Source organism: Rhizobium sp. AC27/96 (genome assembly GCF_001692325.1).
Classification (GTDB): Bacteria; Pseudomonadota; Alphaproteobacteria; order Rhizobiales; family Rhizobiaceae; genus Rhizobium.
The window spans coordinates 55,465-113,135 of the sequence record NZ_LXKN01000010.1 but is presented as its reverse complement, the minus strand read 5'-3'; the positions used below and the strand labels follow the sequence as shown (position 1 = coordinate 113,135).

The window sequence follows — 57,671 nt, the reverse complement described above, 5'->3', positions numbered from 1 at the left end:
CCCGAAAATGCCAAGGGACTGAGTGCCGTCGACGAGCCGGTGGTGCACCGTTCCAGCCGCATCGGTCATCCCGGCGCCGTCGATCTCTGGGAGATGATCGCGCCGGAACCGGCCGCCAAGGAAGAGGACTGGACGGCGCCTTTCGATTTGACACCGGAAAGCGCGCCGCCCGCTATCCTGGCCCGGCGGATGGCGCAGACGATCGGCAATCTTGTCGGGCGGGAAACGATCATCGAGAAGGGCAAGACCCGCTTCATCGAGGCCGGCGACATTCTCGTGCTGGTGCGCAAGCGCGACAGTTTCGTCAATGCGCTGACCCGCGCGCTGAAGCGGCGCGGCAATATCCCCGTTGCCGGCGCCGACCGGCTGGTCCTGACGAGCCACATCGCCATTCAAGACCTTCTGGCACTCGGCCGCTTCCTGCTGTTGCCGAAAGACGATCTTTCGCTGTGCGCCCTGCTGAAAAGCCCGTTGTTCGACCTCACCGAGGAAGATGTCTTCGCGGTCGCGGCCTATCGCGATGACGGCCAGAGCGTTTGGAGCCATCTGCTGAGATTCGCCGAGGATGGCCATGGTCGCTTCCAGTTCGCGGCCGATCGGCTGAAGACCTTTCTTGCCCTGTCGAAAAGCCTGGCCGTGCATGATTTCTATGCCCGCGTGCTCGGCAGTTTCGGCGGCCGGCGGCAGTTTCTGGCGCGGCTCGGCACCGAGGTCAGCGATATCCTCGACGAGTTCCTGACCTTCGCGCTCGATCATGAGACCAGCGGCCTGCCCGGCCTGCAATCCTTCATCTCGACGCTCGAACTCGAAGCGCCGACGGTCAAGCGCGAGCAGGACAAGGGCCGCAACGAAGTGCGGATCATGACCGTACATGCCTCGAAGGGGCTGGAGGCACCGATCGTCTTCCTCGTCGATGGCGGCGGCAAGGCCTTTACCCACACGCATCTGCCGAAGATGCGGCTGATCGAGACTGGCAAAGAGCAGATCCCGCTGCCGGTCTGGGTGCCAGTCTCGGCACTCGCCAATTCGCTGACGCAGGCCGATACGGCGCGCCTCCAGTCGCTGGCGGAGGAAGAATATCGCCGCCTGCTCTATGTCGGCATGACGCGTGCTGCCGACCGGCTGATCATCTGCGGCTATCGCGGCATCCGTGAAAATAGCGACACCTGGCATGCGATGATCTCTGCGGCATTGCGCGGAGATGAGCAGCATTGCACGCTGAAGACCTTCTCCGGTCCGGATGGTGACTGGCAGGGGCTGAGCTGGCGGGTCGCGCAAGTGAAGCTCGATTTCGAAACCATGCCGGAGCCGGAAAAACTGACAAAGCGAGTGAGCTTGCCAGCCGGGCTCAGCCAGCCACTGCCGCCGCAGAGAAACCTTCCCCGGCCGCTCAGCCCTTCCGGCGTCGGCACCGTCATTGACGACGAAGCCGACAATCTGCTCGTCACGTCTGCGCTTTTCGGCGAGAAAGCGAAATCGGACCGTGCCCTGCAGAAGGGCCGCTTCATCCACCGCATGCTGCAAACATTGCCCGATATCGCGCCGGAAGAGCGGGCGGATGCGGCGCGGCGCTATGCCGAACGGGCCGCGCGTTTCTGGCCACAGGCCGAGCGGGAGGCGCTGGTAGGCTCCGTCATGGCGCTGCTCTCGCATCCCGACCTGCAGGGAACATTCAGCGCGCATGCGCAGGCGGAGGTCTCGATCATGGGGACGCTAAAACTCGGTGGTCAGTCCTACGCCGTCTCCGGCCGCATCGACCGGCTGGCGGTGCTCGAGGACCGCGTCGTCATCCTGGACTACAAGACGAACCGCGTGCCGCCCGGCAGCGAAAACGCCATCCCTTTCGCACACCGGGCACAGCTTGCCATCTACCGCTCCATCCTTTCGCCGCTCTATCCGGGAAAGCGCATCGATTGCCTGCTGGTCTATACCGAAGGCGCCTCGATTTATACGCTGTCTGACGATACGCTTGCGTCGGCGCTTGTGGAGCTCCAGACAAAGTGAAATATCGGACATTGAAATTCAGGCGCCGAGGCCTCACATAGATAACAACCCGCAAATCCTGATAAAGGAGTAGTCTATGGCTACCGTTAAAGTCGATACTTCCAACTTCGCTGCCGAAGTCCTTCAGTCCGCAGAGCCTGTCGTCGTTGATTTCTGGGCCGAATGGTGCGGTCCGTGCAAGATGATCGCTCCGGCCCTTGAAGAACTCGCCGTTCAGTTCGAAGGCAAGGTCAAGGTCGCCAAGCTCAACATCGATGAGAACCCGGAACTGGCCGCCCAGTTCGGTGTTCGCTCGATTCCGACGCTTGCCATGTTCAAGGGCGGCGAAGTTGCCGACATCAAGGTCGGCGCTGCTCCGAAGACTGCCCTGCAGAACTGGATCTCCAGCGCATCCTGATCAGTATCGACTGAATGAACTAAAAAAGCCCGGCTCGACCGGGCTTTTTTATTTTGGTCGTAAAGCACGGGCCATCCTCGCCCTTCGAGGCTTCGCTCCTCAGGGTGAGGTGGAGCGCGCACCTTCACCCAAATAGATTACTGTCTCCTGGGATTAATCCACTCTGCCATCTTGCGCGGGAGGCTAGTCCTCATGGTGAGGTGCGTAGGCTCCTGAGCTCGTCGAAGGTGCCGGAGCCTCGAACCACGAGGGCGGATGGCGAATGACGGGCGCGCCGGAATTATCGAGGCGGCGTGCCGTTGTCGGCAAGGACATCGCCGACAAGATAAAGAGAGCCGCCGATCAGGATGCGCGGGGCGGCCGAGCCCGGCACTGCGAAGGCCTTGATTGCCTCCAGCGCCTCGCTGACATTCGACATCGGCTCGGCGACAAGACCGGCATCATAGGCAGCATTCGCCAGAATGACCGGATCAATCATCGCATCGCTGGCGCGGATCGGCACGCAATAGACCTTTTCCGCAAGACCGGCGAAGGCCTTGAAATAACCAATGGGATCCTTGGTGTTGATCATGCCGATGATCAGGAAGAGCGGCCGCGGCTGGCGCTCCTCGAAATTGGCCATGGCTTCGGCAATCACCTCACCGGCGCCGGGATTGTGGCCGCCATCGACCCAGATTTCCGCACCTTCAGGCGCATGCGCGATGAGATTGCCTTCCGTCAGCCGCTGCAGGCGCCCCGGCCATTCGACCGATGTCATCGCCTTTTCCATCATCGCTTCCGTGACGACGAAACCGGCGGCCTTCACCGCGCGGATGGCGGCGGCGGCATTGCCATATTGGTGACGGCCCGGCAGGCGCGGCAGCGGCAGATCGCCGAGGCCGAACTCGTCCTGATAGACCAGCTTGCCATATTCCTCATGGGCCGAAAAATCCTGTCCGAAAACGGCGGTTGGGCAGCGCAGCCGTTCGGCGGTCGAGATCAGCACGTCGAGCGCGGCATCATATTCCTGATGGCCGATGACCACAGGATGGCCTGATTTCATGATGCCGGCCTTCTCGGCCGCGATCAGCTCGACCCGATCGCCGAGATAAGGCTGATGATCGAGCGAAATCGGCATGATGACCGAGACGGCCGGATCGGAAATAACGTTGGTGGCATCGAAGCGACCGCCGAGGCCGACCTCGATGACGGCGGCATCGGCCGGATGCTCGGCAAAGAGCAGGAAGGTCGCGGCCGTCAGGATTTCAAAAACGGTGATCTTCTGGCCGTCATTGGCCTCGGCAATGCGCCTGAGCGCATCGGCAAAAACGGCATCGTCGACAAGCGCGCCGCGTCCGCCCTTGACGCCGATACGGTAACGCTCGTGCCAATTGACGAGATGCGGCGAGGTATGGACGTGGACGCTATAGCCGCCGGCTTCGAGCAGGGCGCGACAGAAGGCCGTCACCGAACCCTTGCCGTTGGTGCCGGCGACATGTATCACCGGCGGCAATTTCCTGTGAGGATTGCCGAGAACATCGAGCAGCCGGGTTATCCGCTCCAGGGAGAGGTCGAAGCCCTTGGGGTGCAGCCCCATCAGCTTTTCGATTTCCCGGGCTGCCTCGCTCGTTGCGGATTGATCCATAGCCGTCATCCCGCACCTCCGCCTTTCGGCCTTCGATGATATCAGGCGCTTGCGGCTACCGCCAGCGCAGCGCCATTCTTGCTCTTGGCGTCCACATCATTTGCCGGCGCCTTGGTCAGGATCTTCAGGAGGGTCGCCAGCGTATCCGGAATATCGTGGCGCTTGATGACCATATCGACCATGCCATGCTCCTGCAGGTATTCCGAGGTCTGGAACCCTTCCGGCAGCTTCTCGCGGATCGTCTGTTCGATGACGCGCTTGCCGGCAAAGCAGATTTCCGCACCCGGCTCAGCCAGGTGAATGTCACCAAGCATGGCGTAGGAAGCGGTGACGCCACCGGTCGTCGGATTGGTGAGAACGACGATATAGGGCTGGCCTGCTTCCTTCAGCATGTCGACGGCAACCGTGGTGCGCGGCAGCTGCATCAGCGAGAGGATGCCTTCCTGCATGCGCGCGCCGCCAGAAGCCGGGAACATGACCAGCGGGCATTTCTCGGAAATCGCACGCTCGAACGCCTTGACGATGGCCTCGCCGGCGGCAATGCCGAGCGAACCGCCCATGAAATTGAATTCGTGCACGACGGCAACGAGCTTGACGCCGCGAACCTTGCCGACGCCGGAAAGGATCGTGTCTTCCTGCTCGGTCTTGACGCGGCTGTCCTTCAGACGGTCGGTATATTTCTTCGAGTCGCGGAACTTCAGCGGGTCCTGCGCGACCTTGGGCTGCGGCAGGGCTTCATAGTCGCCATTGTCGAAGAGATCGGCAAGGCGGGCCTTGGCCGGCATCTTCATGTGGAAACCGGAGGCGGGGATGACCCACTTATTGTCTTCCAGATCCTTGTGGAAGACCATCTCGCCGGTCTCCGGGCACTTGATCCAGAGATTCTCGGGAACCTCGCGACGGCCCAGCATGGAGTTGATCCGCGGGCGAACGTAATTCGTGATCCAGTTCAATTCGAAACTCCTAATCGACCATATCAATCGATATCGTAGTCACCACCTAATTCCCATAGGCCTTTTCTTCAATCCGCAACGATTGAAGAGAGGCTATATGGGGACATTATTCGGCAGCAACAAGGCGCGCGGAACGCGTTCCAGTTGACAGGCCGCGGACGAGCGTGGCGACGGCCTGGATGGTGTCGGCGCTCGCCTTGCCATCCTTGGTGAGGCTGGTGGCGATCTGGTTGACGATGGCGGTGCCGACGACGACGCCGTCCGCAGAGCCGCCGATGACCTTGGCATGTTCGGCCGTCTTGACGCCGAAGCCGACGCAGATCGGCAGATCCGTGTGCTGCTTGATGCGCTCTACGGCGCCGGACACCAGCGACGGGTCCGGCAGGGCCGAACCGGTGATGCCGTTCATCGAGACATAATAGACGAAACCGGACGTGTTCTTCAGAACCGCCGGCAGGCGCTTCTCATCCGTGGTCGGCGTCGCCAGGCGGATGAAGTTGATGCCCTTGTTGATGGCGGGAATGCAGAGCTCGTCATCCATTTCCGGCGGCAGGTCGACGACGATCAGGCCGTCGATTCCAGCGGCAAGCGCGTCATCGAGGAACGTCTCGACGCCATAAATATAGATCGGATTGTAATAGCCCATCAGAACGATCGGCGTATCGGCGTCCACCTTGCGGAAATCGGTGGCGAGCTGCAGCGTCTTTTTCAGCGTCTGGCCGGCCTTCAGCGCACGCTGGCCAGCAAGCTGGATCGCCGGGCCGTCGGCCATGGGATCGGAAAAGGGCATGCCGAGCTCGATCACGTCGGCGCCGGCTTCCGGCAGCGCCTTCATGATGCCGAGCGAAGTGTCGTAGTCGGGATCGCCACCCATGAAATAGGTGACGAGTGCCGGGCGGCCTTCAGCCTTCAGAGCGGCGAAGCGTTTGTCCATACGTGCGGTCATGGCGTCTAACTCACATTCCCAGAATCTTGCCGACGGTGAAGATATCCTTGTCACCACGGCCGGAGAGGTTCATCAGGATGATCTCGTCCTTGCCCATTTTCGGGGCGCGCTTGATCACTTCGGCGAGCGCATGGCTCGGCTCGAGCGCCGGAATGATGCCTTCGAGGCGCGTCAGCGTCTGGAAGGCTTCCAGCGCCTCATGGTCCATGATCGGCACATATTCGGCGCGGCCGATATCGTTCAGCCAGGAATGCTCGGGGCCGATGCCGGGATAATCGAGGCCAGCCGAAATCGAATGTCCTTCCTTGATCTGGCCGTCGCCATCCTGCAGCAGATAGGTGCGGTTGCCGTGCAGCACGCCGGGCGAACCGGCAGTGATGGAGGCACAGTGCTCGTCGCCCTCAAGGCCCTTGCCACCGGCTTCGACGCCGACGATCTTGACGCTTTCGTCATCGAGGAACGGATGGAAGATGCCGATCGCATTCGAACCGCCGCCGACAGCCGCGATGACGAGATCCGGCAGGCGCCCTTCGGCTTCCAGCATCTGCGCGCGGGCTTCCGTGCCGATGACGGCCTGGAAATCGCGAACCATTTCCGGATAGGGATGCGGGCCGGCAGCCGTGCCGATCAGATAATAGGTATCGTCGACATTGGTAACCCAGTCACGAAGAGCCTCATTCATGGCGTCCTTCAGCGTGCCGCTGCCGGCCGTTACCGGAATGACTTCGGCGCCTAGCAGCTTCATGCGGAAGACGTTCGGCGCCTGACGCTCGACATCGGTCGCGCCCATGTAGACGACGCAGGGCAGGCCGAAGCGGGCGGCAACCGTTGCTGAAGCAACGCCATGCTGGCCGGCGCCGGTTTCGGCGATGATGCGGGTCTTGCCCATGCGCTTGGCAAGCAGGATCTGGCCGATGCAATTGTTTATCTTGTGCGAACCGGTGTGGTTCAGCTCTTCGCGCTTGAAATAGATCTTGGCGCCGCCAAGCTCTGCCGTCAGGCGCTCGGCGAAATAAAGCGGGCTCGGGCGGCCGATATAATGCGTGCCGAGCGACTTCAATTCCGCCTGGAAGGCCGGATCGTCCTTCGCCTTTGCCCATTCCTCCTGCAGATCCAGGATCAGCGGCATCAACGTTTCGGCAACGAAACGACCGCCGTAAATGCCGAAACGACCGTCCTGATCGGGGCCGGAGCGGAAGGAATTGGGTTTTGGCGTCTGGTTCACTCTCTAACTCCCTGCTGCCGGTTCCGGCAGGCATGCTTCTGCAAAAGCGTCGAAAAACTGGTCGATCTTGCCCAGATCCTTTACACCCGGCGCGCTTTCGACGGCCGAGGAAAGATCGATGCCCGTGGCCTTGGTGGATGCGAGCGCCAGGGCGACATTGTCCTTGTTGACGCCGCCGGACAGCATGTAGTCAACCCGATCGTCGAGCCAGCTCATCAAGCTCCAATCGAAGGACACACCGTTTCCACCCGGCAACTCCGAGCCGACGGGCGGCTTGGCGTCGAACAGAAAGCGGTCGGCAATGCCGATATAGGATTCCACCCGCTTCAGATCATCCGCGTCGCGCACCGACATGGCCTTCATGACGGGGACATTATGCACCGCCTTGATGGTCAGCACACGCTCCGGGCTTTCATTGCCATGGAGCTGCAATAGATCCGGCCGCACCAGCGCCATGATCTCATCGAGATCGTCATTGGTGGGATTGACCGTGACGGCCACAACCTTTGCCTTGCCGCGCGCGCGCTCGGCCAGCTGGCCGGCCAGATCGGGCTCAATATAGCGCGGGCTCTTCTCGAAGAAGATGAAGCCGATATGGGTAGCACCGCGCTCAAGCGCACGATCCACCGCTTCCGGCGTCTTCAGGCCACAAATTTTGACATCGGGGTTCATGGCAGCGGAGTGACATGAAATTTCAAAAGAGTCGAGCCTAAAGGCGACGTTGGCGGGATTTTTGCGCGGCTCCAAGGCCATTGCATATAAAATGGAAAGTGCCCCTAGCCCCAGCCCTCTCCCCGTTTTGACGGGGAGAGGGGGCCGTCACGACAAACCCCTTCGCCCCGCGTGCGGGGAGAAGGTGGACTCGAACAATTGAGCGAAGCGAAACTGTGAGAGGACGGATGAGGGGCCAATCCGTCGATATGCTACTGGTTTGCGCGCGCCTACATGCACTCAATCAAAATCGATCGCATGCAGCTGGCTGCCGTGGCGCTTCAGCCAGGCCTTGGCTTCGTCCATGTCCGGGCAGAGCTTGCGGCAGAGCGCCCAGAAGCGCGGGCCGTGGTTCATTTCGCGCAAATGCGCGACCTCATGGGCGGCGAGATAGTCGATCACCAGTGGCGGCGCCATGACGATGCGCCAGGAGAAACTGAGGTTTCCCTGCGACGAGCAGGAGCCCCAGCGGCTGCGGGTATCCTTCATGGTGATGGAAGAGACCGTGGCGCGGATTGCTCCGGCGTGCACCGCCACGAGCTTTTCCAGATCGGCGCGCGCTTCCTTCTTCAGGAACGTCGCGATGCGGCGGCCGGCATGTTCGGGCAGGCCGCTGACGCGCAACACCGGCAGGCCATCCACGGTCACCACTTCGGTCAGGCCGCGCACGGTGCCGGTATGCTCGATCCGGTGGCGCACGCCGCGCAGAAGGATTTCGCTGCCGCTGCGCAGGCCGCTATCCGTGGTGAATTTGGCCAGCTTGGTCAGAAGCCAGCCCTGATGCCGGTCGAGAAAGGCATTGACCTCACGGGCGGCAAGACCGCGCGGAATGGTCATCTTCAGCGCCCGGCCGCCGGGCTCGATCCTGAGCGTGATCCGCGTCGCCTGCTCATGCTGGCGAATGGTCAAGGGCATCAGACGGCCAGCAATGTCCAAGGTGCGCGTTTCCGGCGCGGGCGGCTTGGCTGGAGATCTTCGTGATCGGGATAGAAGCGGAAACATGGAAGCAGTTTTATACGATTCGGGATGATATCGGGCAAAGAAAAACCGGCACCTGATGATGCCGGTTTCGATTAATTATATTGAAGGCCTAGAGGTCACGGCGTCTGGAATTCCGTTGCCGGGCCGCCATTGTTGTCGTTGCGCTTGACGCTGTTGCGCTCACGCATGAAGCGGTCGAACTCATCCTGGTCCTTGGCGCGGCGCAGCTCGCGGACATAGCCGTCGAAGTCGGCGCGCATCTCGTCGAGCTTGCGGCGTTCCTCCTCAAGGCGTTCAAGTTCGGCCTTGCGCCAGTCGTCGAAGGCGACGTTGCCGGTGGAGAAAGAGTGACGGTTGCGGCCGCGACGACGGCCACAGCCGGCAAACACGCCGTCGGCCCTTTCATTCACATCCCGTTTGAAATCCCGCAGACGTTCCCCGAAGAGAATATACGCGAGCATGGCAAAGCCGAGGGGCCAAAAGACCACGAAGCCAAGGACCATGAGGGCAATGGTAGCCGGAGTCCAATCCGGGCGAAGCAATGCAGATTGGTTCATCGTAAGGTGTCCTCGCACGGCGCATCGCCCCCTCGACCGACACCGATCGATGGTAAGGGTTCTGCGCGGTTTTTAAATCTCTACAGCATCTCAGCGCGTTCAAAGGACGCGCGGCGCGGTAAACGGCCCGATCATCTGCGGTACCGCTGGAATCGAGATGGTAACCTCTTCGTGAGCCTTCAATGGCATCTTCAGGCGAAATCCGACAAGTGCTTGAATCCGCGCGGATAATTCAACAAAAGCTAATAGTTTGCGCTGCTGGAGCGGCTCGATGCGTTGTCGAGCCGCCAAGTCGCTGTATCTATTAGATTTTCCGTGACCTCAGGCGGATTTACCGCCCTTGATCACCCGTTTGACGACCGGACGGCCGGTGCGGGCATGCTCGCGGGCGAAGGCGAGGATGCGCGGCGCGATCTCGCGGCGGAAACGCGAGCCGTTGAAGACGCCGTAGTGGCCGACATCGGGCTGCAGATAGTGCATGCGCATATGATCGGGGATATTGGTGCAGATGGTCTGCGCCGCCTGCGTCTGGCCGACGCCGGAAATATCGTCGTTCTCGCCTTCGACGGTCAGCAGCGCGACGTTACGGATGGCGGAGGGATCAACGAGCTGGCCGCGATGCATGAGCTCGCCCTTGGGCAGCGCGTGCTTGATGAATACCTGATCAACCGTCTGCAGATAGAATTCCGCCGTCAGATCCATGACAGCCAGATATTCGTCATAGAAATCGCGGTGCTTCTCGGCCGGCTCGCCGTCATTCTTGACGAGATGCACGAAGAAATCCTTCTGCGCGATCATATGCCGGTCAAGGTTCATCGACATGAAGCCGGAAAGCTGCAGGAAGCCGGGATAGACCGGACGCAGGAAGCCCGGCTGCGGCCAGGGCACGTTCATGACGACGTTATCGGCAAACCATTCCAGCGGCTTGTCCTTGGCGAGCTGGTTGACCGCCGTCGGATTGATGCGCGTGTCGATCGGACCGCCCATCAGCGTCATCGATGCGGGCGACAGCGGATCGCCGGCTGCTTCCATCACGGCGGCAGCGGCCAAAACCGGCACCGACGGCTGGCAGACGGCAACGACATGCGTGTCCGGACCGAGATGGTGCAGCATCTCGATGACGTAATCGATATAGTCTTCCAGATCGAAGGTGCCCTCGGTCATCGGCACCATGCGAGCATCGATCCAGTCGGTGATGTAGACATCGGCGCCCGGCAGAAGGGCTTCCACGGTGCCGCGCAGCAGCGTTGCATAGTGGCCGGACATCGGCGCAACGATCAGGATGCGGGGATCGGCTGTATGACCGGCAGGCAGGCTGCGCTCGAAACGGATGAGATTGCAGAACGGCTTCTTCCAGACGATCTTCTCGTGCACCGAGACCGGCTTGCCCTCGATCTGCGTCTCGTGAAGGCCGAATTCCGGCTTGCCGTAGCGCCTGGTGGTGCGCTCGAACACTTCGAGGCTTGCCGTCAGCGTGCGCCCGAGCATGGTGTGCGACAGCGGATTAAGCGGGTTGGCATAGGCCAGGCGCATCATGTCGGCCGCAGCGCGAAAAGGTGCGAGAGCGGCATGATTGAGTTCGTAAAACTGATAAAACATGGGGGCGTTACCTTTCGAAATGCGGGCACGCGTACTCGCAAATCACATGATTTTCAAAACCTACGCGCCTCGCGTATCGCTGCCTTCATTGCAACGCTCCTCCAGTTGCGCTGCGCAGCGGAATGATCACGGCTCCTCGGCGCGATAGTCATTCTTTAAGCTCTTACTATCCAGCCTAGCAGTTTTTGCTGCAGAGCAACATAAATACTGATGGCTCTACCTATAAAAAACGCCGGAGAATCGCTTCTCCGGCATCAAGAATGATCTCAAAAGGTTAAAGTTCCTGAGCCCGAGGCCTCAGGCATCGGCCTGGAAAGTCTGGCGCTGGGAGCCGAGGCCTTCCATGCCAAGCTCGACGACATCGCCCGGCTTCAGATATTGCGGCGGCTTCATGCCCATGCCGACGCCCGGAGGCGTGCCGGTGGAGATGACGTCGCCCGGATGCAGCGACATGAACTGGCTGAGGTAGGAGACGAGGAAGGCGACGCCATAGACCATAGTCTTGGTGGAACCGTTCTGCATCGTCTTGCCGTTGACCTTCAGCCACATGCCGAGGTTCTGCGGATCGGCAACCTCGTCCTTGGTGACGAGCCAGGGGCCGATCGGGCCGAAAGTGTCGCAGGACTTGCCCTTGGTCCACTGGCCCGAACGCTCGGTCTGGAAGGCGCGCTCGGACACGTCGTGGGAGACGCAGTAACCGGCGACATAATCGAGAGCGTCGGCTTCGCTGACGTATTTCGCCGTCTTGCCGATGACAACGCCGAGCTCGACTTCCCAATCGGTCTTTTCAGAACCGCGCGGGATCAACACATTGTCGTTCGGGCCGACGATGGCCGAGGTCGCCTTCATGAAGATGATCGGCTCCGGCGGCACGGTGGCGCCGGTTTCGGCGGCGTGGTCGGAGAAGTTCAGGCCGATGCAGATGAATTTGCCGGTGTCGGCAACGCAGGCGCCGAGGCGGCCTTCCGCCAATTCCGGCAGGCTCTTCGGATCGAGCGCTGCGATCTTCGCAAGGCCTGCGGGCGAAATCGCCTCGCCACCGATGTCGGCGACATGGGCCGAGAGATCGCGGATCTTGCCATCACTATCCAGAAGCGCCGGCTTTTCCTTGCCGACTTCGCCAACACGCAACAATTTCATGGATTTTCCTTCCCTGCATTTCCAAAGATGAGATTGTTTCCACCATATATGAACGAATTATTCACCAGTGTCACCAATCGATTTCGAAGAGCATAGCATGCCTTGGCTTGCGGCACCGGAACAACAGTGTTTCTAGGATTGATGTAATGACCTGGCGATTTCGACGATAACCTCAAACGCCGTGTCGATATCCGCGGCCGTTGCCTCGAACTGTCCGGCCTGAAAGCGAATGACCAGACGACCGGCAACGCGGGTCTGCGTCAGATAGATGCGGCCATCATTGTTGATCGCGGCGATGACGCGCTGGGTGTGGCTTTCCTGATCGATGCCGGCGGGTGCCTTGTGATCGAACGAAAACAGCGACAGGAAAGGCTCGGTGACGATCTCGAAATCGGGTTCGGCCGCCAGGCGCTTAGCCAGATTCTGGGACCAGGTAACATGGTTGCGGATCATCGCCCGCAGTCCTTCCAGCCCGTGATAACGCAGCAGGAACCAGAGCTTCAGCGCCCGGAAGCGGCGGCCGAGCGGCACGGACCATTCGGAATAGTTGATGATGCCGTCATGACCGTGCGTACGCAGATATTCGGGCTGGATGGCCAGCGTGCGCACCAGCGTTTCCGGCTCGCGCACGAACTGGACGGAGCAATCGAACTGCGCGCCGAGCCATTTATGCGGGTTGAAGACAACGGAATCGGCGCGTTCCACACCCTGCCAAAGTTCGCGGAATTCCGGGCAGATCATCGCCGAACCCGCCCAGGCGGCATCGACATGCACGTAGAGCCCGTTTGCGTGGGCGACATCGACGACGGCGGCAATGTCGTCACAGGCACCGACGCTGGTGCCGCCGACGCAGGCGACGACGCCGGCCGGCAGCAGTCCAGCAGCGCGATCACGCTCTATGGCGGCGGCAAGTGCCTGTGGATCCATGGCCTTGTTGGGACCGCCGGAGGGGATGCGCACCAGGTTCTCCGCGCCGACGCCGGAGATCCAGATGGCGCGGTCGATCGAGGTGTGGACCTGATCGGTGGAGTAGATGCGCACTGCCTTGTTGACCGCGAGACCGCGGCTGTTGCCCTGCCAGTCCAGCGCCCTCTCGCGCATAACCAGAACAGCGGCAAGGGTTGCGGTCGAGGCGGAATCCTGGATGACGCCGGTGAAGCTCTCGGGAAGGCCGAGGGCCTGGCGCAGCCAATCGACAACCTTCGTCTCCAGCTCGGTGGCGGAGGGCGAGGTCTGCCAGAGCATGCATTGGGCGGCGATGGCGCTGACCAGATATTCGGCGACGACGGAAACCGGGGCGGCATTGGCAGGAAAATAGGCGAAGAAACGCGGATGCTGCCAATGCGTCATGCCGGGCACGAGGATATCCTCAAAATCCTTGAAGATATCCTCCATGGCTTCGCCCGATTCCGGTGGGGAATCCGCGATGTGCGCCGCTATTTCGCCAGGGGCCGTCCTTGGTCGCACCGGCCTGTCGCGAAGCGAGGCGCGATAGTCCGCACCCCAATTTGCCGCCTTCTCCGACCACTGCCGGAACTCCTCCCAATTCATGACGGTCCTCCCTCTTCCATCAAAGCGAGGTGGACCTTAGACGGGTTTTGGAAGGTGGTCGAGTATCAGAACACCTCGTCCAGCGCCGGCCCGAGCGGCACGATGCCAGTGGGGTTGAGCGTTGATATGGAGTAGTAGCCGCGCTTGATATGGTCGAAATTCACAGTCTCGGCAATGCCCGGCCAATCGAGCATGCGCCGGCAGAAAGACTGAAGATTGGCGTAGTCCGACAGACGCCGGAGATTGCATTTGAAAAGGCCGTGATAGGCCAGATCGAAGCGGACGAGCGTGACGAACAGCCTGATATCACTTTCGGTGGGATTGGTGGCGAAGAGAAAGTCCTTGCCTTCCAACTGAGCTTCCACCCAATCGAGGCAGTCGAACACCTCGCGAAACGCTTCCTCATAGGCAATCTGTGTCGTCGCGAAACCGGTGCGATAGACGCCATTGTTGAGGGCTGGGTATATCCGCGCATTGAAGCTGTCGATATCCCCGCGCTTTTCAGCCGGGTAGAGATCGATGTTGTTGCGGGCGAGATCGCCGAAACCATCATTCAGCATGCGCAGAATGTCCGATGACTCATTGTTGACGATCGTGCCGGCCTGCTTATCCCACAGGACCGGCACCGTCGCCCGGCCGGTGAAAAGCGGATCGGCCTTCGTGTAAATCTCGTGCATGTAGGTGGCGCCGTTGATCGGGTCATCCGTCGCGCCGGGATAGTCGCCGAAGCGCCAACCCTGCTTGGATAGCGCCGGCTCGACGATGTAAACGGAGATCACCTCTTCCAGACCCTTCAGCTTGCGGCCGATCAGCGTGCGCGACGCCCAGGGGCAGATCAGCGCGACATAGAGATGATACCGGCCAGCCTCTGCCTTGAAGCCAGTCTCGCCTGTCGGGCCCGGTCGGCCATCGGGCGTCACCCAATTGCGAAAACTGGATGTCTGGCGAACGAAGCCGCCCTTTTCATCCTTGGCCTGGACCGGCTGCCAGTCTTCTGTCCATTTTCCGTTTACCAGCAAGGTTCCATCTCCGAACGCGCGCGTTTCTTCATGGCGACAGCATAGCGGAATAGAATTCTGCCGGAATAACGTAAACTTGAAACAGACTGTCTACCTGGCGCGTGAAGATGCCTCTATGTATGAAAACCTGCGTTTCATGATCAAGTTCCCCGGAGCATCCCATGGCAAAATCCGTTTCCACCGTCAGAACCGATCACGCCAGTCGCTACCTGCAGCAGCTCTGCAAGCACTGGAGCCATCGATTTGAGGTGGAATTCAACGAAGCCGCGGGCAAGGTGCCTTTCAGCCCGGAGTCATCTCTGGGATTGGCAGCAAACGCCACCAGCCTGATCATGACGTTGACCGTCGAGAAACCCGAAGATCTCGAACGCATGCAGGCTGTCGTCGCCGACCATCTCAAGCGCTTTGCCTTCCGAGAAGAGCTCGACATCGCCTGGACCGCCGATGCGGCCAACCCATAGGTTCCTCATCTCCATATTTATCGCCAGCCCGCCTTCCGTTTCCCGGCAATCTACAGCTGGCTCCCTCCGAAGGAAAGAAGCCCCATGACCTCAAGCAATAACCGCGAATCGCAATATCCGATCGACAAGCTCTTTCTCGATCGCTGGTCGCCCCGCGCCTTTACCGACGAGGCGATCCCGGAAGCGGATCTTCTGACCATTCTGGAAGCAGCCCACTGGGCGCCGTCGGCCTCGAACCTGCAGCCCTGGCGTTTTCTCTACGCGCTGCGCGGCTCGGAGCATTGGGAGAAGTTCCTCAGCGTGCTGGTCGAGTTCAACCAAGGCTGGGTGAAATCCGCATCCGCGCTGCTTTTCGTCATCTCCCGCACCCATAATGGCGAGCTTGGCTCCGCGGAGCAGAAGCCCAGCTACAGCCATTCGTTCGATGCCGGAAGCGCCTGGGGCTTCCTGGCAATCCAGGCACATCTAGCCGGCTACGAAGCACACGGCATGACTGGTTTCCATGTCGAGAAGTCCTATGAGGTTCTCGGTATCCCGGATGGTTTCCGCGTCGAAGCCGCTGTCGCAATCGGTAAGGTCGGCGACAAGAACCTGCTTCCGGAAAAGCTGCGCGAGCGTGAAGTACCGAGCCAGCGCAAGCCGCTTTCGGAACTCGCCTTCAACGGCACGTTCATCGCCAAGTGATTGATAGAAAAGCAAAAGGCCCGCCGAAAGTTTCGGCGGGCCTTTTTCATGTCGAAGAAAATAATCAGATGTCGAGATTGGCGACGTTCAGGGCATTGTCCTGAATGAACTCGCGCCGGGGCTCGACTTCATCGCCCATGAGCCGGGCAAACAAGCCGTCGGCATCGGTCGCATCCGGAACCTTGACCTGCAGCAGCGAGCGTACGTTCGGATCAAGCGTCGTTTCCCAGAGCTGTTCGGCATTCATCTCGCCAAGGCCCTTGTAGCGCTGCATGGTAAGACCCTTGCGGCCGACGGCGAAAATCGTTTCCAGCAGCTTGCGCGGTCCGGAAATCTCGGTCTGTCCATCGCGGCGCATGAGCTTCGGCGGCAGATCATAGGTTTCCTTTAGCCGGGCGCCGAGCTGGTCGATGAGGCGCGCATCCTGCGAGCCAATCAGCGCCATGTCGAGGGAAACGACTTCCTTGACGCCGCGCACCACGCGCTCGAAGCGCAAACCGCCCTCGCCGGTCACGGCACCGCTCCAGCCGCGTTCGGTTTCCTCGGCGATGATATCGAGCCGCTTGGCGACGTCATCAACGAGAACCGCGGCCCTGTTCGGGTCGCTGACCACCTCGGCATTGAGCGCACCGGCGATTGCCGCCTGCTCCACGACATCGCGGTTGTAGCGCGAATGCAGATTGTCGATCAGCGTGCGCAGGCGCAGCGCGTCGTAGATAACCTCGCGCAGATCCTGGCCGGCACGTACTTCGCCGTTGCCCAGGTGCAGGCTGGCATCATCGAGGCCTTGCCCGATCAGATATTCTTCCAGCGCCTTCTCGTCCTTCAGATACTGCACCGACTTGCCGCGCGTCACCTTATAGAGCGGCGGCTGGGCGATGTAGAGATGGCCGCGCTCGATGAGATCGGGCATCTGGCGGAAGAAGAAGGTCAGCAGCAGGGTGCGGATATGGGCGCCGTCGACGTCGGCGTCCGTCATGATGATGATCTTGTGGTAGCGCAGCTTGTCGGCGTTGAATTCGTCCTTGCCGATGCCGGTGCCAAGCGCGGTGATCAGCGTGCCGATTTCCTGGCTCGACAGCATCTTGTCGAAACGGGCGCGCTCGACGTTGAGGATCTTGCCGCGCAGCGGCAGGATAGCCTGGTTTTCGCGCGAACGGCCCTGCTTGGCGGAACCACCGGCCGAATCACCTTCGACGAGGAAGACTTCGGACTTGGCGGGATCGCGCTCGGAGCAGTCGGCCAGCTTGCCGGGCAGCGAGGCGATGTCGAGTGCGCCCTTGCGCCGGGTCAACTCACGCGCCTTGCGGGCAGCTTCGCGGGCGGCAGCGGCTTCGACGACCTTGCCCACCAGCACCTTTGCATCGGTCGGATGCTCCTCGAGCCAGGTGCCGAGCGCTTCGTTGACGAGGCTTTCGACCACCGGGCGGACTTCGGAGGAAACCAGCTTGTCCTTGGTCTGCGAGGAAAATTTCGGATCGGGAACCTTGACCGACAGAACCGCCGTCAGACCTTCGCGGCAGTCATCACCCGTCAGCGTCACCTTTTCCTTCTTGGTGATGCCGGATGATTCGCCGTAGGAGGTGATCTGGCGCGTCAGTGCGGCGCGGAAGCCGGCCATATGCGTGCCGCCGTCGCGCTGCGGGATGTTGTTGGTGAAGCAGAGCACGTTTTCGTGGTAGCTGTCGTTCCACCACATGGCGACTTCGACGGTGATACCGTCCTTCTCGCTGCGGATCGACACCGGCTTTTGAACCAGAGGCTTCTTGGCGCGGTCGAGATAGGAAACGAAAGCTTCCAGACCGCCGTCATAGAGCATCTCTTCCTGCTTGATGTCGGAATGACGCTTGTCGGTCAAAAGGATGCGCACACCGGAATTCAGAAAGGCCAGCTCGCGCAGGCGATGCTCCAGCGTGCCGTAATCGAACTCGATCATGGTGAAGGTTTCGGAGCTCGGCATGAAGCTGACTTCGGTGCCAGTCTCATTGCCGGCATCACCGGTTTGCTTCAGCGGTGCATCGGCCACGCCATGGGTGAAGCTCATTTCATGGATCTGGCCCTGGCGGCGGATCTTCAGCCTCAACCAGACGGACAGAGCGTTGACGACGGAAACACCGACGCCATGCAGACCGCCTGACACCTTGTAGGAATTCTGGTCGAACTTACCGCCGGCGTGAAGCTGGGTCATGATGACCTCGGCCGCGGAAACGCCTTCGCCTGTATGGATATCGGTCGGGATGCCACGGCCGTTGTCGGTAACGGTCACCGAGCCATCGGGATTAAGCGTCACCGTGACGATATCGGCGTGACCAGCCAGCGCTTCGTCGATGGCATTGTCGACGACTTCGTAGACCATGTGATGCAGGCCCGAGCCGTCATCCGTATCACCGATATACATCCCGGGACGCTTGCGCACGGCGTCAAGGCCCTTGAGAACCTTGATGCTGTCTGCGCCATATTCGGCGCTGCCGCCGTTTTCGGTTATATCGGTCATTTTATTGAAGTCTTTCCAGTGTTTAGAGAATCTCGCCGATTGCTGCCGAATCAGCGGTTTTTCTTGCCCTGAATATAGGATGTTTCACCCCGAACTTCCAAACGGAAGGCCCCGAAATCAGGTATAAAACAGGGGATTACGGCGCTTTTCAGCCTGATTTTCCGCCATTTTCGAGAAGCTGGGATAGCTCTTTGATGGTGGCGGCGTCAAGATTGCGAATCTTGCCCGCCAACCGGTTGACGAAAGCCGTATATTCGGGCGCCAGTCCCGATGTATCGACGACGATACGCGGGTCGGAAAAGCGCGCCACCAGAAACAATTCCTCGGCTTCATCCCAGATGATGTTGAAATATCCGGCGATGCGCTGCAGGAGATCGAAGGTCGGCGTGCCGCGCTTTCCGTGTTCTAAGGCGGATAAATAAGCCGGCGACACATTGAGCGCCGCCGCCATTTCCTTTTGCGAGACGCCCTTGCGCAATCTCAGTTTTCGCACCGCTTCGCCGAAAGGGGTCAAGGTCTGTCCCCCTTTGGCCGGGACAGCCGAATATAGAGCGCACCGTCGCCGCCGTGATGTTGCGCCGCCGTCTCGTAGGAAGAAATCAGGAAGCGGAACTCCGGCTTGGAAAACCAGAGCGGCACGGCACGCTTGAGTGCGCCCTCGCTGCCCATGGAGCTGCCCTTGCCCGTTATGACGAGTACATGGCGAAGTCCTCGCCCATGAGCGCGCAGAAGGAAATCCAGAAGCATGCCATGCGCCTCGCTCTGGATGAGGCCGTGAAGGTCGATGCGAGCTTCCAGCGCCAATCGCCCCTTGGCAATCTTGCGTTTGACCGGACGCTCCAGTTGATGATGCTTACCGGAAGGCTGCTTTGCAGGTGTCGTCGCGTTTTGCGTCTCGGCAGGCGCCGCAGCCGTTGCCGATTTAGCCGCGCGTGCCTTTTCCTCGCTCTCCGCTTCAGCCGCCAATGCGGCTTCGAAGGCTTCCATATCGGCCATGCGGCCGGGCATCGGCCGGGCGCTTTTTGCGACCCTGCCCCAAAGGATGCGGTCCTCCGTGCTGAGCTTGCGCTCCTTGTCCTTTCGTTCCGGGGCCATCAGCCAAACCTCTGCGCCGCCGCCTTTGGAATGAGTATATAAAAATCGGCGTCATTGCGCACGGTGCCGGCAAGCTCACCGGCGTCATAGCCCGAGCCGGTAAAAATATCCCCGCGGGCCGGCCCGACGATCGCCGAACCAGTATCGAGCGCCAGCATCAACCTGGCGAACGGCCTGCCGTCGTCGAGATGGGTCAGGCTTTCCGAACGAATGAACAAAGGAAAGCCGAACGTATGGATCAGTCGGTCCACCGCCAGCGAACGGCCTGATACCAGTGGCACCTTAGCGGCCGCGATCGGACCCAGGCTCTCGTCACTGACATCGGCCTCGCGGAAGAAAATATAGGATCGGTTGTGTGCGAGGACTTCGTCGACCTCTTGCGGGTGCGCATAGAGCCAGTCGCGAATCGTCTGCATGGAAATCGTCGCCCGATCGAGCAAGCCACGGTCGATCAGCAAGCGGCCGACCGCGGAGAAGGGATGGCCGGCCTTGGCGGCATAGGTGATGCGACCCAGGCGTCCATCGGGATAGCGCAGCCTGGCGGCGCCCTGCACATGCACAAAGAAGACATCGACCCTCGATTTCGCCCAGGCGATCTCCAGACCTTTGCCGTCCAGATAGCCGCGATCGATCTCGCCGCGATCGGGATAGGCCGAGACGACGCCATCGCGAAGCAGTCCGAACATGTAAGACGGATCGAGTTCGGCGGGCCGGTTGCCATCATCCAGATCGATCAGATCATCCGGGCGGCGATAGAAAGGATAGCGATAGGTCTCGTCCCGGGCACTTGAAACCTCGATTTCCGGCTCGAAAAACGCCGTGACGAAACCATTGCCTCCATCGCCGCGGCGGATGAAGAAGGGCTGACAGTGCTCTTCGAAGAAGGCCCGCGCCTCGGCGGCGTCTTGCGGCTCGCGATCTTCGGCGGCATCAAGCAGCGCCAGGAGATCATTGCTGGTTAGCCCGACCACACCGGTGCGATAGGGCTTCAGGTCACGGACATGGGTCCGACAGTCCTTCATTGCACGAAAAAGGCTGGAAGGATCATCATCCTCCCAGCCCTTCAGATCGGCGAAGGTTGCCGGCTCCAGCCTGAATTGCTGCGATGGGCTCGTCATTGTTCGGATTCGGTCGCCACAAGTTTCCAGTTCGGATCGCGCGAGCGCGTATCGCGGGAAAAGGTCCAGAGATCGCTGATCTCCGCAACGGTCTCCGCATCGCCATCGATCAGCGTATCGGCCTTGTCGTAGGTTGCCGAAATCATCTGGCTGACGAGGCGCATGGTGACGAAAACTTCCGTTCCCTTCATCTCGGCGCTGAGCATGTCGGCCTTGTCGATGCCGACGAAGGTCGATTTGATTTTCTCGCCCTTGGCCTCGCGGTCCGCAATGGCTGCATCGAAGCCATCATAGACTTCCCGCGACAGAAGCCCCTTCAGGGCCTTGCGGTCGCCATCGGCAAAAGCCATGACGATCATTTCGTAGGCCATGCGGGCGCCATTGACGAATTCCTTCGGATTGAAGGAGGGGTCGGCCTTGTTCACTTCGCGCAGCGAATCATTCAGTGGCGTGCCTGCTGGCGTGAAGGCGTCGATGGCGGCAAAACGATCTTCCTCTTCAGTCGCATCGCGACGCGGCAGGGTCACCACCTTGCCGGCATCCGGCGCCGTCTGACCATTTGCCGCATCGGTGGGGCTATAAAGATCGCGCGGCGGCTTCTCATTCCCCGTGCGGCGGCCAAGGACGCTGCGCAACTGAAAGAAGATCAGCACCGCTGCCACCAGGAAAAAGATCGTCACAAAGTCGTTTGCACCCATCTCGTATCGGAACCACCGTTAAAATTAAAGTTTCAATCCCCATATAGTCCGCATCGATCTATCATTCAAATAGCGGACCAGTTTCTTTATTATGCGTGATCAACTAACGATCATGCCGAGAAACCCGCATTCAGGACCAGGGTACCATGCGCCTATCACTTCTTCCTATCTTCGTTTTTCTGATGCCGCTGGCGGAAATCGCCGGCTTTATCGTTGTCGGAAAGATGGTTGGCGTCTGGGCGACGCTGGGATTGGTGATCCTTAGCGCCATCCTCGGTGCGGCGCTCCTGAGAATTCAGGGCGTGGGTATTCTGCAGCGCATCTCGACCGAGAGCCGCAATGGCGGCGATCCGGGCCGTGAGATGGTGCATGGCGCCATGATCGTGATTGCAGCCTTCTTCCTGATGCTGCCGGGCTTCATCTCAGACATTATCGGGCTGTTGCTGTTCATCCCCGCGGTCCGGGACATTGCCTGGAGAATCCTTCGCAACCGTATTGTCGTCGTCGGCAATTCCCGCGCTTTTCGTCGCGGGCCGGGACCGGGCAACGGTCCGCAGGCTCAGCCGCGCAACAAGGGAACGGTGGTCGATCTCGACGAAACCGATTTCCATCGCGAACCCAAGCGCAACTCACCCTGGTCCGACCAGAAGCGGCTCGAGGACTAGCGCGGCGGCCAAAAAGCGCCGGGGCATAAGGGTTGTAAGCCCTAATTCGAAATGCTAGATGGCGACACCCATTGACGTGAGAGGACACCCCCATGGCCAACGAGACCAACGGCAACGGCGCTGCCAGCCCGAGCCTCAGCATCCTTGCTCAGTACACCAAGGATCTTTCCTTCGAAAATCCGGGTGCGCCGCGCTCGCTTCAGGCCCGGGAAAATGCTCCGGACATCAATATCAATGTCAACGTCAACGCCAATCCGCTGTCGGATTCGGATTTCGACGTCGTGCTGACGCTGAATGCCGAAGCCAAGGATGGCGATCGCGTTCTCTTCCACACCGAACTGGTTTATGGCGGCGTCTTCCGCGTTACCGGCTTCCCGCAGGAACACATGCTGCCGCTGCTCTTCATCGAGTGCCCGCGCCTGCTCTTCCCGTTTGCCCGTCAGATCATTGCCGACATCACCCGCAATGGCGGCTTCCCGCCGCTGATGATCGACCCGATCGATTTTGCGCAGATGTTCACGCAGCGCATGGCTGAAGAACAGACCCGCGCCCAGGTTTCGGCTGTTCCGAACTAAGCTTTGCTTCTTTCCATTCCTGGAAACGAAAAAGCCCGGATCAACGTCCGGGCATTTTCTTTTGGGTGCCTTCAGATATCCCTATTCGGACATGCGATATTTGGACCAGATTCCCTTCGCGCCGAGCTTGGCAACCAGTGCCGCATGGGCCGCCGCCTCTTCTTCGCTGACCCTGCCCGGAAGAGGATCGGGCCGCACGAAGATATCGGCGACGACTTCCTCAGAATCGTCATTCTGACGGGAACGCGCCGATGAACCGTTGCTGCTGCCGAGACCGAGCGCAGTCTGCCGGCCGCCGATCATCTCGATATAGACTTCGGCAAGCAGTTCGGAGTCGAGCAGCGCGCCGTGCCGAGTGCGGTGGGAGTTGTCGATGCCGTAGCGCCGGCAAAGCGCATCCAGCGAGTTCGGCCCCATCGGATGCTTGCGGCGCGCCATGGCCAGCGTGTCGATCACCATATCGGGCAGGATCGGCGGCCGTCCCAGCCGCGCGAACTCGGCATTGACGAAGCCCATGTCGAAGGTGGCGTTATGCGCGATCCACTTGGCGCCGGTGAAAAATTCCAAGATCTGATCCGCAACATCGGCAAAGGGCGGCTTGTCCTTCAGCGACTCGTCGGTAATGCCGTGCACGGCGAGCGCATCCGGATGAACCTTGCGGTCACCTGGATTGATGTAGAGGTGCAGCGTGTTGCCTGTCGGGAAATGGTTGATGAGCTCGATGCCGCCGATTTCGATGATGCGGTCAGCCCTGTTGTCGAGCCCGGTGGTTTCCGTATCGAAAATGATCTCGCGCATCAGGGCTCTCCGCTTTCGGGTTCATCGGCTTTCGGCTGGCGCCGCAGGTCCGCTATGATCTCTTTCACCTGTTCGCGGGCCGCATCGATGCTGCCGCCGGTATCGATGATGTAATCGGCACGTGCCCGCTTTTCCGCATCCGGCGTCTGGCGGGAGAGAATCATCTCGAATTTCTGCTCCGTCATGCCCGGCCGGGCAAGCACCCTCTGCCTCTGAATCTGTGGATCGCAGCTGACGACGACGATCTTGTCCACCCTTTTGTCGCCACCGGTCTCGAACAGCAGCGGAATATCGAGCACCACCATATCGGCGCCGGCTTGCCGCTGAGTTCCGAGAAACGAACGCTCGCGCTCGCGAACCAGCGGATGGACGATGACTTCCAGCCGCTTGAAGCCGGAGGGATCGGTGGCGAGCTTTCGGCCAAGCTCCTGCCGGTCGACCACTCCGTCCCTGGTCGATCCCGGGAAAGCCGCTTCTACGAGGGCAACGGCTTCGCCGCTGTAGAGATCATGCACCACCGCATCGGAATCATTTACCGGGATGCCGGCTTCGGCAAACAGCTTTGCCGAGGTCGATTTTCCCATCCCGATCGATCCGGTGAGGCCGATTTTGATCATTTGTGTTTATCCATGTCGGCGACGATCAAGGCCCTCAGGGCTTCATCGACGACCGGGCGTTTCCCGAACCACTTTTCGAAACCCGGCACGGCCTGATGCAGCAGCATGCCAAGACCATCGACGATGGCAAAACCCTGCTCTTCGGCCTGCGCCAGAAGCGGCGTCTTCAGCGGCACATAGACAATGTCGGTAACGACAGCCCCTTTCACAAGAGGCGAAAAATCGATGTGCGGGGCCGCTTCGCCATCCATGCCGAGCGAAGTGGTGTTGATGAAGAGGCCGGCGCCCTGCATGACTTCGCCAAGTGCAGCCATCGGATGCGCGTGAACCCGCTCACCGAAGCGATCGGCAAGTTCCTGTGCGCGGGCGACGGTGCGGTTGACGACATGGATTTCCTTGAAACCACGATCGCGGACGGCCTGGATGATGGCGCGGCTGGCGCCGCCCGCCCCGAGGATCACCGCCCGGCCACTGCGATCCCAACCGGGATGACGCTCATCGAGATTGGCCGTGAAACCCCGGCCATCGGTATTGGTCGCGTGAAGTAGCCCATCCTCAAGCCACAGGGTGTTGGATGCGCCGAGCTCTTTCGACAGTTCATCCGGCCGATCCGCCGATTTGAACGCCAGTTCCTTGTGCGGGATGGTCACGTTGCCGCCGACAAAGCCGTTGGTGCCATCCTTGAGCGAGGTGATGAAGGCCGGAAAATCCTCCACGGAAACTTCATGCGCGCGGTAGCTGCCGGCAAGGCCGAGCTGATGGAGCCAATGACCATGGATCAGCGGCGAGCGGGAGTGCTTGACCGGATAGCCCGTGACGAAGGCTTTCGGAGCCAATGTTTCACGTGAATCATCCATCGATCGCCCCCAATTCCCGCAGCTGCTGAAGGAGCGGCAGCATCGGCAGCCCCACAATAGTAAAGTAATCGCCCTCGATTTTGGAGAAGAGTTGGATACCCTCCCCCTCCAACTGATAGGCGCCAACGCTCGACAACACCTTCTCGCCGACCCGGCTCAAATGCCGATGAATGAAATCGGGCGAGAGTTCCCGCACCGTCAGCTCGGCGTGTGACACGTGCTCCCAGATGATATCGCCGTTCCGCGCAAGCGCGATGGCGCTGTTCAGGCGATGGGTTTTACCCGACAACGTCCCCAAGTGATTTTCGGCATCGGCCATGGACGTCGGCTTGTGGAAGACCTGGGCACCAAGCGACATAGTCTGATCCGAGCCGATGACGAGCGAGCCGGGAAAACGGTCGCTCACTTCTTTGGCCTTGGCCTTGGCCAGCACCAGCGCCACAGCATCGGGGCTGGCACCATTGCGCTCCAATGGCGCCTCGATCGCGCGCTCATCGACATTGGCTGGAATCGCTTGAAAATGCAGCCCTGCATTCTCCATCAGCATCCGCCGAAACGGGCTGGACGATGCAAGGATAAGGGGCACGGTCATGACGGCTGCCTCCGAAATAATGGTGTGCAGCGCTTAGCGCAGCTTGGGGCGCAGGGCAACAATGGCGGCGGCAGTCTCTTCGATCGAGCGGCGCGTGACATCGATGATCGGCCAATTATGCCGCGCACAGAGTGAGCGGGCATATTTCAGCTCTTCCGAGATGGCGGCGCGATCGGTGTAATCACCGCGATCGAAGCCAGGGGTCGTGCCGAGAATGCGGTTTTCGCGCACTTGCGATATGCGATCCGTCGTTGCCACCAGACCTACGATCAATGGCTTCGTCGCCCTGGCCAGGCTTTCCGGCAGGGGCACGCCTGACACGATCGGAATGTTGGCGGTCTTGATGCCACGATTTGCCAGATAGATGCTGGTCGGCGTTTTCGAGGTTCGGCTGATGCCGATGATGACGACATCGGCATCGTCGTAGTCATCCGGCATCTGCCCATCATCATGATCCATGGTGAAGTTCAGGGCTTCGATGCGGGCAAAGTAGTCAGCATTCATCACATGCTGCGCCCCGACCCGCCGGCGCGACGCCGTGCCGAGATAGGTCTGAAAGACATTCATGACCGGCTCAAGAACGTTGACACAGGGCACACCCATCTCCCGGCAACGTTCATCGATGAAATCCGCGAGCTCGCGATCGACGATCGTATAGAGGACAATGCCCGGGCTATGATCGATCGCTTCCAAAACCGGCAGGAGCTGCTTGCGATTCCGAATCAGCGGATAGACGTGCTCGATCGGCTGTGTGGCATGGAATTGAACGGAAGCAGCGCGCCCGGCAGAGATCAGAGTCTCTCCCGTTGAGTCAGAAATCAGGTGCAGATGAAAGAAGCTTGTTCGGTTTTCCACGCTACTTTCCATCACCTGTTGATATCCCGGGACAAAACAGAGGTACGAGAACCGGCCTCTCCTGGGCAAGTGGAAAACTGCCGAGTTTTCCACATTTGGGGTTTTCGTGGGGAGCCTTCAGCGAGGCCTGTGGGCAATGTGGACAACATGAAGTAGGCCGGACAGGTCCCCATCTTATCCCCAGATACCGCTGGCAGAAGATTCCCGGCAAGCCTCTCAAAAGATTGAATAATCAATTCTGTTTTCCACATATCCTCGAAGCAGCATCGATATGATTGCACGATTGGCGATAGAGGCGCGACAAATTGGACAGGCTCTGGATGAGTTTTAATCCTTGATAGTCACCGACTCTAAGAAATAGAAACCTTTAGATATATGTTTGTTTTTATATAGGACGACGTCATTGACCGATGAACGCCGGAAGATCTTACGGGTGCTAAGCGGAGAAGCGCTAAGCCCACCCCCCCTCTGGCTGATGCGTCAGGCTGGGCGCTATCTGCCCGAATATCGGGAGACACGAGCCAAGGCAGGAAGCTTTCTCGATCTCTGTTATTCACCTGATCATGCGGTGGAAGTGACGCTGCAGCCGATCCGTCGTTATGGCTTCGATGCGGCCATTCTCTTTTCCGACATCCTCGTCATCCCCGACGCATTGAAGCGGAATGTTCGCTTCACCGAGGGACATGGTCCCGAGATGGATCCGATCGATGAGGCGGGCATCCTGGCTTTGAAGCCTGAGGGCGTGATTGAATACCTTGCGCCTGTCATGGAGACGGTCCGGAGGTTGCGGCGGGAGCTGCCCGCCGAAACGACCCTTCTCGGCTTCTGTGGCGCGCCCTGGACCGTTGCGACCTATATGATTGCCGGTCACGGCACTCCCGACCAGGCCCCTGCCCGCTTGTTCGCCTATCGTTATCCGAAGGCATTCGAACATCTGCTGATGTTGCTCGCCGATATCTCCGCCGCTTACCTGGTAGCGCAGATCGATGCGGGCGCCGACGCGGTGCAGATTTTCGATTCCTGGGCCGGCGTGCTCGGCGAGAGGGAATTCGAGGCATTTGCCGTCAAACCCGTCGCCAGAATGATCGCCTCCGTGAAGGCGCAACGGTCGAATGCGCGGATCATCGCCTTCGCCAAGGGTGCGGGCTATCAGCTGAAGACCTACCGCCAGAAGACCGGTGCCGATGCGATCGGCTTGGATTGGTCGGTGCCGCTGGCTTTCGCGCGGGAACTGCAGCAGGAGGGCCCTGTGCAGGGCAACCTCGATCCGATGCGGGTCGTTGCCGGCGGAAAATCACTGGAGGACGGGATCGACGATATCCTGCAGCATCTCGGCAATGGTCCGCTGATTTTCAATCTTGGACACGGGATCACGCCGCAAGCAGACCCGGCCAATGTCGCAGCGCTCGTCGAGCGCGTTCGGGGATGGAGAGGCAGATGACGATCGAGAAACAGACGGATGCCGCACCCGGCAAAAAGGCGGGAATGCGCGCCTATTTCATGATCCTGATATTCGCCGCGCTGGCCATAGGCCTGTTTGCCTGGCATCCGGCCGATCTCTATCTCTGGATCAAGGCGCTCCACATCATCGCGGTGATTTCCTGGATGGCCGGCATGCTCTATCTGCCGCGGCTTTTCGTCTATCACACCGATGCCGAGCCGGGGTCGCAGCAATCCGAAACCTTCAAGGTGATGGAACGGCGCCTGCTGCGGTACATCATAACGCCGGCGATGATTTTAACCTGGATATTCGGGCTTTATCTCGCCTGGTCGGTCTATGATTTCCACGGCGGCTGGCTGCATGCGAAGATCGGGCTCGTTGTCCTGATGTCGGCTGTTCATGGCCATTTCAGCAGTGCGGCGCGCGCTTTTGCCCGCGATGAAAACAAGCGTTCGGCGCGCTATTGGCGCATGATGAACGAGGTGCCGACGCTGTTGATGATCGTGATTGTCATACTCGTTGTCGTGAAACCGTTTGCGTGAGACGAGGCTTTTTTAGCGGTGACGTTAAATTTCCTTCATTTTGCCTGCCCCCCTTGCGGGCCATAGACTGAATCGCTATTTTCCCGCCATCTCTTCTTCGTGGCATGTATCCATTCTGTCTCCCGCGAACGCCCCTATCGCGGTTCTGAATACGAGCAACATTGCCTTTCCCCTCCTAAAAAATGAGTAACTCCCTTCATGGCTGAAATGAAGCTTCAAGAACTGAAAAACAAATCCCCGACCGACCTCCTGGCCTTTGCCGAGTCGCTCGAGGTCGAAAACGCCAGCACGATGCGCAAACAGGAATTGATGTTTGCGATCTTGAAGGTGCTCGCAAGCCAGGACGTAGAAATCATCGGCGAGGGCGTCGTCGAAGTTCTGCAGGACGGCTTCGGTTTCCTTCGCTCCGCCAATGCCAACTACCTTCCCGGCCCGGACGACATCTACATTTCTCCCTCCCAGATCCGCCGCTTCTCCCTGAAGACGGGCGACACGGTCGAGGGACCGATCCGTGGTCCGAAGGAAGGCGAGCGTTATTTCGCGCTGCTGAAAGTCAACACCATCAATTTCGACGATCCGGAAAAGATCCGTCACAAGGTTCACTTCGACAATCTGACGCCACTCTATCCGAATGAGCGTTTCCGAATGGAGCTCGACGTCCCGACGTCGAAGGATCTTTCGCCGCGCGTCATCGATCTGGTCGCGCCGCTCGGCAAGGGCCAGCGCGGCCTGATCGTTGCGCCGCCGCGTACCGGCAAGACCGTTCTCTTGCAGAACATCGCGCATTCGATCACCGCCAATCATCCCGATTGCTACCTGATCGTTCTCCTGATCGACGAACGCCCGGAAGAAGTGACCGACATGCAGCGCTCCGTGCGCGGCGAAGTCATCTCTTCGACCTTCGACGAACCGGCCGTGCGCCACGTTCAGGTTGCCGAAATGGTTATCGAGAAGGCCAAGCGTCTGGTCGAACATGGCCGCGACGTTGTCATCCTGCTCGATTCGATCACTCGCCTCGGCCGCGCCTACAACACCGTTGTTCCCTCCTCCGGTAAGGTTCTCACAGGCGGTGTCGACGCCAACGCCCTGCAGCGCCCGAAGCGCTTCTTCGGTGCCGCCCGTAACATCGAAGAGGGTGGCTCGCTGACGATCATTGCGACTGCGTTGATCGATACCGGCAGCCGCATGGACGAAGTGATCTTCGAAGAATTCAAGGGCACCGGTAACTCGGAAATCGTGCTCGACCGCAAGGTCGCCGACAAGCGCATCTTCCCGGCCATGGATATCCTCAAGTCCGGTACGCGTAAGGAAGACCTGCTGGTTCCGCGTCAGGATCTGCAGAAGATCTTCGTTCTGCGCCGCATCCTTGCGCCGATGGGCACGACCGACGCGATCGAATTCCTGATCGACAAGCTGAAGCAGACGAAGACCAACCCGGATTTCTTCGAGTCGATGAATACCTAATTCATGGGCTGAATTCGCCGGCTGTCATTTCGATGACGGTTCGCGATATGGTACGATCGGGTCGCCCTGTGCGGCCCGATTTTCATTTGGGGAGTACGAAGGCTCCCCGCGCAATTGGCGATCGATTCGGAAGCGGATCAATTTATGCACGCGACAAACAAAACGATCTACGCTCTCTCGAGTGGGAGCCTTCCGGCCGGTGTGGGGGTGGTTCGCATCAGCGGCGCCGCGGCTTTGACCGTCGCTGAATCAGTGGCAGGCGCTTTACCGCCGGCGCGACATGCAGCCCTTAAACCGATTCGGACTCGTAACGGTCTTCTTATCGACCGTGGGCTCGTCCTCATATTTCCGGGTCCAGCCTCTTTCACGGGCGAGGATTGTGTCGAGATCCACGTTCATGGCGGCAAGGCGGTCGTTGCTGCACTGCTGGCGGAGCTTGCTACCTTTGATGATTGCCGCCTCGCTGAACATGGTGAATTCACAAGACGTGCCATGGAAAACGGCAGGATGGATCTTGTAGAAGTCGAAGGCCTTGCCGATCTCATCAGCGCGGAAACGGAGATGCAGCGGCGGCTCGCCATGGAGCATGCGGCCGGCGGTCTCTCGGATCTCTATGATGGCTGGGCTGATCGCCTCACTCATGCAAGGGCGCTGATCGAGGCCGAACTTGATTTTGCCGATGAGGATGATGTTCCGGGCTCAGTGTCGGACCTGGTGTGGAAGGATATGGAACGGCTCCGTTCCGAACTATCGGACCATCTGGCCGGAGCCGATTTCGGTGAAATCATCAGGGATGGCTTGAAGGTGGTTATTGCCGGCCCACCAAACGCCGGCAAATCGAGCCTGATGAATATACTGGCGAAACGTGAAGTGGCGATCGTAACGGATGTCGCTGGAACGACCAGAGATGTTCTGCATGTCGACCTCAATATTGAGGGCTATGCCGTCAAGCTGTACGATACAGCCGGGTTGCGCGAAACGGAGGAGCGTATCGAACGGGAAGGAATTCGCCGCGCGCTCAAAACGGTTGCCGATGCTGATCTGGTTCTGTCCCTTGCCGAAATCGGCCGGCCCGCTCAGAGAGACTTTCCCGACTTCACCGGTGATGTCCTGACGATCGGGACGAAGTCCGATATTCATGATGACGGTGGCGAAGGTGACTACGACCTGCTGGTTTCATCGGAGACCGGATCGGGATTGGCGATGCTTCATCAATGCCTGCTGAAGAACCTGCAGGATCGCTCGGCGTCCTTGTCCCTCGCCTTGCCAAGCCGATTGCGCCATCGGGGGTTGCTCTCGGAGAGCCTGGAGGCCCTGGATGCCGCGGTAGGTTCAGCAGGCCACGGTCTCGACATAAGGGCGGAATATCTACGGCAAAGCGCAAACAGCCTGGGCCGTATTACCGGGCGGGTCGATGTCGAGGATTTGCTCGATGTTATCTTCTCGGAATTCTGCATCGGCAAATGATTCACGTGAAACACGGGCAACGACACTGCCGGTGGCACCATTTGCTGACGTTTCACGTGAAACCTTCTTGACTCCCAAAACCGATGTGCCAAACAAGCGGCTTCATCGAGGATCGCGATTATGCTCGACACTATATATGATGTCATCGTTGTAGGGGGTGGCCACGCCGGTAGCGAGGCCGCGGCTGCGGCTGCGCGTTTGGGCGCCCGCACGGCTCTCATCACCCATAAGCGCAGCACGATCGGCGTCATGTCCTGCAATCCGGCCATCGGCGGACTTGGAAAGGGGCATCTTGTGCGCGAGATCGACGCCCTGGATGGTCTCATGGGCCGCATGGCCGATGCCGGTGGTATCCAATTCCGTATGCTGAATCGGAAAAAAGGCCCTGCGGTTCGTGGCCCTAGGACCCAGGCTGACCGCAAGCTCTATCGGCTCGCGGTGCAGGCGGAAATCGACAACACCCCGAATCTTGATGTGATTGAAGGTGATGCCTTCGATCTGACGATAGAACAGGGGCGTGTTTCGGCCGTCGTGCTGAAGGATGGCAGAATTTTCCGCTGCGGCGCCGTCGTTCTAACGACCGGCACCTTTTTGCGCGGCCTGATCCATATTGGTGATAAGAAGATTCCAGCCGGCCGTGTTGGTGAAGAGCCGTCCGTCGGCCTGTCCGGGACGCTGCTGCGATTTGGCCTGGCACTCGGTCGTCTCAAGACCGGGACACCGGCTCGCCTGGATGGCAGTACCATCGATTGGGATTCAGTTGGTAGGCAAGGTGCGGACGAGGATCCGACACCATTTTCCTTCATGACCGATAGTATCACAAATCCTCAGATCGAGTGTGGGGTGACGCGTACAACGAGCGAAACTCATCGGATCATTGCGGAGAACCTCAATCGTTCCGCCATGTATTCCGGCCAGATCGAGGGTATCGGCCCGCGTTATTGCCCGTCGATTGAGGACAAGATCGTCAAGTTCGGTGAGCGCGACGGCCACCAGATCTTCCTTGAACCGGAAGGTCTCGACGACACGACGGTTTACCCGAACGGCATTTCGACCTCCCTGCCCGAGGAGGTTCAGGATTCCTTCATCAGAACCATTCCGGGTCTGGAACGAGTCAGCATCCTGCAATGCGGCTATGCAATCGAGTATGACCACGTCGATCCGCGGGAGCTGAAGCTGTCGCTGGAAGTCGAGAAAATCCCGGGATTGTTCCTGGCGGGCCAGATCAATGGCACTACCGGCTATGAAGAGGCTGGCGCCCAGGGTCTTGTTGCCGGGTTGAATGCTGCGCGGCTGGCATCTGGCGGGCAGCCGGTGGAGTTCAGCCGTACAGAATCCTATATCGGCGTCATGATCGATGATCTGACGTCGCGAGGCGTTGCCGAGCCCTATCGTATGTTCACCTCCCGGGCGGAGTATCGGCTGTCGTTGCGAGCTGACAATGCGGATGTGCGCCTGACGCCGATCGGGCAGGCTATTGGCTGCGTTGGCGCTGACCGCGCGCAGCGGTTCGAGCGTTATACAAAAAAGCTCGAGGAGGCGCGTATTCAGCTGAAAGAGCTGTCGGTGACGCCGAGCGAGGCGGCAAAAGCGGGTTTGCATCTGAACAAGGACGGCCAACGGCGGTCTGCCTACGAACTTCTTTCCTATCCGGATCAGTCGATCGAATCGCTGTCGCGGCTATGGCCGCAATTGGGCTCGATCGAGCGCAACGTCGGCGAGGCCGTCGAGATTGAGGCGGCCTATGCCGTTTATATGGATCGGCAGACGGCAGATATCGTTCAGGCGAGGAAGGAAGAGGAGCGCGCTATTCCCACCGACTTCGATTTTGCCATTCTATCCGGCCTGTCCAACGAGCTGAAGCAGAAGCTGAGCGCTGCTCGTCCGAAGAATATTGCTCAGGCATCCCGCATCGACGGGATGACCCCGGCCGCTATTTCCTTGCTGCTGGCACATCTTCGGAAGCTGGGTGGTACAGAGAAGCAAAAGCTTGTTTCTTAAGTTTGCAAGGTTTGAGAGTCCAAAATATGGAATTGAACGGTGTGCGTGTTTCACGTGAAACACAGGAGCGGTTGCAGCATTTTGCCCAGCTTTTCCAGAAGTGGGCCAAGACCATCAACCTCGTAGCGCCATCGACGATTGATGACCTCTGGCGGCGTCACATCGCTGACAGCGCACAGATTTTCCAGATTCACCCCAGGACTGATCATTGGGTTGACCTGGGTAGCGGCGGTGGTTTTCCGGGGGTTATCACCGCGATTCTGCTTGCAGAACACGGGGCCGGGCATGTCGATCTGGTGGAGAGCAACCAGAAGAAGGCCGCTTTTCTGCGTGTCTGTCTGCGGGAATGTGGCGCTCGCGGCACTGTTCATGCTGTTAGGATTGAGGAAGCGCCGGCTGCCATCCAACATTGCGATATCATTTCAGCGCGCGCCCTCGCCGAGCTTGAAGGGCTGCTCGATTATTCGGCTCCCTGGCTCGAGCGCAACGAGAATTTGATTCTTCTGCTGCATAAAGGCCGGGATTATGAACGCGAGCTCGAGAAAGCCCGTGGTCGTTGGGAATTCGATCTGGTAAAACATCAGAGTGTCGTCGAGCGAGATTCCGTGATTTTGGAACTGAGCCGCCTTCGGCGCCTGATTTAACCGGAATTGGATGTGCGACAGATGATCGGCGAGCGAAATCGGATTATTACCATCGCAAATCAGAAGGGTGGCGTCGGAAAGACCACGACCGCGATCAATCTGGCGACGGCGCTGGCCGCAATTGGCGAGCGCGTCTTGATCGTTGATCTTGATCCGCAGGGTAATGCGAGCACCGGCCTCGGTATTGAGCGTCGGGATCGAAAGCAATCATCCTATGACCTTTTGGCCGGCACCCACACGATTCTGGAGACTGTGCAGGAAACTGCCGTTCCAAATCTCTTCATCGTGCCGTCAACGATGGATCTGCTTGGCGTCGAGATGGAAATTGCGCAGCAGCCGGATCGCGTCTTCAGGCTTCGTGGTGCGCTGAATACCCCGGATGCGCTTTCCTTCTCCTATATTCTGGTCGACTGCCCGCCTTCTTTCAATTTGTTAACCATGAATGCCATGGCGGCGGCGCATTCGGTGTTGGTGCCGTTGCAGTGCGAATTCTTTGCGCTTGAGGGCCTCAGCCAGTTGCTCGAGACCGTTGACCAGGTTCGGCGTACCGTCAATCCGTCGCTCGATATTCAGGGTATCGTGCTGACAATGTTTGACTCCCGTAACAATCTCGCCCAGCAGGTTGTCAGCGATGTGCGTACGCATCTGGGCGAAAAAGTCTACCATACGTTGATTCCGCGCAACGTACGCGTGTCCGAGGCCCCTTCCTATGGCAAGCCTGCTATTCTCTACGATTTGAAGTGCGCGGGCAGCCAAGCCTATTTGCAGCTGGCCTCCGAAGTTATCCAGCGAGAGCGGCAACGCAAGGCCGCAGCCTGATTATAGTATTTGTTCCAGAGTGAGTACCGGTGATGAATGATGATCCTTCGAAGCGGCGTCTTGGGCGCGGACTAGCAGCTCTCATCGGAGAGATGGACCAGCCGACCCCTGTGGATGCCGGGAAACCGGCGGTCAATCCGGATCGCATGGTGCCGATCGAGTTCATCAGCCGCAATCCACGCAATCCGCGCCGCTACTTTGATGAAACCGAGCTTCACGATCTCGCCAGCTCCATTCGCCAGCACGGCATTGTGCAGCCGGTCGTCGTTCGCACTGTTTCGACGGATCGCTATGAGATTATCGCCGGTGAAAGACGCTGGCGGGCAGCCCAACTCGCTGGTTTGATTGAGATTCCGGTCATCGTTCGCGATGTGGACGACAAGACGGCGCTCGAAATCGCCATTGTCGAGAATGTCCAGCGTGCCGACCTCAATCCATTGGAAGAAGCGCTGGGCTATGAGCAGCTGATTGCCGAGCACGGCTATACGCAAAATGATCTTGGCGAGATCATCGGCAAAAGCCGCAGCCACGTCGCCAACTCCCTGCGCTTGCTCAAGCTGCCTGATCCCGTGCGTGACATGCTTGCCGGCGGCAGTCTCTCGGCTGGCCACGCGCGAGCGCTGGTGTCGACATCCGATCCCACCACCCTCGCCCGCACAATCGTTTCCAAGGGCATGTCGGTTCGCGATGCCGAGCGATTGGCGCAGAACGATATCAAGGCGCAGAATGATCCCCGTCCCGCCGGGCCGCGCAAGGATGAAAAGGATTCCGATACGCTGGCGCTGGAGCGCACTCTGTCGGATACGCTTGGCTTGGATGTTGCGATCAACCATCGCGGCAGTGGCGGGCAGGTCAAAATATCCTACAAGACGCTGGAGCAGCTTGAGGAAATCTGCCGGCTGCTCGAGCGCCGCTAGGGTAATTTCGAAAATCTGCGTAGCGACTTTTGCACAAAATTTAGTAAAAACAATATGATAGATCCCATCAGCGATTCGTGAAGCGCTGATGGGAGCAATGTGCTTTTCGTGAAACCTTAGTTTTTACGGGCTGATTGCAGCGTGGTTGCGAGCAAGGTTTGCGTGGCAATCGTATCCTCAAGGCTGGCGCGCTGGCGTGTCTGGAGGATGGCTGATTGCAGCCTGTTCATCTCACGTGCAATGGCAGGGGCCGTCCACGTCTTGAGCGCCTGTTCGATAATCGGCTTGCGGCGAAAATGCAGATGGCGGCCGTGTGACTGCATGACCTGTGCCGGAGCCGATCGCTTTTCATCCATTTCGGCACGCATCGCATCCAGCAGCTGAAACTGCTTGAGGCAGCCCTGCAACACCAGAAACATCGGTGTCTTCGAGGTGGAGATCTTTTGCATGGCATGCAGGAAGGCTTCCGAATCGCCCTTCAGGATCGCGTCGACCGCATCGTCGGCGGAGACGGCGCTGGCATCGCCGATGATTTCGGTGACGTGTTCTTCCTCTATCGTGCCCAGCCCGCGGCAATAGAGTGCCAGCTTGCGGACTTCATTGCGCGAGGCAATTCGATCGCCGCCGAGAAGCTCCAGCAGCACCTGGCGTGCGGCCGGCGTGATCCGTAGGCCTTCACTCGCCAGTTCGGTATCAATCAGGCTATTGAGCGCTCTAGTATCATCCGCATAGCAGGGGATTGTCGCTACGCTGCGCGCAGGCTCGACAACCTTGCGCAGTCCGGAACCCTTCTTGAGATCACCGGCCTCGATGATGACAAAACTGCCATCCGGCGGATTGCCGGCAATGATCTGCAGCGAATCGACCAGGGCCTTTTCGTTGGCGGCGCCGCGAATCCAGACGAGCTTTTCGCCGCCAAAGAGGCCGATGGCATTGACCTCGTCCAACAGGCGGCCCGCGTCGTTCTGGAGATCACCAACATCCAGCTTGATAAGGGAAAACGGATCTTTCAGATCCACGCCGGTCTTGGCCGCAATCTGAGCGGCACGCTCGGATACCAGGCCGCGATCCGGGCCATAAATGACGAAGATCCGGTAATTGCGCGCGGCATTTTGGAGGAATCCGTCAAACTCGTGAGACTTGATTTCCGCCATGCCGCGCTCTTGATCAGCGGCTGAGCGCAGCAGCGATGTCGGCAGCCACCATCTCGGCGACTTCGCGGGAGGCGCGGTCTTCCGAATCGCGGATTGCGCGCTGCTTGGCGAATTCCTGTGTCGGGAAGTCGACCAGCGAGGTTACCGCGCGGCTACCGGATTTCACTACCTTGCCGGTGATTGCCTCCTTCAGGGTGAAGGAGGCGGTTACCGTCGTACGACCGGCACCCGATGTATCTGAAGACGGCAGATAGAGAACGCCGCCGGTTGCCGAGGTAACACTCAGGTCAACCGTGTATTTTGGCGTCTTGGCTTCACCGGCGCCGCGGCCGGCGATGAAGATCAGCTGGTTGCGGACTTCCTGGCCGACGCGCGAATTGGCGTCGGAGAAGGATACTTCCGACAGCTTCTGGGTGACGCCGGTGCTCAGGGCATAGAGCGGCTTCACCTGGCAGGCGGACAGAAGGCCGGTAACAGCCACCAGAGACGCAATGCCGGCGATGCGGGCGAACTTGAAGAGAGTATCAGACGACAATGTTTACGATCCTCTGTGGAACGACGATGATCTTCTTTGGCGCCTGACCATTCAACGCGCTTTTGACGGCATCCAGGGCGAGAACGGCCTGTTGCACGGCATTCTGATCCGCATCGCGCGCGATTGTCAATTCGGCGCGCTTCTTACCGTTGATCTGAACGGGATAGACGATCTCGTTCTCGATCACCAGCGCTTCGTCATAGCTGGGCCAGGGGCTGGTGGCGATCATATTGGTGTTGCCGAGCACTGCCGAGCATTCTTCTGCAAGATGCGGTGTAATCGGCGCAACCAGCGCAATCAGGATTTCCACGGCTTCGCGGGAAGCTGAGACAAAGGCCGCATCGGCTTGGCCGGCGGCGACCTTGCCCAACGGAGCTGCCAGCGCATTGACGAATTCATAGATGCGCGCGACCGCCTTGTTGAAGGCGAGCTTGTCGTAATCACCCTGGACAGCCTTCAGCGTGCGATGTGCGATCTGCGAAATCGCCAGCGCCTCGCCCTCTTTAGCCGGCTTCGGTTTTGCGGATTTCAGCGCGTCCGCCGCTTCCGAGACCAGACGCCACATGCGCTGCGTGAAACGATGCGCGCCTTCGACGCCGGCTTCGGACCAGATGACGTCACGGTCTGGCGGCGAATCGGACAGCACGAAGAAGCGCGCGGTGTCGGCGCCGTAGGATGCGATGATGTCATCGGGATCGACGACATTCTTCTTGGACTTCGACATCTTCTCGATCGAGCCGATGGCGATGTCCTCGCCGGTTGAAAGCAACGTAGCGCGACGCTGTCCCTCCACTTCCTCGATGCGGATATCGGCCGGTGACACCCATTCGCGCGTCAGGCCCGAGCCGCGGCTATAGGTCTCGTGCACCACCATCCCCTGCGTAAACAGGCCCTTGAAGGGCTCCTTCACCTCGAGGTGGCCGGTCTCACGCATGGCGCGCGTGAAGAAGCGCGAATAGAGCAGATGCAGGATCGCATGCTCGATGCCGCCAATATATTGATCGACGGGCAGCCAGCGGTTGGCGGCGGCCTGATCGGTCGGCTGGTTTTCCCAAGGTGCGGTGAAGCGGACGAAATACCAGCTCGAGTCGACGAAGGTATCCATCGTGTCCGTCTCGCGGCGAGCGTCCTTGCCGCATTGCGGGCAAGCAACATGCCGCCATGTCGGATGCCGATCGAGCGGATTGCCTGGCTGGTCGAAGGTAACGTCGTCAGGCAGCCGGACGGGCAGATCCTGCTTTGGCACCGGCAGCACGCCGCAATCATCGCAATGGATGACCGGGATGGGGCAGCCCCAATAACGCTGGCGGGAAATGCCCCAATCGCGCAGGCGGAAATTCACCTTGCGCTCGGCCTGCGGCGCATTGCCGAGGCTGGCGGCAGATAGTTTCGAGGCGACGGTATAGAACGCCTCTTCCGTGCCCATGCCGTCAAGGAAGCGCGAGTTGATCATGACACCGTCACCATCATAGGCGACATCGCCGACGGTGAAGCTGGCCGCATCGCCGTCACGCGGCATGACCACGGGCACGACAGGCAGATTGTATTTGCGGGCGAAATCCAGGTCGCGCTGGTCGCCGGACGGGCAGCCGAAGATCGCGCCAGTGCCATAGTCCATCAGCACGAAATTGGCGATGTAGACAGGCAGTTCCCAGGACGGATCGAAGGGATGGCGCACGCGGATGCCGGTGTCCATGCCTTTCTTCTCAGCGGTCTCGAGCGCGGCGAGCGAGGTTCCGGCGCGGCGGCACTCCTCGCAGAAGGCCTCGATCTCCGCATCCTTTGCTGCAGCTTCCTTGGCCAACGGATGGTCGGCCGAGATCGCCAGGAAGGAGGCGCCGAACAGCGTATCCGGGCGCGTCGTATAGACGGCGATCTCGCGGTCGCTGTTGGGTGCGGTTTCCGGCACGATTTCCCAGCGAATGGTCAGGCCTTCGGAACGGCCGATCCAGTTCTTCTGCATCAGCCGGACTTTTTCCGGCCAATGGTCGAGTGTGTCCAGGGCATCAAGCAACTCCTGGCTGAATTCGGTGATCTTGAAGAACCATTGCGTCAGCTCGCGCTGCTCGACGAGCGCGCCGGAACGCCAGCCGCGGCCGTCGATGACCTGCTCGTTGGCCAGAACGGTGTTGTCGACCGGGTCCCAGTTGACCTTGGACTTCTTGCGATAGACCAGGCCCTTCTCCATCATGTCGATGAAGAGCATCTGCTGGCGGTGGTAATAATCGACGTCGCAGGTGGCGAATTCGCGGCTCCAGTCCAGCGACAGGCCCATGGCTTTGAGCTGGGTGCGCATCGAGGCGATGTTCTGGTAGGTCCATTCCTTCGGATGAACCTTGTTGTCGCGCGCGGCATTTTCGGCCGGCATGCCGAAAGCGTCCCAGCCCATCGGATGCAAGACGTTATAGCCGCGGGCGCGCTTGTAGCGCGCGACGACATCGCCCATGGCGTAGTTGCGCACATGGCCCATGTGAATGCGGCCCGACGGATAGGGAAACATTTCTAGAACGTAGTATTTCTCACGCGGATCGGCATTGTCGGTCACGAAGACCTCGTCTTCGTTCCATTTCTGCTGCCAGCGGGGCTCGGCGTCGCGCGGATTATAACGTTCGATAGTCATCTGATCTTGTATTCCGGAAAATCATGGGGATTAAGGGGTGACCTTCACCACGAAACCACCCAAGCGTCAAGTTTAGCAGGTGCGGCAAGTGCTTTATCTTGCAAAGCAAAGCCGGATTCCGGCGCATTCGCCCTTGGCAAAGACCGCCTGCCTCATTACTGCAAAGTCTGAGAAGCAAGCGTGAATATCGAGGCGAAAAGATGGAACTTCAAGAGCGCCTGAACGAAGTTCGTTCCCATATCGCGGCAGCGGAGCGTCAGGCTGGCCGAGCGGCCGGCTCCGCGCAGCTGGTTGCCGTTTCCAAGACCTTCGATGCGGATCAGATCCGCCCGGCAATTTCGGCCGGCCAGCGCGTGTTCGGCGAGAACCGCGTGCAGGAAAGCCAGGGCAAGTGGCCGGAACTGAAGGCGGAGACGTCCGGCATCGAGCTGCATCTGATCGGGCCGCTGCAATCGAACAAAGCGAGTGATGCGGTGGCGCTGTTCGATGTCATCGAAACCATCGACCGGGAGAAGATCGCGCGCGCGATTGCCGATGAAATGAAGCGCCAGGGCAAGAACGTCAGGCTCTATGTGCAAGTCAATACCGGGCTGGAGCCGCAGAAGGCAGGTATCGCGCCTGATGATACGGTTGCCTTCGTCGACCTCTGCCGCAAGGAGCTCGGACTTTCGATCGAGGGCCTGATGTGCATCCCGCCTGCGGACGAAAATCCGGGGCCGCATTTCGCCTTGCTGGCGAAGCTTGCCGGCGAGGCAGGTGTCGAAAGGCTGTCGATGGGCATGTCGAGCGACTATGAAACCGCGGTTGCCTTCGGCGCGACAAGCGTTCGCGTTGGTTCGGCGATTTTTGGCACGCGGTAGATCTTTCAGCGAAAACAAAAGCAACGGCGTCATGGATTGGGCGGGGATGCGTGTGGCCTCCGCCACCAGCCCTCGTGGTTCGAGACAGCCCTTCGGTCCTCCTCACCATGAGGGCTGGTTCTCTCGCCCGGCTCGCAGCTCGCTCCGTCCTCATCCAGAGCTTGTCGAAGGATCGAGGCGGCCCATGATCGAGCAAAAGACCACCCCTCATCCTGAGGCGCGGAAGCTTCTGAGTTTGGCGAAGGGAGGCGAAGGGGACGGCCTGTGTCTTCCGACAAAAAAGCCCCGGTCGAAAACCGGGGCTTTGAAAACATGCAATCGGCAGAATATCAGAACTGATCGTCGTCTTCGTCGTCCGGTGTGGTCGACTTCAGCGACTTGAGCTTGGCGAAAACGGCGTCGGCGTCGATTTCCTTTTCCTTCGGCTCGTCACGCTCATAGCTGAAGCCGAGCTTTTCGGTTTCCTGAGCGGGCTGCAGCGTCGCGCCGAGTTCGGCGGCGGTCGGCAGCGGACGGCCCTTGGCGGCCTTTTCGACTTCCATGTCGAGATCGATCTGGCTGCAGAGGCCAAGCGTTACCGGGTCCATCGGTGCCAGGTTGGCCGAGTTCCAGTGGGTGCGGTCGCGGATCTGCTCGATGGTCGACTTGGTGGTGCCGACGAGGCGGGAAATCTGCGCATCCTTCAGTTCCGGATGGTTGCGCACCAGCCAGAGGATAGCGTTCGGGCGATCCTGACGCTTGGAAACGGGCGTGTAGCGCGGGCCGCGGCGCTTGGATTCCGGCACGCGAACCTTCGGCTCGGAAATCTTCAGCTTGTGGTTCGGATTGGCTTCAGCACGGGCAATTTCATCACGCGAAAGCTGGCCGGTCGAGATCGGGTCGAGGCCCTTGATGCCCTGTGCTGCTTCGCCATCGGCAATGGCCTTCACTTCGAGCGGATGCAACCTGCAGAACTGCGCGATCTGTTCGAATGACAAGGCTGTATTGTCGACAAGCCAGATGGCAGTTGCCTTCGGCATGAGCAATTGTTGAGCCATGGATATAGTCCTTCTGTCAGTCCGCGCCGGTGTCGCGGTCCGGGGTGTAACACCTCAATGTCCGGGAAATACGGCCCTATATAACGATAGTGTCGCGGAATTGCAATTCTTTGCGGATGAAATGCACTTTGTCCAATTGCTGTCATGGTTTGACCTGCTATTGATTGCGCGGAAAGAGCACCCATAATTGCGAGAGAGGGTGCCAGGATTCGAGGAGGAGACTATGTCGGAAAAGATTCATCCGGTGACGAAAGCGGTCGAGGCGCATGCTTTGATCGACCAGGCGAAGTACCAGAAATGGTATCAGCAGAGCGTCGAGGATCCCGACAAATTCTGGGGCAAGCACGGCAAGCGTATCGACTGGTTCAAGCCCTATACCAAGGTGAAGAACACGTCGTTTACCGGCAAGGTCTCGATCAAATGGTTCGAGGACGGCATCACCAACGTCTCCTATAATTGCATCGACCGGCACCTGAAGAAGCATGGCGATCGCGTGGCCTTCATCTGGGAGGGCGACAATCCCTATATCGACAAGAAGGTCACCTATAACGAGCTTTACGAGCAGGTCTGCCGTCTGGCGAACGTCTTGAAGAAGCAGGGCGTCAAGAAGGGCGACCGCGTTACCATCTATATGCCGATGATCCCGGAAGCAGCCTATGCGATGCTCGCCTGCGCCCGTATCGGCGCGGTGCACTCCGTCGTCTTCGGCGGCTTTTCGCCCGAAGCGCTGGGTGGACGCATCGTCGATTGCGAATCGACCTTCGTCATCACCTGCGATGAAGGCGTTCGCGGCGGCAAGTCCATTCCGTTGAAGGAAAACACCGACAAGGCCGTCCAGATCGCCGCCAAGCAGAAGGTCGATGTCAAGACTGTGCTGGTGGTGCGCCGCACCGGCGGCAAGGTCGCCTGGGAAGCCGGCCGCGATCTCTGGTACCACGAGGCAACCGCCAAGGTGAAAGCGGATTGTCCGCCAGCGAAAATGAAGGCGGAAGATCCGTTGTTCATTCTCTATACCTCCGGCTCGACCGGCAAGCCGAAGGGCGTGCTGCATACGACCGGCGGCTATCTCGTCTATGCGGCGATGACGCATGAATATACGTTCGATTATCACCCCGGCGATATCTACTGGTGCACGGCCGATGTCGGCTGGGTGACCGGTCATTCCTATATCGTCTATGGGCCGCTTGCGAACGCAGCGACTTCGCTGATGTTCGAAGGCGTGCCGAACTATCCAGACCAGGGCCGTTTCTGGGACGTCATCGACAAGCACAAGGTCAATATTTTCTACACGGCGCCGACGGCGATCCGTTCGCTGATGGGTGCCGGCGATCATTTCGTCAAGCGCTCGTCGCGCTCCAGCCTGCGCCTGCTCGGAACGGTGGGCGAGCCGATCAATCCGGAAGCGTGGGAATGGTATTACAAGGTGGTCGGCGACAGCCGCAGCCCGATCGTCGATACCTGGTGGCAGACGGAAACCGGCGGCCACATGATCACGCCGCTTCCCGGAGCGACGGACCTGAAGCCCGGTTCGGCCACCCTGCCCTTCTTCGGTGTTCAGCCGGAGCTGGTCGATAGCGAAGGCAAGGTGCTGGAAGGTGCGGCCGACGGCAATCTCGTCATCGCCGACAGCTGGCCGGGCCAGATGCGCACCGTCTACGGCGACCACGAGCGTTTCATCCAGACTTACTTCTCCACCTACAAGGGAAAGTATTTCACCGGTGACGGTTGCCGCCGTGACGAAGACGGCTATTACTGGATCACTGGCCGCGTCGATGACGTGCTCAACGTGTCGGGCCATCGTCTCGGCACGGCCGAAGTGGAATCAGCGCTGGTCTCGCACAGCCACGTGTCCGAAGCCGCCGTGGTCGGCTATCCGCATTCGATCAAGGGCCAGGGCATCTACTGCTACGTGACGCTGATGGTCGGCCAGGAAGGCTCGGACGCGTTGCGCCAGGAACTGGTGAAACACGTTCGCGCCGAAATCGGCCCGATCGCCTCGCCGGACAAGATCCAGTTCACCCCCGGCCTGCCGAAAACCCGCTCCGGCAAGATCATGCGCCGCATTCTGCGCAAGATCGCCGAGGATGATTTCGGCGCGCTCGGCGATACCTCGACGCTCGCTGATCCGGCTGTTGTCGATGATCTGATCGCCAACAGGCAGAACAAGGCGGATGCTGCTTGATTGGCTGTATGTTTTTACGGTTGAAACAGTAATGTTAGTGAACTTTCTGGGTGCTGGTTGAAACTCTTAGTCAGCACTCAGAAATAGTTGAAATTCGAAGTTTTTGAGCTCTCTTTCGGAGACCGCAATTCTTCTGATCAACTTTGGATTCAAAAAAGAATCTAAATTCAAAGGGTTAGGCGCCTCTCTCTTAACTTAATGATTCACTTGACATTTTTGCTATTTTACCTAGACTTTATAGCGGTAGGAAACGCTGGATACGCTCCGATTGCGGGCTGAGTTCGCTCAATGCTGACGGCAATCTTGCTTGTGGACGGTCATCCTTAGGATGATGGCCTAACGCCACAAGCCAAACGGAGTCCAGGGCCTACCAATTTTTTTGTCTATGTTCGTTGAACCTAAAAGTTGTATCCATAGAATCTAAATATAGATTTTTGGTCCTCAGCTAAATTTGCTTTCCACGCCGGAGTTGGTTGAAGAACGACACCGTAATCTGAGTAGTTGTGGTCTTCCCTAAAGGCAATGCGGGGTCTTAGTAGTTCAGCATAGGTTCCGTCACATTGACCTGTGTCTAGATTGTCTACGGCTGTGTAGAAAGCACTGGCAACAACGTCAGACAACTGGAGGCCGGCGCGCGATTTGTGCGGATGAGCTTCGACCAATCTCCAGTCCATAACGGACCACCTAGGAACCCATTTTTTTAGAATTATATTTTCGTTACGCGCCTGAAATCGAAGCAGCTCATGGTAAGCGGCTGTTTGGCTATAGGAATGGCCACCACGTTCCGAAAATTCAAATTTCACCTTTTTCGGGACACCATAGTTTCTAATCGAGCGCATTTCACAGTAATGCGTCACTCTTTCAATGAGGATGCGAACCATCCAGTTATAAAACCACTGTTGTGACGGCATTTTTTCCGCATTGATATTCCTATGTCCCCGCATGTTCTTTTTATTAGAAGCCACAACAAATAAACGGACTGGAAGATCGGCTAGATATCTGCATACAGCGGCTTTTCGCGTTGGTGACAGGTTGCGAAAATGCAGGTCATGTCGTTGTAGAGGGCCAATACTCCTTAGTATCTCCGCAACCCATTTGGTGACTTCACCGGCATTTTCCTTGTCTACCAACACAGCGGATATGGTCATCCACTCAGTACTTCCAATAGGATCAATTGGACGCACACGAGTGAGGCCGGGATCGCCAGCTTCGTCGATAAAAGCGATGTATTGGTAGTCTGGGATGTTTTCGCGACTCATCGTGACTCAAAATATGAAGTAACGATAGTAGTACGAAAGCAAAGCAACTATAAAGCGTGATTACTGGAAAAGTATCTCAAAAATCAATCGCCCGCCCATTGATCTCCCAATCGCCGAAGCGCGCGGGGTCGGCGCCGCCGCGGCCGCCGATTTCGGGGGCGATTTCGGCCTGTGTTTGGGCTTCCTGTGCCTTGCGGCGCTCCTCGGCTTCGGCAAGTGCGCGCTTGGCAGCCGGCGAGAGCGGCTTGCGCGTGGTTTCACCGGTTTCGGTGTCGAGTTTATTGTCGTTATCGGCTGTCTGCATGATCTGATCGGCCCGGAACCGTTGAATTAGGCGGATGAATAGCCAAATCATAGAGCATGATGCCGAAAAGTGTGAATGGTTTTCGGACGACAGATGTGTTGGAGAACTGTTGATGAATCTCATGCGTACCGCGATGCTGCTTGCCTTCATGACCGCCCTGTTCATGGGCGTCGGCTATCTGATCGGCGGTCAGTCCGGCATGTTGATCGCATTCGTCGTTGCGGCGGGCATGAATTTCTTTTCCTACTGGAATTCCGACCGCATGGTGCTCTCCACCTACAATGCGCAGGAGGTTGATGAGCGCAGCGCGCCGGAATTCTACCGGATCGTGCGCGATCTCGCCCGCAATGCCGGTCTGCCGATGCCCAAGGTCTATCTCTACGACAGCCCGCAGCCGAATGCCTTCGCGACGGGCCGCAATCCGGAAAACGCCGCCGTTGCCGCCTCCACCGGCCTGCTGCACGCGCTGACGCCGGACGAGGTGGCCGGCGTGATGGCGCATGAGCTTGCACACATACAGAACCGCGACACGCTAACCATGACGATCACGGCGACGCTGGCCGGCGCCATTTCCATGCTCGGCAATTTCGCTTTCCTCTTCGGCGGTCGCCGCGACAACAACAATCCGCTCGGCATGGTCGGTGTTCTTGTGGCGATGATTGTTGCGCCCCTGGCAGCGATGCTGGTCCAGATGGCAATCAGCCGTACGCGCGAGTACTCGGCCGACCGTCGCGGTGCCGAAATCTGCGGCAATCCGCTGTCGCTGGCCTCGGCGCTCGGCAAGATTGCCCGCGGTGCCTCGCATATTCCGAATGAAGAGGCCGAAGGTCACCCCGCGACTGCGCATATGTTCATCATCAACCCGCTCTCCGGCGAGCGTATGGACAATCTGTTTTCGACCCATCCGAACACGGAAAACCGTATTGCCGCGCTGCATGAAATGGCCCGTCACGGCGGCGGTGGAACCTCACCCAGGGCGCCATCTTCGGGCTTTGGCTCGACGGGACCGGTCTTGACTGCTAATCCGGAACGCAAATCGCGTTCCGTACCGAATACGGGTCGCGGTGGTTCGCAACCGCCGAAGGGACCCTGGTCTTGAGTTCTGACAATAAAAACAAAACGTTCAACAGAGACGGAAGACGATCGGGCAAAGGGTCTGCCGAGTTCCGCTCGCATGATTCGGCCCCTTCAAAGCCCGGCTTTGCGGCGCGCGCAGCCGCGACGAAGATCCTGGCCGCCGTCATTGACCGCAAGACGCCGCTTGACGGCATGCTGGATGCGGAAGGCGGCAATCCTGCCTACAAGGCACTGGGCGATAGCGACCGGGCGCTGGTGCGCGCCATCCTCAACAGCGCGCTGCGGCATCTGCCGCGCATAGAGACGGCGATATCGTCTCTTCTCGATGCGCCGCTGCCGGAAGGAGCCCGCGCGCTCCATCATGTGCTTGTCGTCGGCGCCGCGCAGATGCTCTACCTCGATGTGCCGGATCATTCCGCCGTCGACCTTGCCGTCGAACAGGCCAATCGTGACCCCCGCAATCGCCGCTTTGCCAAGCTGGTCAATGCCATTCTCCGGCGCATCGGCCGGGAGAAGCACGTCATTATCGAGCAGGTCGCAAGCGTGCCGGCAATGCCGAGCTGGTTTCTCTCGCGGCTCGAAGCTGCCTATGGCACAGAAGCGGCAATCAAGATTTCAGACACGCAACTCGAGCCGGCAGCGATCGATCTCACAGTGAAATCCGATGCCGAAGGCTGGGCGAAGCGCCTCAATGGCGTGGTCCTCCCGACCGGTGGCGTGCGGCTTGCCGCCTTCGAAGGATCCATACCCTCGCTTGAAGGCTTCGATGACGGCGAATGGTGGGTGCAGGATGCCGCCGCCAGCATTCCGGCGAAATTGTTCGGCTCGCTTGTTGGCAAACGGGTCGTGGATCTCTGCGCTGCACCCGGTGGAAAGACGGCGCAGCTCGTCCTCGCCGGCGGCAAGGTCACGGCGCTCGACCAATCCGCCAATCGGCTGAAAAGATTGTCCAGCAATCTCGCGCGCCTCGGCCTGGAAGCAGAAACCGTCGTTGCCGATATGAGCAAATATCAGCCCGAAGAACTCTTCGATGCCGCCCTTCTCGACGCTCCCTGCTCCTCGACAGGAACGACGCGCCGTCATCCCGACGTTCTCTGGACCAAGGGGCCGGAGGATATCGCCAAGCTCGCCGCTCTGCAGGAGCGCCTGCTCCGCCACGCCTTGACGCTGGTCAAGCCCGGCGGTGTGGTCGTCTTCTCCAACTGTTCGCTTGATCCTGAAGAGGGCGAGGATCTTGTTGCCCGCCTTCTCGCGGATACGGATAGTGTCGAGCGTGTTCCGATCGACCCTTTGGACTGGCCGGGTCTGGAAGCAGCGATCTCGCCCCTCGGCGCTTTCCGCACCACGCCCGACATGCTGCCGCTTGCCGGCGGCTTTGCTTCCGGCCTCGACGGATTTTTCGCCGCCGTGCTTCGCCGCACGCACTAGTCGCACCTATCGGTGTGGTTTTCTCGCGTTAGTTAAGAATCCGGTAACATGTCCTTAATTGGTATATGTGTAACCTCTTTTTAACTACAGGTAACAAGAGTAAGCAGAAGCGAATATGCAGGTCTGCGGCAGGGTTTCGTGAGTTCATACATGCGGGAAGCATGGCGGCGGATGTCTCGCCGCGCGGCGTTGACGCGATTGCGTCTCACCCGCCACACCATGCGTGTGCCGGAACGGCTGATCGTGGCGCCGACAGACCTGCGCAACGTCGATCCGTTCTTTGTCGAAGAGCTTCTGAACGGGCGCATCCTGCTCGCTGGCCGGGTGCTGGAAACGCAGGGCGCATCGCCATTCTCGCTCGAGCTGCCATCGCGGACCTTTGCCGCACGATTGCATAATTTCCGCTGGCTGCGGCATTTGCGGGCAGAAAAGAGCGATCAGGCTTCGGCAATGGCCCGAGCCATCCTCACCGACTGGATCGCCGTTCACGGTCGCCGGCTCCATGGCCTCGCCTGGTCGCCGGATATTGCCGCGCAGCGCCTGATTGCCCTCTTGTCACATTCGCCCGTGCTCCTGCATGGCACGGATAGCGGTTTTTACCGCCGCTTCATGCGCATGCTCGTCTTCCATGTGCGCTATCTCAGGCGGATGGCCTCGACCTCGCGGGATGGCACGACGCGGTTTCGCGTGCGTATCGCGCTTGCCATGTCGTCGGTTGCCATGCCCAACAGTGCGCTCGCGCTGAAACGCGCGGGACAGGCGCTTGATCGGGAGATCGACCGGCAAATCCTGCCCGATGGCGGCCATATCTCCCGCAATCCGCGCGTGTCGCTGGAACTGCTGCTCGATCTGCTGCCGCTGCGCCAGACCTATGTCAATCTCGGCCATGACGTGCCGATCCGCCTCATTCCCGGCATAGACCGCATGTATCCGGCGCTGCGCTTCTTCCGCCACCAGGATGGCGATCTGGCGTTGTTCAACGGCGCGACCTCGACGCTGGCCAATGAGCTGATGTCGGTCCTGCGTTACGACGAGACGGCCGGGCAGGCTTTCAAGGCGCTGCCGCATACGAAGTATCATCGGCTGGCCGCCGGCCAGGCCGTCGTCATCGTCGATGTCGGCGCTCCCGCTTCGCCTGATCTCAGTCGCACTGCGCATGCGGGCTGTCTCTCCTTCGAGATGTCATCGGGCAAGACGCGTTTCATCATCAATTCCGGCGCGCCGGAATTTGCCGGAGAGCGCTACACGCAGGCGGCGCGGGCAACTGCCGCGCATTCGACGGTTACGCTCAACGACACCTCGTCGAGCCAGTTCTCCAAGTCGAAGTCGCTGGGGCCGATCATGGTCGGCGGCGTCAAGAAGATCATCGTCGAGCGCGCCGAGACGGACGATGGGCGTGATTATGTCCGGGCCGCGCATGACGGCTACCTCTCCGCCTTTGGTTATGTTCACGAGCGCGAGCTGAGCCTCAACGCCAGCGGGACCATTCTCGCGGGTCGCGACCGCTTCCTCGTGCCCGAGGGCAGAAAGCAGGCGCCGAAGGGCGAAGGTATCGCGTCGGCGCGTTTCCACATCCATCCCTCCATCAGCCTGTTGCAGACCGAGGTCGACTCCGCGCTGCTGATCGCGCCGGATGGAGAGACCTGGGTGTTCTCCTCGCCCGGCAACGAGGTGCTGGTGGCGGAAGATATCTTTTTTGCCGATCCCTCGGGCTTGCGCTCTTCAGACCAGCTCGAGATCGTTTTCCAGATCACCGAAAAGCCGGAAATCCGCTGGTTTTTATCCTATCGGCCATAGGCTAACCGCCTCAGCTATGCTAACGGGGCGGCATTATCGTCCCGCGCCCTTTTTCGCCGGACATCTCCTCATGCCAGAGCGTTTTTCGCTCTGTTTTTGTTATCTCGCAATTCCGGACGGAAAACCGCTGCGCACTTTCCTGGAATTGCTTCAGACCGGAGAAAGCCCATGGCCGTCGTTTCCAAGAAAATTCCTGCTCCCGACAAGGTGAAGGTGAAAACCGCGCTTCTGTCGGTCTTCGACAAGACCGGCATTGTCGAGCTGGCGCGTGCGCTGAGCGAACAGGGCGTGCGACTGCTGTCGACCGGTGGCACGCACAAGGCGATCGCCGCGGCCGGTCTTGCGGTTACCGACGTCTCGGAAGTGACGGATTTCCCGGAGATCATGGACGGCCGCGTCAAGACGCTGCATCCGAAGGTGCATGGCGGGCTGCTCGCCATCCGTGACGACGCTGATCATCAGGCTGCGATGAAGGAACACGGCATCGAAGGCATCGATCTTGCCGTCATCAACCTCTATCCCTTCGAGGATGTGCGCAAGGCCGGCGGCGATTATCCGACGACCGTGGAGAACATCGACATCGGCGGCCCGGCGATGATCCGTGCTTCGGCCAAGAACCACGCCTATGTGACGACGCTGACCGATCCTTCTGATTATGCCGAGCTGCTGACGCAGCTTTCCGCCGATGCCGGCCAGACGACCTATGATTTCCGCAAGCGCATGGCCGCCAAGGCTTTCGCCCGCACCGCCGCCTATGATGCGATGATCTCCAACTGGTTTGCCGAAGCGCTCGATATCGCCACGCCGCGTCACCGCGTCATCGGCGGCGTGCTCCGCGAGGAAATGCGCTACGGCGAAAACCCGCATCAGAAGGCGGCCTTCTACGTCACCGGCGAGAACCGCCCCGGCGTTTCCACCGCGACGCTGCTACAGGGCAAGCAGCTCTCCTACAACAACATCAACGACACCGATGCGGCCTATGAACTCGTTGCCGAGTTCCTGCCGGAAAATGGTCCCGCCTGCGCGATCATCAAGCATGCCAACCCCTGCGGCGTTGCCACAGGGCCAAGCCTCGTCGAAGCCTATAAGCGCGCGCTCGCCTGCGATTCTGTCTCGGCCTTCGGCGGCATCATTGCTCTCAACAGCCTGCTCGATGCCGAAACGGCCGAAGAGATCGTCAAGCTCTTCACCGAGGTCATCATCGCACCAGAGGTGAGCGAGGAAGCCAAGGTGATCATCGCCCGCAAGCCGAACCTCCGTCTGCTGTCGGTCGGCGCCCTGCCCGATCCGCGTGTGCCGGGCCTCACCGCCAAGACCGTTTCCGGCGGCCTGCTCGTCCAGAACCGTGACAATGCTCTTGTCGAGGACATGGAGCTGAAGGTCGTCACCAAGCGCGCGCCGACGGCACAGGAGCTTGTGGACATGAAGTTCGCCTTCCGTGTCGCCAAGCACGTGAAGTCGAACGCCGTCGTCTACGCCAAGGACGGCCAGACGGCCGGCATCGGCGCCGGACAGATGAGCCGTGTCGATTCCGCCCGCATCGCTGCGATCAAGGCGGAAGAAGCCGCCAAGGCCATGGGGCTTGCCGAGCCATTGACGCGCGGTTCCGCCGTTGCTTCCGAAGCCTTCCTGCCGTTTGCCGACGGTCTGCTGTCGGCGATTGCCGCGGGCGCTACCGCCGTTATCCAGCCGGGCGGCTCCATGCGTGACCAGGAAGTCATCGATGCCGCGAACGAGCACAATGTTGCGATGGTCTTCACCGGCATTCGTCACTTCCGCCACTAAGCCGAGCGCTTGTGCTCCACCCTCATCCTGAGCCCGTCGAAGGACGAGGGTGGCCACGTAGCCAACCATCCACCCTCGTGGTTCGAGACGGCCCTCTGGGCCTCCTCACCATGAGGGTTGATCATCTCGCCATGAGACATGTTTATCTCATGGTATATTCCTGCTTAATTGAAGAGATATCCCTATTTCGCCTTGTCGGCCGGATAGGGTGTCGGTAGCAGGAGCAACAGGCCGCCTGCGAGGAAGATGACCAGCGTCGCCATGCCGAGGCGGGCTGAGCCGCTCCAATAGGTCACCAGCGAGAAGAACAGCGTCGCCATGAAGCTGGTGGCGCGGCCTGAAAGGGCATAGATGCCGAAATAGCGGCCGGCTTCGGCGAGGCTGACGCTGCGGGCGAGATAGGAGCGCGAAGAGGCCTGCACCGGCCCGAAGGCGATGCCGATCAGCAGGCCATAGCCAATATAGGCCTTTTCCGCCGCCGTGCCGAACAGGCTGCCGGTGCTGACGGTCGAGAGCGGCACGAGGCCGAAGAGCGTGAAGCCCGGTCCGGTCGAGATGATGCCGAAAGTCGCGATAAGCAGCAGCGTCAGGCTGATGACGACTGTCGTTTTCGAGCCCAGCCAGCGGTCGACATAGCTGGCGGCAAAGCAGCCGAAGATGGCGATGACATTGAGGATGATACCGTAGATGCCGATCTCGATCGTCGCCCAGCCGAACATGCCGGCTGCAAAGGTGCCGCCGAGGATCAACAAGCCGTTGACCCCATCCTGATAGACCATGCGGGCGACGAGGAAGAGGCTGATGCCGCGCCGGCGTTTCAGTTCGCCGAGCGTCGTCGCCAGTTCGCGCAGCCCGGAACGAACGGCGGCGCGAAGCGGCAGACCGCGGGCGGCATCGGGCGTGAAGAAGAACATCGGCAGGATGAAGAGAAAGTACCAGACGGCGGAAATCGGCCCGGTGATGCGAGCGTCCTCGCCTACCGTCGCATCGAGCCCGAAGAGCGGGGTCAGGCCGAAAATGGTCTTGCCGGTTTGCGGATTGCCGGCAAGCAGCGCCACGACGGTGATCAGCACGATCATGCCGCCGAGATAGCCGAGGCCCCAGGCGGCGTTCGAGAGCTTGCCGACATCGTCCTTGCCGACCAGCCGCGGCATCATCGAATCATTGAAGACGATCGAAAATTCCGCCGAGATCGAGGCGAGAATCATGAAGATGACGGGGTAGATCAGCGGCGATCCCGGCGCGGCACCCCAGAGACAGAAGAGGCTGGCAATCTTGATGGCGGCGAAGAAGGCGATCCAGGGTTTGCGCGCGCCGGATTGATCGGCGATCGAGCCGAGGACTGGCGACAGGAGGGCGATGATCACCGAGGAGATCGTCGCCATATTGCTCCATGTCGTCTGCGCGGAAACCGGATCGGCGGTCAGCCGCGCGACGAAATAGGGTCCGAAAATGAAGGTGGTGACGACGGTGAAGAACGGCTGCGCCGCCCAATCGAAGAACATCCAGCCCCAAATGCCCCGTGCCGGCACTTTTGCCGGCACGCTGTTGTCGATTTCGGTTGCCACCAGATCCAGCCCCTGATTCCCTCACCCCGTGTGCCGGGTCGGGGCGGACTGTGTCACCTTGCCCGGCCGTTCGCAAGATCGCTGAGCAGGCCGGCGGCAACGGTGATGCGGGCGAGATTGGGATCGCCGCTTTCGCTGAGGCCGCCGAGCTCTTCGGCGATGCGATTGATGCGGATGCGATCCTCTGCATGCCACGCCTGGATCGGCTGCTTTTCCTTCGGATGGTTCGAAAGGGCCGAGATAACGATATCGCGGCGGGCGCCGGCGATCTGGTCGAGGCTGCGCGCCAAAGCGAGGCTCTCATAGTGGTCGCCCGTGACGATCCTGCTGCCGGCAAGCAGCAGGCGGCCGACGCGGAAGGTCTGCGACACGGTGAAGTAGCTTTCGGCTGCGCGGTTCAGCGTATCGCCGGTGCGCTCGGCGATCTGCATGATCTCCGGAACGAGGACGAGTGCGTAGATCGTGGCGATTTCCGAAGCGAGCTTCTCCGGCAGGCCGGCAGCCTGATATTCCGCCTCGCGAGCGGCGATTTCCGCTGCGAAATCCGCCGGAATATGGGTCAGGAAGACAGGCCGCAATTTCTTCAGAGCTGCGCGAAGCCGGCTAACCGTTTCCTCTATATCGCCCTTGACGGCTCCTGTCTTCAGCAGCAGTCGCGTGAGCACCGTATAGACCTCTGTGATCTCGCCATAGACGCGGTTCTGCATCTGGCCGGCGACCTTGCCGTCAAGCGCGTCCGTCTCATTCCAAAGGCGGTCGAGATCGAAGCCGTCGCGGGCGACCACGGCCGCCTTGACCACTTCGGCAGCTGACGCCGCCGTCGCGTCCATCATGCTGACGGCAAAGCCCGGGCCGCCGCGATTGATCGCTTCGTTGGCAAGTGCCGTCGCGATGATTTCGCGACGCAGCCGATGGCTGTCGATATCGGCGGCGTTGGAGCGCTGCATCTTGACCGGAAAATAGCGGCTGAGGGTCGCGGCGAAATAGGGATCATCAGGCAGGTTGCTGGCAACCAGCGCATCGAAGAGGACGATCTTGGCGTAGGAGAGCAGCACGCCGATTTCGGCGCGGGTCAGCGGCCGCCCATTGGCGTAACGCTCAGCGAAAGTCTGTTCGTCAGGCAGCGTCTCGACCTTGCGGCTGAGCTGCTTGGCCGTTTCCAGCACGCTCATGAAGCGGCTGAGTTCCAGGCCGTTGCCGGTGCCCTTGCGCTCCGTCAGCGAAATCGCCAGGGATTGCAGATAGTTGTTCCGCAATACCAGGATGCCGACTTCGTCGGTCATCGAGGCCAGCAGAACGTCGCGCTTGGCTCGTGTCAGGCGGCCGTCATGCATGGCATTGGCGAGCGCGATCTTGATGTTGACCTCGACGTCCGAGGTGTTGACACCGGCAGAATTGTCGATGGCGTCGGAGTTGCAGCGACCGCCCTTGAGGCCGTAGGCGATGCGGCCCTTCTGGGTGACCCCGAGATTGGCGCCCTCGCCGATTACCCTGGCACGAACCTCTTCGGCGGTGATGCGGATCGGATCGTTCGCACGGTCGCCGACATCCGAATCCGTCTCCGATGGCGCCTTGACATAGGTGCCGATGCCGCCGAACCAGAGGAGGTCAACGGGCGCCCGCAGGATCGCCGTCATGATCTCGAAGGGTGTGGCGACCGATTTGTCTATGCCGATGGCAGCGGCTGCTTCAGGCGTCAGGGTTACCGATTTTGCCGAGCGCGAAATGATCATCGCACCCTTCGACAGGATGGACTTGTCGAAGTCCTGCCAGCTGGAGCGCGGCAGGTCGAAAAGGCGCTGGCGTTCTGCAAGCGTCTTTTCCATGTCCGGATCGGGATCGATGAAGATGTCGCGATGGTCGAAGGCGGCGAGCAGGCGGATCTTCGGCGAGAGCAGCATGCCATTGCCGAAGACGTCGCCAGACATATCGCCGACGCCGACCACGTTGAAGGGCGTCGTCTGGATATCGATGTCCATTTCGCGGAAGTGGCGCTTGACGGTTTCCCAGGCGCCGCGGGCGGTGATGCCCATCTTCTTATGGTCATAGCCGGCCGAGCCGCCCGACGCGAATGCGTCATCCAGCCAGAAGCCGGCTTCCTGCGCCAGCGCATTGGCGGTATCGGAGAAGGTGGCGGTGCCCTTGTCGGCGGCGACGACGAAGTATGGATCGTCGCCATCAAGCCGCACTGTGTCGGCAGGCGGGATGATATCGGCGCCGGAGATATTGTCGGTGATCGACAGCAGCGTACGGATATAGGTCTTGTAGGCTTCGCGGCCGGTATTGAAGATCTCGTCGCGGGTGCCGCCGACGGGGAGCTTCTTCGGATAGAAACCGCCCTTGGCGCCCACGGGCACGATGACGGCGTTCTTGACCTGCTGCGCCTTTACGAGACCCAGCACTTCGGTGCGATAGTCTTCTGCGCGGTCGGACCAGCGCAGGCCGCCACGGGCCACCTTGCCGAAGCGCAGGTGCACGCCTTCCACTTCGACGCCGTAGACGAAGATTTCGCGGAAGGGGCGCGGCTCGGGCAGGCCATCGAGGAGTTTGGGATCGAGCTTGAAGGCCAGCATCGCCTTTGGCGTACCGTCGGCGTTCTTCTGGAAGTAGTTGGTGCGCAGTGTCGCGTCGATGGCGTTGACGTAGCGGCGCAGGATGCGGTCGTCGTCGAGGCTCGGAACGTCGGCAAGCTCGGTTTCGATGGCCTCATGCAGTTCGGAAAGCTTCTTCGTGCGGCTCTTGTCGGCAAGCTTCGGATCGAGCGTGTCGTGGAACAGGCGGAAGAGCGAGGCTGCTACGCGCGGATATTTGTCGAGCGTCGCGGCAATATAATCCTGGGAATAGGCGATGCCGGCCTGGCGCAGATAGCGCGAATAGGCACGCAGCACGTTGGTTTCGCGGGCGGAGAGATCGGCCGAGACGATCAGCCGGTTGAAGACGTCATTGTCGATCGTACCGCCGAAAGCGGCAAGGAAGGCTTCCTTCAGCGCTGCGCCATGGCGGCCAAGATCGATCGTCAGGCCGCCGCGCGCTTCCAACTCCATGTCATGCAGCACGACATGACCGGTCGAGCCGTCCTTGGCGGTGACATAGATGTCGAAGGTCCGCTCGCTGATGACGTTGAAGCCGAGGTTTTCGAGCAGCGGCACGCGGCGCGACAGCGCCAGATTGCCTTGGCCGTGGAAGATCTTCAGGGAGAGAATGTCACCCGTCTCATCCTTGCGGATATAGAAGCCGATGCGGATCGGATCTGCGCCGGCCGTGGCCGAGATGTCGGGCAGGTCGGCAAAGGCGTCTTCTGGCGTGAAGGCTTCCTGGAAGGCCTGGCTGACGGAGATGCGCGGTGCCTTCGGGCCGGCCAGCATGACGAAACGCTCGTCCCAGCGGGCTGTGATGGCGCGGATCGCCTCTTCCAGTTTGGTCTGCGGGATATGCGGGGTCTTGCCGGCGCTGCGGCCGATGATGAAATGCACGCGCGCCACGCCGCCTTCCGGGAAGGCCGGGTAGTAGGCGGAGACGCGACCGTCATAGACTGTTTTCAGGTAGTTGCCGATCTTCTCGCGGACGACGGAGTCATATTCCTCGCGCGGGACATAGACGATGACCGAGACGAAGCGGTCGAAATGGTCGATGCGCGGCAGCGCGCGCACGCGCGGCCGGTCGGTAAGGTCGTTGATCTGCTCGGCGAAGCTCGCAAGCAGGGTCGTATCGATCTGGAAGAGGTCGTCGCGCGGATAGGATTCCAGCGTATTGTCGAGCATGCGGCCAGAATGGCTCGTGGGGTCGAAGCCGAAGTGATCCTTGACCTTCTGCACCTTCGAGCGCAGCAGCGGCACTTCGATGGCGGCGCTGGTATAGGCGGTCGAGGTGAAGAGGCCGACGATACGCAGCTCGCCCGTGACGTTGCCGTCAGCGTCGAAGCGCTTGACGCCGACATAATCCATATAGGCGCGGCGGTGAACGATCGATTTGACGTTGGCCTTGGTGACGATCAGGAAATCCGGCCCATTGAGGAAGGCGAGGATCTCCGGTGTCGTGGTGACGGCATCCTTGCCCTGTCTCAGGACGCGGACATCCGGATTGGAGAGAATGCCGAGTCCGGTGCCGCGATCACGCTCGACCTTGGCGTCCGTGCCCTTGCCGGAATAGACATATTCGCGCATGCCGAGGAAGGTGAAATTGCCGTCCCGCAACCAGGCGAGGAAGGCCAGCGCCTCGTCGCGATCGCTCTTGCGGCGTCCCGCCGCTTCATAGGTGGAGAGCTCCGAAATGACGATATCGAGGCGCGCCAGCATCGGCTTCCAATCGGAAACGGTGAGATGCGTCTGATCGAGCACGGTCTGCACGCGCTTGATCAGGTCCGTTGCCTGCGCTGCTGTCAGGGGCGACAAATGAAGCTGGATATGGCTGACGCGATGGGCGGGATCGCTCGGGTGATCAGCGGAATAGAGGCTGGGCTGCTTGCCGTCCTCGATCACCAGGATCGGGTGCACGGCCATGTAGAGATCGCGGTAGGTGCTGCTGACCTCGCCCATGATCGATTCGTAGAGGAAG

Annotated in this window: 49 protein-coding genes (2 of these 49 only partly in view); 20 read left to right on the top strand and 29 right to left on the bottom strand. The window is 59.8% G+C overall.

What is annotated here, in order from left to right:
- Both addA and trxA read left to right on the top strand, forming a co-directional pair.
- Positions 1-2,004, top strand: partial view of a double-strand break repair helicase AddA gene (addA, locus tag A6U86_RS10880; protein ID WP_068390462.1) — the 3' portion only. It extends 1,563 nt beyond the left edge of the window; 2,004 of the gene's 3,567 nt are visible here — the last part of the coding sequence; the start codon falls outside the window, past its left edge; it ends in the stop codon at positions 2,002-2,004.
- A gap of 76 nt (positions 2,005-2,080) precedes the next feature.
- Positions 2,081-2,401, top strand: a complete 321-nt coding sequence (gene trxA, locus A6U86_RS10875) for a thioredoxin (protein WP_047633967.1) — start codon at positions 2,081-2,083, stop codon at positions 2,399-2,401.
- A 280-nt stretch (positions 2,402-2,681) separates the two neighbouring features.
- Here trxA and A6U86_RS10870 read toward each other — a convergent pair whose 3' ends face one another.
- The 11 genes from A6U86_RS10870 to A6U86_RS10815 all read right to left on the bottom strand — a co-directional run bounded on the left by A6U86_RS10870 (position 2,682) and on the right by A6U86_RS10815 (position 14,707).
- Positions 2,682-4,034 carry a folylpolyglutamate synthase/dihydrofolate synthase family protein gene (locus A6U86_RS10870; protein ID WP_068390460.1) on the bottom strand — a complete coding sequence of 451 codons (1,353 nt, stop codon included), beginning with the start codon at positions 4,032-4,034 and terminating at the stop codon, positions 2,682-2,684.
- 32 nt (positions 4,035-4,066) lie between these two features.
- A complete protein-coding gene (accD, locus tag A6U86_RS10865) occupies positions 4,067-4,978 on the bottom strand; it encodes an acetyl-CoA carboxylase, carboxyltransferase subunit beta (RefSeq protein WP_068390457.1) in 912 nt (303 codons plus the stop codon).
- Between the two features lie 106 nt (positions 4,979-5,084).
- Entirely contained in the window at positions 5,085-5,924 is an 840-nt protein-coding gene (gene trpA, locus A6U86_RS10860) for a tryptophan synthase subunit alpha (RefSeq protein ID WP_068390454.1), read from the bottom strand.
- Between the two features lie 10 nt (positions 5,925-5,934).
- Positions 5,935-7,149 carry a tryptophan synthase subunit beta gene (trpB, locus tag A6U86_RS10855; RefSeq protein ID WP_068390451.1) on the bottom strand — a complete coding sequence of 405 codons (1,215 nt, stop codon included), beginning with the start codon at positions 7,147-7,149 and terminating at the stop codon, positions 5,935-5,937.
- Between the two features lie 3 nt (positions 7,150-7,152).
- On the bottom strand, positions 7,153-7,821 hold the full coding sequence (locus tag A6U86_RS10850; protein ID WP_068390448.1) for a phosphoribosylanthranilate isomerase: 669 nt from the start codon (positions 7,819-7,821) through the stop codon (positions 7,153-7,155).
- A gap of 279 nt (positions 7,822-8,100) precedes the next feature.
- Positions 8,101-8,862, bottom strand: a complete 762-nt coding sequence (locus tag A6U86_RS10845) for a M48 family metallopeptidase (protein ID WP_068390446.1) — start codon at positions 8,860-8,862, stop codon at positions 8,101-8,103.
- 95 nt (positions 8,863-8,957) lie between these two features.
- Entirely contained in the window at positions 8,958-9,398 is a 441-nt protein-coding gene (locus A6U86_RS10840; protein ID WP_068390441.1) for a DUF2852 domain-containing protein, read from the bottom strand.
- 321 nt (positions 9,399-9,719) lie between these two features.
- Complete coding sequence (locus A6U86_RS10830) at positions 9,720-10,997, bottom strand: polyhydroxyalkanoate depolymerase (RefSeq protein WP_068390436.1); 1,278 nt, start codon at positions 10,995-10,997, stop codon at positions 9,720-9,722.
- Between the two features lie 297 nt (positions 10,998-11,294).
- Positions 11,295-12,137 carry a fumarylacetoacetate hydrolase family protein gene (locus A6U86_RS10825; protein ID WP_068390433.1) on the bottom strand — a complete coding sequence of 281 codons (843 nt, stop codon included), beginning with the start codon at positions 12,135-12,137 and terminating at the stop codon, positions 11,295-11,297.
- A gap of 132 nt (positions 12,138-12,269) precedes the next feature.
- Positions 12,270-13,688: a pyridoxal-dependent decarboxylase gene (locus A6U86_RS10820; protein ID WP_068390429.1), complete on the bottom strand. Its 1,419-nt coding sequence runs from the start codon at positions 13,686-13,688 to the stop codon at positions 12,270-12,272.
- Positions 13,689-13,753: 65 nt separating this feature from the next.
- Positions 13,754-14,707 carry a glutathione S-transferase family protein gene (locus A6U86_RS10815; protein ID WP_068390426.1) on the bottom strand — a complete coding sequence of 318 codons (954 nt, stop codon included), beginning with the start codon at positions 14,705-14,707 and terminating at the stop codon, positions 13,754-13,756.
- Positions 14,708-14,868: 161 nt separating this feature from the next.
- On the opposite strand from A6U86_RS10815, the gene A6U86_RS10810 reads away from it, so the two are divergent.
- Entirely contained in the window at positions 14,869-15,168 is a 300-nt protein-coding gene (locus tag A6U86_RS10810; RefSeq protein WP_068390423.1) for a DUF2218 domain-containing protein, read from the top strand.
- An 84-nt stretch (positions 15,169-15,252) separates the two neighbouring features.
- The gene (locus A6U86_RS10805) at positions 15,253-15,852 is read left to right on the top strand and encodes a nitroreductase family protein (RefSeq protein WP_068390420.1); all 600 of its coding nucleotides are present in this window, start codon (positions 15,253-15,255) and stop codon (positions 15,850-15,852) included.
- A 64-nt stretch (positions 15,853-15,916) separates the two neighbouring features.
- Here the strand turns inward: A6U86_RS10805 and gyrB are convergent, their stop codons facing one another.
- From gyrB to A6U86_RS10780, 5 genes are all read right to left on the bottom strand, one after another.
- On the bottom strand, positions 15,917-18,346 hold the full coding sequence (gene gyrB / locus A6U86_RS10800; protein ID WP_068390417.1) for a DNA topoisomerase (ATP-hydrolyzing) subunit B: 2,430 nt from the start codon (positions 18,344-18,346) through the stop codon (positions 15,917-15,919).
- Between the two features lie 148 nt (positions 18,347-18,494).
- A complete protein-coding gene (locus tag A6U86_RS10795) occupies positions 18,495-18,860 on the bottom strand; it encodes a helix-turn-helix domain-containing protein (RefSeq protein ID WP_068390414.1) in 366 nt (121 codons plus the stop codon).
- Positions 18,857-19,441 (bottom strand): Smr/MutS family protein, encoded by a 585-nt coding sequence (locus A6U86_RS10790; protein ID WP_068390412.1) that lies wholly within the window; start codon positions 19,439-19,441, stop codon positions 18,857-18,859. The genes A6U86_RS10795 and A6U86_RS10790 overlap by 4 nt, the downstream gene beginning before the upstream one ends.
- Positions 19,441-20,559, bottom strand: coding sequence for a murein transglycosylase A (locus A6U86_RS10785; protein ID WP_068390405.1), 1,119 nt, complete (start codon positions 20,557-20,559; stop codon positions 19,441-19,443). The genes A6U86_RS10790 and A6U86_RS10785 overlap by 1 nt, the downstream gene beginning before the upstream one ends.
- On the bottom strand, positions 20,556-21,257 hold the full coding sequence (locus tag A6U86_RS10780) for a Tim44/TimA family putative adaptor protein (protein WP_068390402.1): 702 nt from the start codon (positions 21,255-21,257) through the stop codon (positions 20,556-20,558). Before A6U86_RS10780 ends, A6U86_RS10785 begins: the two co-directional genes overlap by 4 nt.
- 146 nt (positions 21,258-21,403) lie before the next feature.
- Between A6U86_RS10780 and A6U86_RS10775 the strand changes: the two genes are divergently transcribed.
- Together A6U86_RS10775 and secB are read left to right on the top strand one after the other, a co-directional pair.
- Entirely contained in the window at positions 21,404-21,922 is a 519-nt protein-coding gene (locus tag A6U86_RS10775; RefSeq protein ID WP_068390399.1) for an FxsA family protein, read from the top strand.
- Between the two features lie 92 nt (positions 21,923-22,014).
- Positions 22,015-22,497, top strand: coding sequence for a protein-export chaperone SecB (gene secB, locus A6U86_RS10770; RefSeq protein ID WP_068390396.1), 483 nt, complete (start codon positions 22,015-22,017; stop codon positions 22,495-22,497).
- 81 nt (positions 22,498-22,578) lie between these two features.
- Here the strand turns inward: secB and dnaQ are convergent, their stop codons facing one another.
- The 5 genes from dnaQ to A6U86_RS10745 are packed head-to-tail and all read right to left on the bottom strand — an operon-like array spanning position 22,579 to position 26,216.
- The gene (gene dnaQ, locus A6U86_RS10765) at positions 22,579-23,295 is read right to left on the bottom strand and encodes a DNA polymerase III subunit epsilon (RefSeq protein WP_068390393.1); all 717 of its coding nucleotides are present in this window, start codon (positions 23,293-23,295) and stop codon (positions 22,579-22,581) included.
- Positions 23,295-23,912, bottom strand: coding sequence for a dephospho-CoA kinase (gene coaE / locus A6U86_RS10760; protein ID WP_068390390.1), 618 nt, complete (start codon positions 23,910-23,912; stop codon positions 23,295-23,297). Before coaE ends, dnaQ begins: the two co-directional genes overlap by 1 nt.
- The gene (locus tag A6U86_RS10755) at positions 23,909-24,769 is read right to left on the bottom strand and encodes a shikimate dehydrogenase (RefSeq protein ID WP_068390387.1); all 861 of its coding nucleotides are present in this window, start codon (positions 24,767-24,769) and stop codon (positions 23,909-23,911) included. The genes coaE and A6U86_RS10755 overlap by 4 nt, the downstream gene beginning before the upstream one ends.
- Positions 24,762-25,361 (bottom strand): Maf-like protein, encoded by a 600-nt coding sequence (locus tag A6U86_RS10750; RefSeq protein ID WP_068390384.1) that lies wholly within the window; start codon positions 25,359-25,361, stop codon positions 24,762-24,764. Before A6U86_RS10750 ends, A6U86_RS10755 begins: the two co-directional genes overlap by 8 nt.
- Before the next feature lie 33 nt (positions 25,362-25,394).
- Positions 25,395-26,216 (bottom strand): pyruvate, water dikinase regulatory protein, encoded by an 822-nt coding sequence (locus A6U86_RS10745; RefSeq protein WP_068390558.1) that lies wholly within the window; start codon positions 26,214-26,216, stop codon positions 25,395-25,397.
- A gap of 403 nt (positions 26,217-26,619) precedes the next feature.
- On the opposite strand from A6U86_RS10745, the gene hemE reads away from it, so the two are divergent.
- From hemE to A6U86_RS10705, 8 genes are all read left to right on the top strand, one after another.
- The gene (gene hemE / locus A6U86_RS10740; RefSeq protein WP_068390381.1) at positions 26,620-27,657 is read left to right on the top strand and encodes a uroporphyrinogen decarboxylase; all 1,038 of its coding nucleotides are present in this window, start codon (positions 26,620-26,622) and stop codon (positions 27,655-27,657) included.
- Positions 27,654-28,199 carry a protoporphyrinogen oxidase HemJ gene (hemJ, locus tag A6U86_RS10735; RefSeq protein WP_174072765.1) on the top strand — a complete coding sequence of 182 codons (546 nt, stop codon included), beginning with the start codon at positions 27,654-27,656 and terminating at the stop codon, positions 28,197-28,199. The genes hemE and hemJ overlap by 4 nt, the downstream gene beginning before the upstream one ends.
- A 198-nt stretch (positions 28,200-28,397) precedes the next feature.
- Positions 28,398-29,663, top strand: coding sequence for a transcription termination factor Rho (gene rho / locus A6U86_RS10730; RefSeq protein ID WP_136686704.1), 1,266 nt, complete (start codon positions 28,398-28,400; stop codon positions 29,661-29,663).
- A 144-nt stretch (positions 29,664-29,807) separates the two neighbouring features.
- The gene (mnmE, locus tag A6U86_RS10725; protein ID WP_068390554.1) at positions 29,808-31,130 is read left to right on the top strand and encodes a tRNA uridine-5-carboxymethylaminomethyl(34) synthesis GTPase MnmE; all 1,323 of its coding nucleotides are present in this window, start codon (positions 29,808-29,810) and stop codon (positions 31,128-31,130) included.
- A gap of 120 nt (positions 31,131-31,250) precedes the next feature.
- Entirely contained in the window at positions 31,251-33,131 is a 1,881-nt protein-coding gene (gene mnmG / locus A6U86_RS10720) for a tRNA uridine-5-carboxymethylaminomethyl(34) synthesis enzyme MnmG (protein WP_068390374.1), read from the top strand.
- A 26-nt stretch (positions 33,132-33,157) separates the two neighbouring features.
- Positions 33,158-33,775, top strand: a complete 618-nt coding sequence (rsmG, locus tag A6U86_RS10715) for a 16S rRNA (guanine(527)-N(7))-methyltransferase RsmG (protein WP_068390371.1) — start codon at positions 33,158-33,160, stop codon at positions 33,773-33,775.
- Between the two features lie 21 nt (positions 33,776-33,796).
- The gene (locus tag A6U86_RS10710; protein ID WP_068390368.1) at positions 33,797-34,594 is read left to right on the top strand and encodes a ParA family protein; all 798 of its coding nucleotides are present in this window, start codon (positions 33,797-33,799) and stop codon (positions 34,592-34,594) included.
- Between the two features lie 32 nt (positions 34,595-34,626).
- Positions 34,627-35,511: a ParB/RepB/Spo0J family partition protein gene (locus A6U86_RS10705; RefSeq protein WP_068390365.1), complete on the top strand. Its 885-nt coding sequence runs from the start codon at positions 34,627-34,629 to the stop codon at positions 35,509-35,511.
- A gap of 116 nt (positions 35,512-35,627) precedes the next feature.
- On the opposite strand, the gene holA is transcribed toward A6U86_RS10705, so the two are convergent.
- The 3 genes from holA to leuS are packed head-to-tail and all read right to left on the bottom strand — an operon-like array spanning position 35,628 to position 39,820.
- Complete coding sequence (gene holA / locus A6U86_RS10700) at positions 35,628-36,665, bottom strand: DNA polymerase III subunit delta (RefSeq protein ID WP_068390362.1); 1,038 nt, start codon at positions 36,663-36,665, stop codon at positions 35,628-35,630.
- 13 nt (positions 36,666-36,678) lie between these two features.
- Entirely contained in the window at positions 36,679-37,200 is a 522-nt protein-coding gene (lptE, locus tag A6U86_RS10695) for an LPS assembly lipoprotein LptE (protein WP_068390358.1), read from the bottom strand.
- Positions 37,190-39,820, bottom strand: a complete 2,631-nt coding sequence (gene leuS, locus A6U86_RS10690) for a leucine--tRNA ligase (protein ID WP_068390355.1) — start codon at positions 39,818-39,820, stop codon at positions 37,190-37,192. The genes lptE and leuS overlap by 11 nt, the downstream gene beginning before the upstream one ends.
- 200 nt (positions 39,821-40,020) lie before the next feature.
- Here leuS and A6U86_RS10685 point away from each other — a divergent pair, with 200 nt between their 5' ends.
- Positions 40,021-40,680, top strand: coding sequence for a YggS family pyridoxal phosphate-dependent enzyme (locus A6U86_RS10685; protein WP_068390352.1), 660 nt, complete (start codon positions 40,021-40,023; stop codon positions 40,678-40,680).
- A gap of 329 nt (positions 40,681-41,009) precedes the next feature.
- Here A6U86_RS10685 and A6U86_RS10680 read toward each other — a convergent pair whose 3' ends face one another.
- On the bottom strand, positions 41,010-41,717 hold the full coding sequence (locus A6U86_RS10680) for a DUF1013 domain-containing protein (protein ID WP_068390349.1): 708 nt from the start codon (positions 41,715-41,717) through the stop codon (positions 41,010-41,012).
- A gap of 223 nt (positions 41,718-41,940) precedes the next feature.
- Between A6U86_RS10680 and acs the strand changes: the two genes are divergently transcribed.
- Positions 41,941-43,899: an acetate--CoA ligase gene (gene acs, locus A6U86_RS10670; protein WP_068390343.1), complete on the top strand. Its 1,959-nt coding sequence runs from the start codon at positions 41,941-41,943 to the stop codon at positions 43,897-43,899.
- 398 nt (positions 43,900-44,297) lie between these two features.
- Here the strand turns inward: acs and A6U86_RS34665 are convergent, their stop codons facing one another.
- Both A6U86_RS34665 and A6U86_RS10665 read right to left on the bottom strand, forming a co-directional pair.
- A complete protein-coding gene (locus A6U86_RS34665; protein ID WP_083196782.1) occupies positions 44,298-45,158 on the bottom strand; it encodes a DUF3800 domain-containing protein in 861 nt (286 codons plus the stop codon).
- 76 nt (positions 45,159-45,234) lie between these two features.
- Positions 45,235-45,462 (bottom strand): DUF1674 domain-containing protein, encoded by a 228-nt coding sequence (locus A6U86_RS10665; RefSeq protein ID WP_068390550.1) that lies wholly within the window; start codon positions 45,460-45,462, stop codon positions 45,235-45,237.
- Positions 45,463-45,574: 112 nt separating this feature from the next.
- On the opposite strand from A6U86_RS10665, the gene htpX reads away from it, so the two are divergent.
- The 4 genes from htpX (at position 45,575) to purH (ending at position 51,549) form a co-directional block, all read left to right on the top strand.
- Complete coding sequence (gene htpX, locus A6U86_RS10660) at positions 45,575-46,561, top strand: zinc metalloprotease HtpX (RefSeq protein WP_068390340.1); 987 nt, start codon at positions 45,575-45,577, stop codon at positions 46,559-46,561.
- Entirely contained in the window at positions 46,558-47,967 is a 1,410-nt protein-coding gene (locus tag A6U86_RS10655) for an RsmB/NOP family class I SAM-dependent RNA methyltransferase (protein ID WP_068390337.1), read from the top strand. The genes htpX and A6U86_RS10655 overlap by 4 nt, the downstream gene beginning before the upstream one ends.
- A gap of 150 nt (positions 47,968-48,117) precedes the next feature.
- Positions 48,118-49,764, top strand: coding sequence for a heparinase II/III family protein (locus A6U86_RS10650; RefSeq protein WP_068390334.1), 1,647 nt, complete (start codon positions 48,118-48,120; stop codon positions 49,762-49,764).
- A 168-nt stretch (positions 49,765-49,932) separates the two neighbouring features.
- Entirely contained in the window at positions 49,933-51,549 is a 1,617-nt protein-coding gene (gene purH, locus A6U86_RS10645; RefSeq protein WP_068390332.1) for a bifunctional phosphoribosylaminoimidazolecarboxamide formyltransferase/IMP cyclohydrolase, read from the top strand.
- A gap of 182 nt (positions 51,550-51,731) precedes the next feature.
- Here purH and A6U86_RS10640 read toward each other — a convergent pair whose 3' ends face one another.
- Positions 51,732-53,120 (bottom strand): MFS transporter, encoded by a 1,389-nt coding sequence (locus tag A6U86_RS10640; RefSeq protein ID WP_068390329.1) that lies wholly within the window; start codon positions 53,118-53,120, stop codon positions 51,732-51,734.
- A gap of 50 nt (positions 53,121-53,170) precedes the next feature.
- Positions 53,171-57,671 carry the 3' portion of an NAD-glutamate dehydrogenase gene (locus A6U86_RS10635; protein ID WP_068390326.1) on the bottom strand. It continues 290 nt past the right edge of the window, so 4,501 of the gene's 4,791 nt are visible here — the last part of the coding sequence; its start codon lies beyond the right edge, outside the window; it ends in the stop codon at positions 53,171-53,173.

Coding starts and splice junctions, on each gene's coding strand:
- trxA (WP_047633967.1), top strand. CDS start 2,081: ATGGCTACCGTTAAAGTCGATACTTCCAACTTCGCTGCCGAAGTCCTT.
- A6U86_RS10870 (WP_068390460.1), bottom strand. CDS start 4,034: ATGACGGCTATGGATCAATCCGCAACGAGCGAGGCAGCCCGGGAAATC.
- trpA (WP_068390454.1), bottom strand. CDS start 5,924: ATGACCGCACGTATGGACAAACGCTTCGCCGCTCTGAAGGCTGAAGGC.
- A6U86_RS10850 (WP_068390448.1), bottom strand. CDS start 7,821: ATGAACCCCGATGTCAAAATTTGTGGCCTGAAGACGCCGGAAGCGGTG.
- A6U86_RS10845 (WP_068390446.1), bottom strand. CDS start 8,862: ATGTTTCCGCTTCTATCCCGATCACGAAGATCTCCAGCCAAGCCGCCC.
- A6U86_RS10840 (WP_068390441.1), bottom strand. CDS start 9,398: ATGAACCAATCTGCATTGCTTCGCCCGGATTGGACTCCGGCTACCATT.
- A6U86_RS10830 (WP_068390436.1), bottom strand. CDS start 10,997: ATGTTTTATCAGTTTTACGAACTCAATCATGCCGCTCTCGCACCTTTT.
- A6U86_RS10825 (WP_068390433.1), bottom strand. CDS start 12,137: ATGAAATTGTTGCGTGTTGGCGAAGTCGGCAAGGAAAAGCCGGCGCTT.
- A6U86_RS10820 (WP_068390429.1), bottom strand. CDS start 13,688: ATGAATTGGGAGGAGTTCCGGCAGTGGTCGGAGAAGGCGGCAAATTGG.
- A6U86_RS10810 (WP_068390423.1), top strand. CDS start 14,869: ATGGCAAAATCCGTTTCCACCGTCAGAACCGATCACGCCAGTCGCTAC.
- A6U86_RS10805 (WP_068390420.1), top strand. CDS start 15,253: ATGACCTCAAGCAATAACCGCGAATCGCAATATCCGATCGACAAGCTC.
- gyrB (WP_068390417.1), bottom strand. CDS start 18,346: ATGACCGATATAACCGAAAACGGCGGCAGCGCCGAATATGGCGCAGAC.
- A6U86_RS10790 (WP_068390412.1), bottom strand. CDS start 19,441: ATGGCCCCGGAACGAAAGGACAAGGAGCGCAAGCTCAGCACGGAGGAC.
- A6U86_RS10785 (WP_068390405.1), bottom strand. CDS start 20,559: ATGACGAGCCCATCGCAGCAATTCAGGCTGGAGCCGGCAACCTTCGCC.
- A6U86_RS10780 (WP_068390402.1), bottom strand. CDS start 21,257: ATGGGTGCAAACGACTTTGTGACGATCTTTTTCCTGGTGGCAGCGGTG.
- A6U86_RS10775 (WP_068390399.1), top strand. CDS start 21,404: ATGCGCCTATCACTTCTTCCTATCTTCGTTTTTCTGATGCCGCTGGCG.
- secB (WP_068390396.1), top strand. CDS start 22,015: ATGGCCAACGAGACCAACGGCAACGGCGCTGCCAGCCCGAGCCTCAGC.
- dnaQ (WP_068390393.1), bottom strand. CDS start 23,295: ATGCGCGAGATCATTTTCGATACGGAAACCACCGGGCTCGACAACAGG.
- coaE (WP_068390390.1), bottom strand. CDS start 23,912: ATGATCAAAATCGGCCTCACCGGATCGATCGGGATGGGAAAATCGACC.
- A6U86_RS10755 (WP_068390387.1), bottom strand. CDS start 24,769: ATGGATGATTCACGTGAAACATTGGCTCCGAAAGCCTTCGTCACGGGC.
- A6U86_RS10750 (WP_068390384.1), bottom strand. CDS start 25,361: ATGACCGTGCCCCTTATCCTTGCATCGTCCAGCCCGTTTCGGCGGATG.
- hemJ (WP_174072765.1), top strand. CDS start 27,654: ATGACGATCGAGAAACAGACGGATGCCGCACCCGGCAAAAAGGCGGGA.
- rho (WP_136686704.1), top strand. CDS start 28,398: ATGGCTGAAATGAAGCTTCAAGAACTGAAAAACAAATCCCCGACCGAC.
- mnmE (WP_068390554.1), top strand. CDS start 29,808: ATGCACGCGACAAACAAAACGATCTACGCTCTCTCGAGTGGGAGCCTT.
- mnmG (WP_068390374.1), top strand. CDS start 31,251: ATGCTCGACACTATATATGATGTCATCGTTGTAGGGGGTGGCCACGCC.
- rsmG (WP_068390371.1), top strand. CDS start 33,158: ATGGAATTGAACGGTGTGCGTGTTTCACGTGAAACACAGGAGCGGTTG.
- A6U86_RS10710 (WP_068390368.1), top strand. CDS start 33,797: ATGATCGGCGAGCGAAATCGGATTATTACCATCGCAAATCAGAAGGGT.
- A6U86_RS10705 (WP_068390365.1), top strand. CDS start 34,627: ATGAATGATGATCCTTCGAAGCGGCGTCTTGGGCGCGGACTAGCAGCT.
- holA (WP_068390362.1), bottom strand. CDS start 36,665: ATGGCGGAAATCAAGTCTCACGAGTTTGACGGATTCCTCCAAAATGCC.
- leuS (WP_068390355.1), bottom strand. CDS start 39,820: ATGACTATCGAACGTTATAATCCGCGCGACGCCGAGCCCCGCTGGCAG.
- A6U86_RS10685 (WP_068390352.1), top strand. CDS start 40,021: ATGGAACTTCAAGAGCGCCTGAACGAAGTTCGTTCCCATATCGCGGCA.
- A6U86_RS10680 (WP_068390349.1), bottom strand. CDS start 41,717: ATGGCTCAACAATTGCTCATGCCGAAGGCAACTGCCATCTGGCTTGTC.
- acs (WP_068390343.1), top strand. CDS start 41,941: ATGTCGGAAAAGATTCATCCGGTGACGAAAGCGGTCGAGGCGCATGCT.
- A6U86_RS34665 (WP_083196782.1), bottom strand. CDS start 45,158: ATGAGTCGCGAAAACATCCCAGACTACCAATACATCGCTTTTATCGAC.
- A6U86_RS10665 (WP_068390550.1), bottom strand. CDS start 45,462: ATGCAGACAGCCGATAACGACAATAAACTCGACACCGAAACCGGTGAA.
- htpX (WP_068390340.1), top strand. CDS start 45,575: ATGAATCTCATGCGTACCGCGATGCTGCTTGCCTTCATGACCGCCCTG.
- A6U86_RS10650 (WP_068390334.1), top strand. CDS start 48,118: ATGCGGGAAGCATGGCGGCGGATGTCTCGCCGCGCGGCGTTGACGCGA.
- purH (WP_068390332.1), top strand. CDS start 49,933: ATGGCCGTCGTTTCCAAGAAAATTCCTGCTCCCGACAAGGTGAAGGTG.